46 protein-coding genes (1 of these 46 only partly in view) are annotated in these 43,550 nt (G+C 63.6%); 22 read left to right on the top strand and 24 right to left on the bottom strand.

What is annotated here, in order from left to right:
- Window positions 1–257 precede the first annotated feature (257 nt).
- Entirely contained in the window at window positions 258–1,736 is a 1,479-nt protein-coding gene (locus tag QRN42_RS14680) for an FAD-dependent monooxygenase (RefSeq protein WP_284979889.1), read from the top strand.
- On the opposite strand, the gene QRN42_RS14675 is transcribed toward QRN42_RS14680, so the two are convergent.
- Entirely contained in the window at window positions 1,733–2,440 is a 708-nt protein-coding gene (locus tag QRN42_RS14675; protein WP_284976907.1) for a TetR/AcrR family transcriptional regulator, read from the bottom strand. The genes QRN42_RS14680 and QRN42_RS14675 overlap by 4 nt on opposite strands.
- Window positions 2,441–2,578: 138 nt before the next feature.
- On the opposite strand from QRN42_RS14675, the gene QRN42_RS14670 reads away from it, so the two are divergent.
- Window positions 2,579–3,955: a flavin monoamine oxidase family protein gene (locus QRN42_RS14670; RefSeq protein WP_284979888.1), complete on the top strand. Its 1,377-nt coding sequence runs from the start codon at window positions 2,579–2,581 to the stop codon at window positions 3,953–3,955.
- Window positions 3,956–4,019: 64 nt separating this feature from the next.
- Here QRN42_RS14670 and QRN42_RS14665 read toward each other — a convergent pair whose 3' ends face one another.
- Window positions 4,020–4,589, bottom strand: a complete 570-nt coding sequence (locus QRN42_RS14665; RefSeq protein ID WP_284979887.1) for a hypothetical protein — start codon at window positions 4,587–4,589, stop codon at window positions 4,020–4,022.
- A gap of 348 nt (window positions 4,590–4,937) precedes the next feature.
- Between QRN42_RS14665 and QRN42_RS14660 the strand changes: the two genes are divergently transcribed.
- From QRN42_RS14660 to QRN42_RS14650, 3 genes are all read left to right on the top strand, one after another.
- Window positions 4,938–6,404 (top strand): C40 family peptidase, encoded by a 1,467-nt coding sequence (locus tag QRN42_RS14660; RefSeq protein WP_284979886.1) that lies wholly within the window; start codon window positions 4,938–4,940, stop codon window positions 6,402–6,404.
- A gap of 92 nt (window positions 6,405–6,496) precedes the next feature.
- Window positions 6,497–6,814, top strand: coding sequence for a hypothetical protein (locus QRN42_RS14655; protein WP_284979885.1), 318 nt, complete (start codon window positions 6,497–6,499; stop codon window positions 6,812–6,814).
- A 70-nt stretch (window positions 6,815–6,884) separates the two neighbouring features.
- Window positions 6,885–7,265 (top strand): VOC family protein, encoded by a 381-nt coding sequence (locus QRN42_RS14650; RefSeq protein WP_284979884.1) that lies wholly within the window; start codon window positions 6,885–6,887, stop codon window positions 7,263–7,265.
- 57 nt (window positions 7,266–7,322) lie between these two features.
- Here QRN42_RS14650 and QRN42_RS14645 read toward each other — a convergent pair whose 3' ends face one another.
- Complete coding sequence (locus tag QRN42_RS14645; RefSeq protein ID WP_284979883.1) at window positions 7,323–7,772, bottom strand: DUF5997 family protein; 450 nt, start codon at window positions 7,770–7,772, stop codon at window positions 7,323–7,325.
- A gap of 33 nt (window positions 7,773–7,805) precedes the next feature.
- Between QRN42_RS14645 and QRN42_RS14640 the strand changes: the two genes are divergently transcribed.
- The 3 genes from QRN42_RS14640 to QRN42_RS14630 all read left to right on the top strand — a co-directional run bounded on the left by QRN42_RS14640 (window position 7,806) and on the right by QRN42_RS14630 (window position 11,590).
- Entirely contained in the window at window positions 7,806–8,531 is a 726-nt protein-coding gene (locus QRN42_RS14640) for a LysR family transcriptional regulator substrate-binding protein (protein ID WP_284979882.1), read from the top strand.
- 22 nt (window positions 8,532–8,553) lie between these two features.
- Window positions 8,554–10,146 (top strand): 5-oxoprolinase subunit B/C family protein, encoded by a 1,593-nt coding sequence (locus tag QRN42_RS14635; protein WP_284979881.1) that lies wholly within the window; start codon window positions 8,554–8,556, stop codon window positions 10,144–10,146.
- A gap of 118 nt (window positions 10,147–10,264) precedes the next feature.
- Complete coding sequence (locus tag QRN42_RS14630; protein WP_502869509.1) at window positions 10,265–11,590, top strand: amidohydrolase; 1,326 nt, start codon at window positions 10,265–10,267, stop codon at window positions 11,588–11,590.
- Window positions 11,591–11,599: 9 nt separating this feature from the next.
- Here the strand turns inward: QRN42_RS14630 and QRN42_RS14625 are convergent, their stop codons facing one another.
- The 3 genes from QRN42_RS14625 to QRN42_RS14615 form a co-directional block, all read right to left on the bottom strand.
- Window positions 11,600–12,841, bottom strand: coding sequence for a D-arabinono-1,4-lactone oxidase (locus QRN42_RS14625; protein WP_284979880.1), 1,242 nt, complete (start codon window positions 12,839–12,841; stop codon window positions 11,600–11,602).
- Window positions 12,842–12,927: 86 nt separating this feature from the next.
- Complete coding sequence (locus QRN42_RS14620; RefSeq protein WP_284979879.1) at window positions 12,928–13,938, bottom strand: bile acid:sodium symporter family protein; 1,011 nt, start codon at window positions 13,936–13,938, stop codon at window positions 12,928–12,930.
- 89 nt (window positions 13,939–14,027) lie between these two features.
- Window positions 14,028–15,134 (bottom strand): GTP pyrophosphokinase, encoded by a 1,107-nt coding sequence (locus QRN42_RS14615; protein WP_284976896.1) that lies wholly within the window; start codon window positions 15,132–15,134, stop codon window positions 14,028–14,030.
- A 110-nt stretch (window positions 15,135–15,244) separates the two neighbouring features.
- Here QRN42_RS14615 and QRN42_RS14610 point away from each other — a divergent pair, with 110 nt between their 5' ends.
- Together QRN42_RS14610 and QRN42_RS14605 are read left to right on the top strand one after the other, a co-directional pair.
- Window positions 15,245–16,066, top strand: a complete 822-nt coding sequence (locus QRN42_RS14610; RefSeq protein WP_284979878.1) for an alpha/beta hydrolase fold domain-containing protein — start codon at window positions 15,245–15,247, stop codon at window positions 16,064–16,066.
- Window positions 16,067–16,106: 40 nt separating this feature from the next.
- The gene (locus QRN42_RS14605; RefSeq protein ID WP_284979877.1) at window positions 16,107–17,042 is read left to right on the top strand and encodes a carbohydrate kinase family protein; all 936 of its coding nucleotides are present in this window, start codon (window positions 16,107–16,109) and stop codon (window positions 17,040–17,042) included.
- Between the two features lie 35 nt (window positions 17,043–17,077).
- On the opposite strand, the gene QRN42_RS14600 is transcribed toward QRN42_RS14605, so the two are convergent.
- Window positions 17,078–17,977: a LysR family transcriptional regulator gene (locus QRN42_RS14600; RefSeq protein ID WP_284979876.1), complete on the bottom strand. Its 900-nt coding sequence runs from the start codon at window positions 17,975–17,977 to the stop codon at window positions 17,078–17,080.
- Between the two features lie 111 nt (window positions 17,978–18,088).
- Between QRN42_RS14600 and QRN42_RS14595 the strand changes: the two genes are divergently transcribed.
- Entirely contained in the window at window positions 18,089–19,246 is a 1,158-nt protein-coding gene (locus tag QRN42_RS14595; RefSeq protein WP_284979875.1) for a PrpF domain-containing protein, read from the top strand.
- A gap of 57 nt (window positions 19,247–19,303) precedes the next feature.
- Window positions 19,304–20,614, top strand: a complete 1,311-nt coding sequence (dctA, locus tag QRN42_RS14590; RefSeq protein ID WP_284979874.1) for a C4-dicarboxylate transporter DctA — start codon at window positions 19,304–19,306, stop codon at window positions 20,612–20,614.
- Between the two features lie 166 nt (window positions 20,615–20,780).
- On the opposite strand, the gene QRN42_RS14585 is transcribed toward dctA, so the two are convergent.
- A complete protein-coding gene (locus QRN42_RS14585) occupies window positions 20,781–21,842 on the bottom strand; it encodes a glutathione S-transferase family protein (RefSeq protein WP_284979873.1) in 1,062 nt (353 codons plus the stop codon).
- Between the two features lie 83 nt (window positions 21,843–21,925).
- Here QRN42_RS14585 and QRN42_RS14580 point away from each other — a divergent pair, with 83 nt between their 5' ends.
- A complete protein-coding gene (locus QRN42_RS14580; RefSeq protein ID WP_284979872.1) occupies window positions 21,926–22,735 on the top strand; it encodes an HAD family hydrolase in 810 nt (269 codons plus the stop codon).
- A gap of 48 nt (window positions 22,736–22,783) precedes the next feature.
- Here the strand turns inward: QRN42_RS14580 and QRN42_RS14575 are convergent, their stop codons facing one another.
- A complete protein-coding gene (locus tag QRN42_RS14575) occupies window positions 22,784–23,287 on the bottom strand; it encodes a GNAT family N-acetyltransferase (RefSeq protein ID WP_284979871.1) in 504 nt (167 codons plus the stop codon).
- 148 nt (window positions 23,288–23,435) lie between these two features.
- On the opposite strand from QRN42_RS14575, the gene QRN42_RS14570 reads away from it, so the two are divergent.
- Window positions 23,436–23,828 (top strand): low affinity iron permease family protein, encoded by a 393-nt coding sequence (locus tag QRN42_RS14570; RefSeq protein ID WP_284979870.1) that lies wholly within the window; start codon window positions 23,436–23,438, stop codon window positions 23,826–23,828.
- Window positions 23,829–23,864: 36 nt separating this feature from the next.
- On the opposite strand, the gene QRN42_RS14565 is transcribed toward QRN42_RS14570, so the two are convergent.
- Complete coding sequence (locus tag QRN42_RS14565; RefSeq protein WP_284979869.1) at window positions 23,865–24,743, bottom strand: SDR family oxidoreductase; 879 nt, start codon at window positions 24,741–24,743, stop codon at window positions 23,865–23,867.
- A gap of 121 nt (window positions 24,744–24,864) precedes the next feature.
- On the opposite strand from QRN42_RS14565, the gene QRN42_RS14560 reads away from it, so the two are divergent.
- The 3 genes from QRN42_RS14560 to QRN42_RS14550 are packed head-to-tail and all read left to right on the top strand — an operon-like array spanning window position 24,865 to window position 27,132.
- Window positions 24,865–25,113 (top strand): hypothetical protein, encoded by a 249-nt coding sequence (locus QRN42_RS14560; RefSeq protein ID WP_284979868.1) that lies wholly within the window; start codon window positions 24,865–24,867, stop codon window positions 25,111–25,113.
- Between the two features lie 37 nt (window positions 25,114–25,150).
- Window positions 25,151–25,930 carry a glycerophosphodiester phosphodiesterase family protein gene (locus tag QRN42_RS14555; protein WP_284979867.1) on the top strand — a complete coding sequence of 260 codons (780 nt, stop codon included), beginning with the start codon at window positions 25,151–25,153 and terminating at the stop codon, window positions 25,928–25,930.
- Between the two features lie 59 nt (window positions 25,931–25,989).
- Window positions 25,990–27,132, top strand: a complete 1,143-nt coding sequence (locus QRN42_RS14550) for a glycerate kinase (protein WP_284979866.1) — start codon at window positions 25,990–25,992, stop codon at window positions 27,130–27,132.
- A gap of 3 nt (window positions 27,133–27,135) precedes the next feature.
- Here QRN42_RS14550 and QRN42_RS14545 read toward each other — a convergent pair whose 3' ends face one another.
- A complete protein-coding gene (locus tag QRN42_RS14545) occupies window positions 27,136–27,378 on the bottom strand; it encodes a DUF2630 family protein (RefSeq protein ID WP_284979865.1) in 243 nt (80 codons plus the stop codon).
- 90 nt (window positions 27,379–27,468) lie between these two features.
- Between QRN42_RS14545 and QRN42_RS14540 the strand changes: the two genes are divergently transcribed.
- Entirely contained in the window at window positions 27,469–27,912 is a 444-nt protein-coding gene (locus QRN42_RS14540) for a YdeI/OmpD-associated family protein (protein WP_284979864.1), read from the top strand.
- A 5-nt stretch (window positions 27,913–27,917) separates the two neighbouring features.
- On the opposite strand, the gene QRN42_RS14535 is transcribed toward QRN42_RS14540, so the two are convergent.
- The 4 genes from QRN42_RS14535 to QRN42_RS14520 all read right to left on the bottom strand — a co-directional run bounded on the left by QRN42_RS14535 (window position 27,918) and on the right by QRN42_RS14520 (window position 30,265).
- A complete protein-coding gene (locus tag QRN42_RS14535; RefSeq protein ID WP_284979863.1) occupies window positions 27,918–28,661 on the bottom strand; it encodes an MBL fold metallo-hydrolase in 744 nt (247 codons plus the stop codon).
- 6 nt (window positions 28,662–28,667) lie between these two features.
- Window positions 28,668–29,219 carry a dihydrofolate reductase family protein gene (locus tag QRN42_RS14530; protein ID WP_284979862.1) on the bottom strand — a complete coding sequence of 184 codons (552 nt, stop codon included), beginning with the start codon at window positions 29,217–29,219 and terminating at the stop codon, window positions 28,668–28,670.
- Window positions 29,220–29,232: 13 nt separating this feature from the next.
- Window positions 29,233–29,559, bottom strand: a complete 327-nt coding sequence (locus QRN42_RS14525; protein WP_284979861.1) for a hypothetical protein — start codon at window positions 29,557–29,559, stop codon at window positions 29,233–29,235.
- Between the two features lie 139 nt (window positions 29,560–29,698).
- Window positions 29,699–30,265, bottom strand: a complete 567-nt coding sequence (locus QRN42_RS14520) for a type 1 glutamine amidotransferase domain-containing protein (protein WP_284979860.1) — start codon at window positions 30,263–30,265, stop codon at window positions 29,699–29,701.
- A 231-nt stretch (window positions 30,266–30,496) separates the two neighbouring features.
- On the opposite strand from QRN42_RS14520, the gene QRN42_RS14515 reads away from it, so the two are divergent.
- Window positions 30,497–31,528, top strand: coding sequence for an aldo/keto reductase (locus QRN42_RS14515; protein WP_284979859.1), 1,032 nt, complete (start codon window positions 30,497–30,499; stop codon window positions 31,526–31,528).
- Window positions 31,529–31,540: 12 nt separating this feature from the next.
- Here QRN42_RS14515 and QRN42_RS14510 read toward each other — a convergent pair whose 3' ends face one another.
- Window positions 31,541–32,896 (bottom strand): uracil-xanthine permease family protein, encoded by a 1,356-nt coding sequence (locus QRN42_RS14510; RefSeq protein ID WP_284979858.1) that lies wholly within the window; start codon window positions 32,894–32,896, stop codon window positions 31,541–31,543.
- A gap of 237 nt (window positions 32,897–33,133) precedes the next feature.
- Here QRN42_RS14510 and QRN42_RS14505 point away from each other — a divergent pair, with 237 nt between their 5' ends.
- Window positions 33,134–33,739 carry a malonic semialdehyde reductase gene (locus tag QRN42_RS14505; protein ID WP_284979857.1) on the top strand — a complete coding sequence of 202 codons (606 nt, stop codon included), beginning with the start codon at window positions 33,134–33,136 and terminating at the stop codon, window positions 33,737–33,739.
- A 100-nt stretch (window positions 33,740–33,839) separates the two neighbouring features.
- Here QRN42_RS14505 and QRN42_RS14500 read toward each other — a convergent pair whose 3' ends face one another.
- The 4 genes from QRN42_RS14500 to QRN42_RS14485 form a co-directional block, all read right to left on the bottom strand.
- Complete coding sequence (locus QRN42_RS14500; protein ID WP_284979856.1) at window positions 33,840–34,199, bottom strand: MFS transporter; 360 nt, start codon at window positions 34,197–34,199, stop codon at window positions 33,840–33,842.
- Entirely contained in the window at window positions 34,172–35,323 is a 1,152-nt protein-coding gene (locus QRN42_RS14495; RefSeq protein WP_284979855.1) for an MFS transporter, read from the bottom strand. Before QRN42_RS14495 ends, QRN42_RS14500 begins: the two co-directional genes overlap by 28 nt.
- Window positions 35,324–35,473: 150 nt before the next feature.
- Entirely contained in the window at window positions 35,474–36,325 is an 852-nt protein-coding gene (locus QRN42_RS14490) for an SDR family oxidoreductase (RefSeq protein ID WP_284979854.1), read from the bottom strand.
- A 78-nt stretch (window positions 36,326–36,403) separates the two neighbouring features.
- Complete coding sequence (locus QRN42_RS14485; RefSeq protein WP_284979853.1) at window positions 36,404–36,760, bottom strand: LPXTG cell wall anchor domain-containing protein; 357 nt, start codon at window positions 36,758–36,760, stop codon at window positions 36,404–36,406.
- A gap of 39 nt (window positions 36,761–36,799) precedes the next feature.
- On the opposite strand from QRN42_RS14485, the gene QRN42_RS14480 reads away from it, so the two are divergent.
- On the top strand, window positions 36,800–37,438 hold the full coding sequence (locus QRN42_RS14480) for a TetR family transcriptional regulator (RefSeq protein ID WP_284976870.1): 639 nt from the start codon (window positions 36,800–36,802) through the stop codon (window positions 37,436–37,438).
- Here QRN42_RS14480 and pgm read toward each other — a convergent pair.
- Both pgm and QRN42_RS14470 read right to left on the bottom strand, forming a co-directional pair.
- Complete coding sequence (gene pgm, locus QRN42_RS14475) at window positions 37,428–39,101, bottom strand: phosphoglucomutase (alpha-D-glucose-1,6-bisphosphate-dependent) (RefSeq protein ID WP_284979852.1); 1,674 nt, start codon at window positions 39,099–39,101, stop codon at window positions 37,428–37,430. The two genes, QRN42_RS14480 and pgm, sit on opposite strands and share 11 nt — an antisense overlap.
- A gap of 101 nt (window positions 39,102–39,202) precedes the next feature.
- Window positions 39,203–39,958 (bottom strand): SDR family NAD(P)-dependent oxidoreductase, encoded by a 756-nt coding sequence (locus QRN42_RS14470; RefSeq protein WP_284979851.1) that lies wholly within the window; start codon window positions 39,956–39,958, stop codon window positions 39,203–39,205.
- 216 nt (window positions 39,959–40,174) lie between these two features.
- Here QRN42_RS14470 and QRN42_RS14465 point away from each other — a divergent pair, with 216 nt between their 5' ends.
- Entirely contained in the window at window positions 40,175–40,819 is a 645-nt protein-coding gene (locus tag QRN42_RS14465; RefSeq protein ID WP_284979849.1) for a DUF4190 domain-containing protein, read from the top strand.
- Between the two features lie 111 nt (window positions 40,820–40,930).
- Here QRN42_RS14465 and QRN42_RS14460 read toward each other — a convergent pair whose 3' ends face one another.
- Both QRN42_RS14460 and QRN42_RS14455 read right to left on the bottom strand, forming a co-directional pair.
- Window positions 40,931–42,430, bottom strand: a complete 1,500-nt coding sequence (locus QRN42_RS14460; protein ID WP_284979892.1) for a peptide MFS transporter — start codon at window positions 42,428–42,430, stop codon at window positions 40,931–40,933.
- 67 nt (window positions 42,431–42,497) lie between these two features.
- A protein-coding gene (locus tag QRN42_RS14455) for an amidase (RefSeq protein WP_284979848.1) crosses the window boundary here: on the bottom strand, window positions 42,498–43,550 show its 3' portion. 396 nt of this gene lie beyond the right edge of the window; only the last 1,053 of its 1,449 coding nucleotides appear in the window; its start codon lies off the right edge, out of view; it ends in the stop codon at window positions 42,498–42,500.

The following is a 43,550-nucleotide window of genomic DNA, read 5'->3' as shown; positions in this document are numbered from 1 at the left end:
CTGAGAACGATGTCCCGACTCACGTGTGAACTATGTCGTGAAACTACACACCCCCTCGCGCACGCAATGTTAAAGAGCCCCGGTCTTAGGATCGGGGCTCTTTTGTGTTCGAAGCGGACACCCACGCGCCTATCTGCTCCACCTCTGCCTGCATCTTCAGGATATCGGTGGGCGGGGGCCTTGCCGCAAGGGCGGGTGGACGCCATACGCTGCTCGGTGTGCTCATAAACGGAGCACATTACCGGTAGGGGGATGGCGTGACGGATGTAATCGTGGTGGGAAGTGGACCAGCCGGCATGATGTTGGCCGGTGAGTTGGCTCTGTGGGGCGTGGACGTCGCGATTTTGGAGCGGCGTGATACGGGTGACTTACCGGAGTCCCGCGCGGGCGGTTTCCACTCACGCACCATCGAAGTGCTCGATCAGCGGGGTATCGCTGACCCTTTCCTTGCCGCGGGTAAGACAGGACAAACGGCACGGTTCGGCAACTCCGTACTGGATATCAGCGATTTCCCCACCCGGCATCCTTACGGGCTTGGCCTGTGGCAAAGGCAAATGCAGCCAATCCTTGAGGGCTGGATCCATGACCTCGGAGTCCCGGTTCATCGCGGAACTGAGGTGGTTGGCTTCGTCCAGGACCAGGCCGGGGTCGACGTCCAACTCGCCGAGGGTGCCAGCCTTAGGGCCAGGTTCCTTATTGGTGCCGACGGCGGCAGGAGCGTGGTCCGGAAGGCTGCGGGCATTGATTTCCCGGGCTGGGAGGCAACGCGAAGCAACCTGATCGCCGAGGTGGAAGTGTCCGAAGAACCGCCATCCGGCATGCGTCAAGATGAAACAGGGGTGCACGGCTTCGCCCTGCTGGAGGACGGGCACACTTACCGAGTGGTCACAACCGAGCGGCACTTGGGCTCGGGCGATGCGCCCTCGCTGCTTGATCTCAGCGATGCCCTCAAAGCTGTTTACGGTAGCGACTTCGGTGTGCATTCACCGACGTCGATTTCTCGCTTCACCGACGCGACCCGTCAGGCCGCCACTTACAGGAGCGGCAAAGTTTTGCTCGTCGGCGACGCCGCGCATATCCACTACCCGGCTGGGGGCCAGGGAATCGGATTAGGGCTCCAAGATGCGGTCAATCTTGGGTGGAAGCTCGCTCAAGTGGTCAAGGGCATGTCAGCCGATTCGCTCCTGGACACGTACCATGCAGAGCGGCATCCCGTGGCTGCACGTGCGCTGCAACACTCGATGGCCCAAACTGTGCTCCAGCGCCAGGACCCGCGGAGTGCAGCGCTCGGCCAAACCATCGCCGATTTGATGGTGATGGATGAGCCTCGCAAGCACGTCGCCGCGCTGATCCATGGTTTGGACATTACTTACGATCTTGGTGCTGGCCACCCTCTCCTGGGCCGCCGCATGCCAGATCTGGACCTCTCCATTGCAGGCGTTGAGGGCGTATCGAGGGTTTACGCGCATCTCCGTGATGCGAGGGCCGTGCTACTGAATCTCGCCGAACCCGGCAGGTTCGACGTCGGCCGTTCAGGGTTCGACGTCGGGGCTTGGGCCCAGCAGGTCCGGCTGGTTGATGCACGGTGCACCGCTACGTGGGAGCTACCCCTGATTGGGAAGGTTGAGCCCCCAACCGCCGTGCTGATCCGGCCTGACGGGTATGTGTGTTGGGTCGGCGAAGGAACTGACCAAGGGTTGGTGGAAGCGCTCACCCGATGGTTCGGCCGGCCCTAACCCCGGAGGCCGTATTCCGTCATGGCCGAGAAGCCCGCAATCAATGCCTCGAGCCCCAGGCTGAAGGCAACATCTGTGGGCCGGGGGTGGCGTTCCGCGGCAAGCCGATCCACGGCAGCCGTGAAATTGGGTACCTGCTCGGCGAGGTTGCCGGCGTCGAAAATGTCCTCCGGGGCCGTGACGTCGTAAGCTGCGCCGAACACGAAGGCTTCCAAGGCGACGATGGCCGAAATGATCTTCTCTTCGGGAAACCCGGCCTCGCGGAAGCCCGCGGTGACCGCCTCATACATGGCAAGGGTTTTGGGTGCGTTCGCGACCGGGAGCACAGCGATCACCGGAATGAGGGGCGTGTGCGCAGAGAAGACGTCACGGTAGGACCAAGCCCACTGGCGCACAGCGGCAGCCCACGGTTCAACTCCAAACGCGGAAACATCCACCATGGCCGCCAGGTGGTCTTCCAGAAGCAGCAACACGTCGTCCTTTGACGCCACGTGGTTATAGAGGGCGGATGGCGCTACGCCCAGGGTTTTTGCCAGCGCGGCCATGGTGAGTCCGTTGTAACCTTTGGCGCTGATCAGCTGCAGTGCCGCCGTCGTAATCCCCGCTTGGTCCAGGACGCGCGCCATGGGTCGGCCGGCCCGGCGTCGGGACTTGCCGACGGCGGCGCCGGATGCGGGCTCGGGTGCGGGGGAGGGTGCGGGCATCGGAGGCCTTTCTGCTGCCGTGTCCCCAGCATTATTCCATCGGGTCTTCACAGAGGTGGAGTTGGACGCTATTATCGGTATAAATGAATGGCATTCATTTATTGGTCAGCCACCACGGACGGCCACTGAGAGGACATCATGCAGAATCTTGATCGCGACGTTGTGATCGTCGGTGCCGGACCGTCAGGGTTGACGGCGGCACGCGAATTGAAGAAGGCCGGACTCAGCGTCGCAGTGCTGGAAGCACGCGACCGCGTGGGTGGGCGCACCTGGACGGACACCATCGACGGTGCCATGCTCGAAATTGGCGGCCAGTGGGTCTCTCCTGACCAGACAGCACTCATTGCTTTGCTGGACGAGCTCGGCCTGGAGATGTACTCGCGCTACCGCGACGGCGAGTCGGTGTACATCGCCGCCGACGGAACGCGGACTAAGTACACGGGAGACACTTTCCCGGTCAACCCGACCACCAAGGCCGAGATGGACAAGCTGACGGCCATCCTGGATGGGCTTGCCGCAGAAATCGGCGCCACCGAACCGTGGGCACACCCCAAAGCCCGCGAGCTGGACACCATCTCTTTCCACCACTGGCTCCGCCAGAACTCCAGCGATGAGGAAGCCTGCAACAACATCGGCCTCTTCATTGCAGGTGGCATGCTCACCAAGCCCGCACACGCGTTTTCCGCGCTGCAGGCCGTGCTCATGGCTGCGTCAGCCGGTTCATTCACCCACCTGACCGATGAAGATTTCATCCTGGATAAGCGCGTCATCGGTGGCATGCAGCAGGTTTCGCTGCTCCAGGCAGCCGAGTTGGGTTCCGACGTCGTACTCAACAGCCCGGTTCGCAGCATCACGTGGGACGAGAACAGCGCAACGGTTGTATCTGAAGAAGCAATTGTCAACGCGCGCTACGTGATCATGGCCGTGCCCCCGAACCTGTACTCCCGCGTTTCGTTTGATCCGCCCCTTCCGCGTCGCCAGCACCAGATGCACCAGCACCAGTCGCTCGGCCTGGTCATCAAGGTCCACACCGTGTACCGCACGCCGTTCTGGCGCGAAGACGGCCTGTCCGGGACCGGCTTCGGCGCAGGTGCTTTGGTCCAAGAGGTTTACGACAACACGAACCACGGCGACTCCCGCGGAACCTTGGTGGGCTTCATCTCCGACGAAAAGGCCGACGCCGTGTTCGAGCTCAGCGCCGAAGACCGCAAGAAGGCCGTCCTGGAATCCATCGCCGGTTTCCTAGGCGAGAAGGCGCTCACCCCCGAGGTCTACTACGAGTCCGACTGGGGCTCGGAAGAATGGACCCGCGGGGCGTACGCCTCCAGCTACGACCTCGGCGGCCTCCACCGCTACGGCAAGGACCAGCACGCAAACGTCGGACCGATCTACTGGTCCTCGTCCGACCTCGCCGCAGAGGGTTATCAGCACGTTGACGGCGCCGTGCGGATGGGTCAAGCAACGGCTGCCCGCATCGTCGAGGCACACAAGCTGTCCGCGCTGCCGGTCGCCTAAGCGCCCGTGTTCGCTCAACCTGCAGGTCGGGGAGATTCACTCCCCGGCCTGTCGGTTGCCCGTTTTAAGTCAGCCCGGGCGCTGGGAGTGCCGGGGCAGGAACACCGGCTGCCCGTTCGGCTCTGATCAGTGCCTGTGCAAGATGTTCGACGGCGCCCCCGTAGTCAGTGCCGGCTGTGACCTTGCAGCGCTCGGCCTCGCGCATCGCCTGCGTGAATGCGGCCGTTTCCGCAGCCCTCACGTCCGTCATGGCAGGGAAGTCGATGGTTTGGGCGGGGTCCAGTTCGTACTGCTGCCAGTGCCGCAGGACCTCCGCGTGGCGTGCAGCGTCCGCGACAAAACCAGCACGACGCCGGGGCTCGGCTGCGTGAATACGTTCCACTTTCCGGGTGGCTGCCAAGGTTCCTGCCGCCGTCGCCATAACCGTCACCAGCATGATCAGGGCAGCGGGCGGCCATAGCAGCGCAGGAACGATGACGCCGGGAAGGACCACCACCGAGCCGGCGAACAGGTCCCAAAATATTGCGTCCGGCTCGGGCCCAGGCCCGTGGGTCAGTTTCCTATGAAGAATCAGCGTTGTTGCTGCTGTTGCCAGAATCAGGGCAACACCCCACAGGAATATCATCGCGGGCATCGGGCACCTCCAAGCGAACTCGCTGCTTTGCATTCAGTATGCGGCCCCACCCGTGGTTTTGGTACTGAAATTTTGGCCGGTCATGCGGCCGCCGCACGCACCGTGATTCGCAATCTTTTTTCTCCGACGCAACCTTCGTAGCCGGGCACTCACCAGCGTCCCTGGCCCGCGACACACCCCGCGGTTCCGCCGCGAATCACACGCTTGTGGTTTATGTTACTGATGTGACTGCTGTTGCTAATGTGCCAGAGCTCACGTAACCTCAGGACTGCCGGGAGCAGCTGAGGGGCGCGGTCGCGCCACTTCCAGGACCTCGCTCCCACCCTTACCGTTTCGAGGTTTCTGTACATGGCTTTATACCGATCCGCCCGCACGACGGCGGTGCTGTGCGCCGCCGTCGTACTTTTTGGCGCGGCGGCAATTCCGGCAACCGCCGCATCCGCTTTGACCTCCCCCTTCGCTGTGCGCGCGTCTTCGGACGTGCCCTCGCCTGCGGAGATTGCGGCGGCGAAGGCCAGCGAGACGGCGACGGCGGACGAGGTCACCGCGATTGAGCGGATCCTCGCGGACGCGGCCGGTGCCCAGCAGGCCGCATCTGCGACCGCCATGCAGGCCAATAACGCGTACAGCGATGCCCTGGTGGAGCTGCAGGAAAGGACAAAAGCCGCGTCGGTGGCCGCGGCCCGGGCCTCTGCGGCGCGGGAAGAGCAGGACAAGACACGAAAACAGGTGGGGCAGCTCGCCGCGGACCTGTACCGCAATGGCGGAATGGATCCGGCCCTCGTAACGCTGACCGGTGGCGGCGAAAGCATGCAGCAGGCCGCCACGCTGGAGGCCCTTTCAGCCAAGCGAAGCCGCGATTTTGACGCGGCGGTTAGTGCCGCTACCGCATCCCGGTCCCTGTCGGCAGCTGCCGATGAGGCCACCAAAGCCGCGGATGACGCGGCAAAGACTGCCGAGCAGCGCAAGACGCAGGCGGAGCAGGCCAACGCGGCGCAGGTCAAAGCTGTGGCCGACGCGAAAGCGCAACGGGCCACTCTGGTGGACCAGCTGGCTCAGCTCCGCAACACCACTGTGGCCCTTGAGGCGGCCCGCGTGGATGCGCTGGACCGGCAGCGTGAAGAGGCCCGGTTGGCAGCCCTGACCGCCTCCGCTAACCAAGCACCGCAGGATCAGGCGGCCCAAAACACCCCTGCTTCACCGGGGACTCCTGCGAAGGCAGGGACGCCCGCAGCCCCTGCTCCGGCAGCGCCTGCTCCGGCAGCGCCCGCTGCGCCCCCGGTTCCCGCTGCGCCGGCAGTTCCCGAACCGGCCGCGCCCGCACCCGCTCCGGCACCCGAACCGGCTGCACCCGCACCGGCGCCCGCCCCAGCCGCCCCCGCTCCGGCACCTGCGCCCGCCCCAGCCCCGGCACCCGCCCCCTTGCCGCCATCTGCGGGTTCGGGATCGTACGAAACCGCGGTTTCCGCTGCCTTGGGTAAGGTCGGTGCGCCGTTCTACTACCAGTGGGGCGGTACCGGACCCTATGGCTTTGACTGCTCGGGACTCGTGCAGAGTGCATTTGCCGCAGCCGGGATGTACCTGCCCCGTACCGCCTCGCAGCAGTATGCCGCTGCGCCGGTCCACGTGCCCCTCTCGCAGGCCCGCCGCGGCGACCTGCTGGTATGGGGTTCAGCGCCCAACTTTTACCATGTGGCCATCTACCTGGGGAACGGACAGGTGGTGCAAGCCTTGAACCCGCAAGAAGGCATCACGGTCTCGTCCATCAGTTCAATGGTGGGCATGGACCTCTACCCGTACGCGGCCAGGTACTAGTCGTCGGCTGACGGCTGCCGGAGCCAGTGGCCGCCCCAAGCTGGTTGGTGCTCTAGCCCGCCCACTTGCCCGTGCCGCGAGATGATGAAGACATGAACGACCAGGATCCGGATCTCTGGGAGGAATTCGACAAGGACAACAACGCCCACCCGGACCGCGTGCCCGGCCGTCCTGGCGGCGAACCGGTGGGATTCGGTTTCAGCACCGGTGTGCGCAGTGCGAGAGTCGCGCTCGGATTCGCCGTGTATGCGCTGATTCTGGGGACTACGTTGGTGGTCACCGGCGCCGTTGTCTTCATCGCCCAGCGCCAGTGGCTGCTGTTGGGATTGATGATGCTTGTCGAGGCAGTGTTCGTTTACGGGTTCATTCGGCTGGCCCGCCAGGCGCGTAATCGGCGATCCTCCCGCTAGGATCGAAGGCGCGGCGTCACAACCGTTCGACGCCCGACCTCGAGCCGCCATTGCAACTAGCCTTGGCATCATGAGACTGAAAATGTGCAGCATCCACGTCAAGGACCCGGCCGCGGCCCACAAGTTCTACACGGAGACCCTGGGTTTCGACACGTTAATGGCCATGCCCGAGTACAACCTCTTCATCATCAAGGATCCGGGCGCCGGGGCCGGCTCCACGGGCCTGTTGCTGGAACCGAGCGACAACCCGATTGGTGCGAACTACATGAACGCCGTGTACGACGCCGGAATGCCGGCTGTGGTGCTGGGCGTACCCGACGTCGAGGCCGAGTATCAGCGGTTGCTCGCTGCAGGGGTGTCTTTCAAGGGCGCACCTGCCGAGGACCCATCGGGTATCAGTGCCGTCTTCGATGACGGCTGCGGCAATTTCGTTCAACTCCACCAGGACTAGTCCGGGTTAAACAGCCGTGGCCGGGACTGGTGTCCCGGCCACAACGTGTGAAAGGTCCTACGCGTGGTTGCGCTTGGTCCCCTTGGGGGCTTCGCGTTTGGCTGCTGCGTTCTCCCTGGCTTCCTTGGTGGCGGCCTTCTTGTGTGCCTCGTCCTTGACGCGCTGCGCCTCAGCGCGGACAGCAGCGTGCGTTGCGCGCTCGATGACCAGCCACTGCGGCGGAGACTCCAGCAGTTCGGTGATTTCCGCCGTCGTGAGTGCTTCCTCAATGCCGCCGCGTGCGAGGCCGCTGATGGAGACGTTCAGCTTGTGCGCCACGACAGGGCGCGGGTGCGGCCCGTTGCGGCGCAGTTCAGCCAACCACTCCGGGGGGTTGGCCTGGAGTTCGGCGAATTCGTCGCGGGAGATGGATGAATCCTGGAACTCCTGGGGTGTAGCCGGCAGGTAGATGCCGAGTTTCTTGGCAACAGTGGCCGGCTTCATGGACTGGGAGTCTTTGGGAGTCATGCTTCAAGGGTATCTGGCCGGTACTGTGAGTGTGTGCCAGACGCTGAAGAATCACCCGAGTCACCCGAGCCCCAACCAGGGCTGCGCTTCGCATACGTTGCTGGAGTGACACCCGGGAAGTGGATCCGGCGTTGGGAGCAGCGTATGCCCGATGTGCCGCTGGAGGCGTTCATGTCCGACGACGACGCGCAGCTTTCGGTGCTCCGGGACGGTTCGGCGGATCTTAGCTTTGTCCGATTGCCTGTGGACCGCGAGGGCTTGAACGTTATTCCTTTGTATGAAGAGCAGCCGGTGGTGGTTGCTCCCAAGGGGCACGAGATCTCGGTGTTCGAGGAAGTGGCACTAGCGGATCTCGCCGAAGAAAATTTCCTGGATGTGGACGAGATGGGCGGCCCGGACATGGCCCTCCAAGTGGTGGCCTCGGGTGCGGGCCTGGTGATCTTGCCGATGTCCGTGGCACGCCACCTGAACAACAAAGAAACCGTCATGCGGCCGCTGACCGGAGCTCCGGGTTCCCAGATTGCCCTCGCATCGCTCGTGGGCACGGAGGGCCCGGTGGTCGAAGAGTTCATCGGGATCGTTCGCGGCCGCACAGCTCAGAGCTCACGGCAACCCTCGTCGCAGCAAGAGAAGCCCAAGAAGGCGCCCAAGCCGGACCGTCGCGGAGGCGGCCCCAAAAAGCCCGCCGTCGCCCAGCGCTACGCCCCGAATCCGGACAAGGGCCGCGGCAAGGGCTCCCGGAAGAAGGGCAAGCGCTAACGTCACGGGGAAGGCTGGGGAGTTGGAAGTCGAAACACGAGGCAGCAAGCCCAGGAGAATTCGCGCCCTGCGGCCAGTGGGCACCCGCGCCGTGTTGGCCGAGTTGGACGGCCTAAAGGACGTACTCGCTTTGCAGGACATGCTCACCCGGGCACCGTTGCCGGGGCAAGTGGACGTGGTGGCCGCGGCAGAAACGGTCATGGTGGTGGGCGAATCGGCGTCGGCAATCCGCGCAATCCGGGCCCGTTTGCTTGAACTGGACATCACAACGCCCGAGGTCACCGGGTCCGGCTTGGTGGTCATCGATACCGTGTACGACGGCGAGGACCTCACCGACGTCGCCGGCATCACTGGGCTGAGCCCGGACGCCGTCGTAGCCGCGCACACCGGACAGGTGTGGACCGTGGCTTTCGCCGGTTTCGCGCCTGGATTCGGCTATATGGTGGGCCAGAACGATGTCCTGACCGTTCCCCGTCGCCCTTCGCCCCGGACCGCTGTGCCGGCTGGATCCGTGGCGCTCGGTGGCCCATACTCGGCCGTGTACCCCCGCAGTTCACCGGGAGGCTGGCACCTGATCGGCCGCACTGGAGCTCGGATGTGGGACTTGGAGCGAACGCAACCGGCCTTGGTGAGGCCCGGCGACCGCGTCCAGTACCGGGCGGTCCGCGAGGTAGTGAACGTCGCCGCTGTTTCCACGCGCCCGCCCGAATCCGAGCAGCATCTTGGGTCTGGCCTGTCCGGCCTTCGGATCCTCAAACCCGGTGCGCAGAGCCTCGTGGAGGACCTCGGCCGCCGCGGCTACGGTCCCCTCGGTGTTTCCGCTGCCGGAGCCTTGGATCGGGCATCCCTGCGCCGGGCCAACCGGCTCGTAGGGAACGCCGCTTCAGCCGCTGCCATCGAGTCCGTCAACGGTGGCTTGGTGGTGGAGGCTGTGGGGGACCAAATGGTGGCGGTGACTGGAGCCCCGAGCACCCTGACTGTCCGCTCGTCGTCGAACCGGACGGTTCCGATGGCGACCCCTTTTGTGTTGCTCGACGGCGAAGTGCTGACCGTAGGTCCTCCCGAATGCGGTTTCCGGAGCTACTTGGCCGTCCGTGGAGGAGTGGATGTTGCGGAGGTGCTGGGCAGCCGCTCGGCAGACACGATGTCCGGCGTCGGGCCTGCGCCTCTGGTTCCCGGCCAGGTGCTGCCGGCCGGTGGCAACACGGTATCGGCTGCTGTGGGAAGCCCTGAGCTTCAACCTGATTTTCCGAGCACTGGAGTTACGGTCCTTGAGGTAGTGCCAGGACCGCGGGATGACTGGTTCGACTCGTCCGCCATTGAATCGTTGACGAGCCAGGAATGGGTGGTGACCCCACAATCCAACCGGGTGGGTATGCGCCTGGATGGCACGCCCCTCCAGCGAACCCGGAAGGGCGAGCTGCCCAGCGAAGGAACTGTGGCAGGCGCACTCCAAATACCTCCCGCTGGTTTGCCCGTCCTCTTTCTGGCGGACCATCCCATCACCGGCGGCTATCCCGTGATCGGCGTGGTTCGCGAGGAACATCTGGATCTGGCCGCCCAAGTGCCCATCGGGGGCCGGATTCGGTTTGGCCTGACCACGTTCACTCCGTAGGCACGTAGCCCACCCGCGGATTTTTCGTTGCGCGAAACGACTGTATTGCGGTGCAGCGACGAGTGCGCCAAGTTTATGTAGGGATGGCAGGGACGACAGCCGCGCGAAAGGAATTGCCATGGACGGAACCGGGAAGGGTGGAGCGTTGGGCGGGGCGCATGCGAGCGTGCCGGACCAGGGCGGAGTTGCGATGGTCCTTGCCGGCCAAGAAGGCATGACCGGCTGGCAAGAGGAGCTGTACAAGGACCTTCATCAGCATCCTGAACTGGGCAACCAGGAGAGCAGAACGGCAGCCATAGCTTCCGGGCTCCTGCAGGAATTCGGCTACGAGGTGCACTCCGAGATCGGGTCCACCGGCGTGGTGGGCATCCTCAAGAACGGCGAAGGCCCCACCGTGCTGGTGCGGGCGGACATGGACGCGCTGCCTGTTGCCGAGGACACCGGCCTTCCGTACGCGAGTAAGGAGTCTGCGACCGACGACGACGGCGGGCAGGTCCCTGTTGCTCATGCCTGCGGGCACGATGTGCATGTGGCCTGCCTTCTCGGTGCGGCACGGTTGCTGGCGGAGCGACCGTCCGGATGGTCCGGAACGTTCATCGCGTTGTTCCAACCGGCGGAGGAACTGGCTAATGGTGCACGGAAGATGCTCGACGGCGGTTTGGCCGCCTTGATCCCGAAGCCGGACGTCGCCATGGCGCAGCACGTCCTTGCATTTCCTTCCGGCCACCTGGGGACCCGGCCCGGCGCCTTTCTCTCCAGCGCTGACAGCATGCGGATCACGGTTTATGGTCGGGGCAGCCACGGCTCCATGCCGCAGCTCAGTATTGACCCCGTGGTCCTGGCTGCTTCGATTGTCCTGCGCCTGCAGACCGTGGTCTCCCGCGAGGTTGCCCCCGGGGAATTTGCGGTCCTGACCATCGGCCGGTTGAGCGCCGGGACCAAGAGCAATATCATCTCCGACCGTGCCGTGCTGGAGCTGAACATCCGTACCTTCGACGACCGAACGCGGACCCTGCTTTTGGATGCAATCAGGCGGATTGTGGTCGGAGAATGCAGCGCCGCCGGTTCGCCGAAGGATCCGGAGTTCGAGCTTTACGACCACTACCCGCTGACCCAGAACGATCCGGAAGTCACAGCCCGGGTCGACGCAGCCTTCCGCAACCACTTCGGGGAAAGGGCCTCCACCCTTGACCGGCAACCTGCCAGTGAGGATTTCAGCGAGCTACCGGACTCGTTCGGCATTCCTTACATCTACTGGGGACTCGGCGGGACCGACCCCACGCTGTACGCGAAAGCCGAGGCCGCCGGAGCTGTCTCCAGCGAAATCCCGGCCAACCATTCGCCGCACTTCGCGCCGGTCATCAGCCCAACGCTGGAGACCGGCACCGCCGCCGTCGTCGTTGCCGCCTTGGCGTGGCTGGGACGCCCGACGAGTTCGCGGTAGCGCCGGACTTCAGGAGTCGCGGTGCAGAATGCCGTTCAGCAAAGCGTTGCTGAACTTGCCCGAAGGATCGTGGGCGAGCACCAGCTTCCGGAAGTCCTCGAACCGTGGGTAGAGGGCGGCGAAATCGTACTGGTCCGGCGTGAAGAGCTTGCCCCAGTGCGGGCGGGTCCCGAAGGGTCGGAGCGCCTCCTCAAGTTCGGGGAGGATCTCCTCAACCTCGGACTGCAGCGGCTTCCAGGTGAAGTGGAGTGCCACGCTCTGTTGCTCATAGAACGGGCTCAACCAGAAGTCGTCGGCAGCAATGGTGCGGATTTCGGAGATGAAGAGCAGGGGCGCTAGTTTGCCCGCGAGGTTCCGGACGGCGCGGAGCGCTGCCGGGGCATGGTCCAGGGGGAGCAGGAATTCGCTCTGCAGTTCTTCGCCGTTGCTGGGAGTGAACTCATGGCGGAAATGGGGCAACCGGTCCAGCCAAGGGCCGGCCACGTCCAACTGTTCCGTGCAGTTCTCCGCTGACATGTCCGGGAGGGGATGCATCGCCACTGTGGCCGGGATGGCTCCAAACATGTCAGCAAGGGGCGCATCGGTTTCCAGCGCTTTGATCCACACCTGGGGGATGGTGTCGCCTGTGAAGTTGGTGAAGAAGCTGACGCTGTATGCGCTCGAGGCGATCTCTTGGAAATTGGCCAGCGCCTCGTTCCAGGACAAGCCTGTCAGTACCCGTTGCCGGGCTTGGAAGGTCGGCTGTATGGCCAACTCAAGCCCAGTGACGATACCGAGGGCACCGATTCCCACCACGCTGGCGCGGAACTCGTCGTCGTCGGCGGTGAGCGTGACCAACTCGCCTGAGGCGCGCACCAGATCAATACTGACGACGGCGCCGGCCAAGGACGGGTTGTTGACCCCGCTGCCGTGGGTGCCGGTTTGGATGGCGCCCGCGACGGAGATGTGCGGAAGCGAGGCAAGGTTATGGATGGCATAACCCTGGTCCTCAAGGGCTCGTCCAAGGGCGCCGTAGCTGATGCCCCCACTTACCTTGACCGTGCCCTTTTCCTTGTCGAGGACTATTTCCTGCGGCAGCGCATCAAGGAGCAGGTGGGTGCCGTCCGTGTCGGCAACAGTGTTGAAGGAGTGTCGCGAACCGAGGGCCTTGACCTTCGCGGCGTTGGCCACGAGCTCCTGCAGCGCGCCCACCGAGGTGGGCCGGTGGACCTCTGCCGAGGAGTACTCAAGGTTGCCTGCCCAGTTCTTCATTCAAGATCTCCCCGCGATGTAAACGTCTGTCCCAGAAATTGTGAACGCTCACAAGACCTGCGTCAAGGAAGCTATCCACAGGAGAGCTAGCCTCGGGTGGCCTGGTCCCTCAACGGACGCCGAGCCAGGAACGCAGCCACGATCGCGCCGGAGACGTTGTGCCACAGGGAAAACACCGCTGAGGGCAATGCGGCGAGCGGGCTGAAGTGTGCAGTGGCCAGCGTGGCGGCGAGGCCGGAATTTTGCATACCCACTTCGAATGCGAGGGCACGGCGTGCTTTGTCGTCCAGGCGGCCGAGCTTGCCCGCCAAGTAGCCCAGGCCGAGCCCGAAGCCGTTGTGGAGCACAACTGCCAAGAACACGATGCCACCTGCGGCGACGATTTTGCTCGCGCTCCCGGCCACCACTATCGCCACAATCAGGGAAATCACGACGGCGGATGCCCAAGGAAGTGCCGGAAGAACCTTAGCGACGAGCTTCGAGAGGAAAAGCCGTGCGAGCACACCCGCCACTACGGGAACCAAGACGGTCTTGACGATGTCCAGGAACATGCCACCGGCGTCGATATGGAGGAACGACCCGGCCAGGAAGAGCGTCAACGCAGGGGTGACCAAAGGCGCGATCAGCGTTGATACGGAGGCGACGGCCACGGATAAAGCCACATCACCCTTGGCAAGGAAGGCCATGACATTGGATGCAGTGCCCGAGGGTGCGCAACCAACCAAAATGACTCCCACCGCAAGTTCGGGAGGGAGCTGAAGAAGGACCGCGATCAGCCATCCCGCACCGGGCATGATGACGTAATGCGCAATGATGCCCAAGGCAACGGCCCACGGTCGGCGGGCAACCGACGCGAAATCCGGTGGGGTCAACGTCAGGCCCATGCAGAACATGATGATGCCGAGCAAATACGGAACTGACGTCCCCATGGGTTTGAACAGATCCGGAATAAGGAATCCGAGAATGCCCGCAAGGACCACCAGAAGCGGAAAGACCGTGACAGCGATGCGGGCAATGCGTGCCTCGGCGGCGAGAGCGGCATTCAGCGGTTCCGCGGAGTTTCCAGTAGTGGACGGTGTGTTGGTTGCCTCAAGCATCCATCCATGCTCACATCCGGCCCGCGCAAGGGTCGACTTCGTTACATGCGCAGCGGTGTATATGTCAGTTGCCTTACCGCCGCGTCGTGTCACATCAGCGTCTGGCGGTAGCGCTCAATCTGTTTGAGGCGCCGTTGGAGGCTGTCGCGCCGCGGGTGCGGGACGACGTCGGGCCCCTCAGCGGTGAGGTCGATGTGCTCGGTTCCGTACTGCCACAACAGGAGGTCATCAAGCAGGCGGTCCGGGCCGGGGGAGTAGCGGTGGTCCAAGGCCTTGCGCACCTCGGTGATGCGGTTGGCGCTGAGTAGTCCCGCAAGCTCCACTGTTTTGGTCAGTCCGTGGGCGGCGAGCAGTTCAGCGGCCCATCCCCAGTCATCGTCAACTTTGCGGTCCACGTGGGGCAGTAGGGTACGCCAGACGTCACGAACCCGGTTGGGCGTGAGCGGCATGCTTCCGTCACCCTCAAGGTCCCAATAGGCGCGGACTTCCTCGTAGCGTTCGTGAAGATCGGAAAAGGCACTCTCCACCGTCTCCAACATTGCTGCAGTAGCGGTGAACTGGCGATCGAAGTGGGGGGTCCAGGCGCGCGGGTCTTCGGCTTTGAAGCGGATGTCGTGCTCGATCTCGCTCCAAGCATGCGCAAACACGGTCCGGATCTGGCACTCGAAGAAATAACTGCCGTTGGCAGGCATGTCCGGATTGAAGACGTGCTGGTATTCCTTCACGGTCTCATTCTGGATGGTCCTTAGGATGAGGTGCCGGCTGGAGTATCCGTACGTTCCCGACTCGATGGAACCAATGTCCTTCTCGCGGTCTCCCCGGCAATCAAAGAGCTGCCGTTGGCGTTTGATGATGTTGGCAACCGCCGCATTCTCGGCAGGCAGCTTGGTGATCACACGGATACCCACCATGTCATTCAAGGTGCGGAAAGGGTCCGGGAACTTCAGGAGCCGGGGTCCGCCCGGTTCCAAGGGTTCATCCGTGCGGGAAATCTTCTCCCTGAAAGACTCAACAGTCTTGGTCCGGCCGGTGACGAACAACGGGGTTACCTCGGCGTCATTCAGCATGTCCCTCAAGGTCAGCAGGACATCGCGTGTGACCTGCTTTAGGGCAGGGCGAACACGCTCATACAGCGCCACGTTCGCGTCCACTGCCTCGCGCTGGTCCTGGTCCAGGCTGTCCCGATTGCTTGCCATGCCCCCAGCTTACGGTGCGCCCCCGACACTGAACCGGGCCGCGCGCCGTCGGGGTGCCTCTAGCCAAACCTGCAGACCGTCACGATAGGCTCGGTACAAAGGAGGGCCCAATGTTGCGGCATAAGTACAGCTACGGCGAACACCCCAGTCAGTGGGGCGAGCTCTTTACGCCCGAACCGAACAACGGAAACCACCGCGCTGCCTCGGCCGTCGCGGGCGGAGTAGCGGTGGTTATCCATGGAGGCTACTGGCGATCGCAGTACGGAGCCGAGCTCGGTGAGCCTTTGGCCCGCGACCTCGCTGCCCATGGCATCACTGCATGGAACCTGGAGTATCGGCGTGCCGGCAACGGTGGTGGTTGGCCGCATACGTTCGAGGACATCCTGGCTGGCATCGACCACCTTTCCCAGATCGCCGGAGACCACGATCTGCAGCTTGGCAAAGTGGTGGCGCTCGGCCATTCCGCTGGCGGCCACTTGGCGGTATGGGCTGCGGGCCGCCAGCGCCTTTCAGCGATTGGAACGCCCGACGCCGATCGCCAACTCGTCCGCACCCTGGAGGCTAACGCCGTGCACCTCACCGGCGTCGTCAGTCAGTCCGGCCTCCTCAACCTGGCTGCGGCGGAGAAACTCAACCTCAGCAACGGCGCGGTGTGCAACCTGATGGGCGGAGATTCAGCCAGGTTCCCCAAGCGGCATAAATACGCCGACCCCATGAGCTTGCTGCCGATCGACGTGCCGGTGTACGCCGTGCATGCCAGCAACGACGAGGACGTTCCCGCCAGCCAGTCGGAGGCGTACGTCGCCGCCGCCACAGCCGCGGGAACTCCGGCCCAGTTGTTGCGCGTCCCGGGCGACCATTTTGACCTGATCGATCCCAGGGCCGTGGCATACAAAAAGTGCCGTGAGTTGGTGCAGCGACTCCTCTCGTAATTGTTGGTCTGTGGCGCCTGTCCTCTGGCAGAGTGTTCCCATGCTGACTGTTATTGGTGAGGCCCTGGTTGACGTGGTTCAAAGTTCCTCCGGCATTGAGGCACATGTCGGCGGGAGCCCGCTCAATGTGGCCGTTGGGCTTGCCCGGCTGGATCATCCGGTGCAGTTCATTGGCCGATACGGCAGGGATCCCTACGGGGACTCGGTGGCCGCGCACTTGCGCTCAAGTTCGGTGATGGTCCCGCTTCCCCCGGACGACAAGCCAACCAGTATTGCCACTGCCCGGATCGACGACGACGGCGCCGCCACCTACAACTTCGACCTCACTTGGGAACTGCCTGGCCTTGGGGCCCGCCTGCCGCTCATGTTGCAGGGCGCCACTTTGCTGCACACAGGTTCGATTGCCACAGCCTTGGAGCCGGGTGCCGCGGAGGTCCTTGCCGCCGTCGAGCATGCACACCCGAGCAGCACCATCAGCTTCGATCCCAACTGCCGTCCCACCATCATCACCGACGTCGAGTACGCGCGGAACCAAACCGAACGCTTTGTGGTGCTTGCCGACGTCGTGAAGGCCTCCGATGAGGACCTTCAGTGGCTGTATCCCGGTGTGGACCCGCTGGAGTCGGCACGACGCTGGCTGACGTTAGGTGGCTCGGCAGGACCCGCCCTGGTGGTGGTTACGCGCGGCGCGGAAGGCCCGTGGGGGGTTACCAGGGCTGGTGAAGCCGGGATCACCGCACCGGCGGTGGACGTTGTGGACACCGTGGGCGCCGGCGATTCGTTCATGGCAGGGTTGCTGTCCGCTCTTGTGGATCGCGGGCTTGACGGTGCGCAGAACCGCGAGACGCTGCGGGGGATGCCTGCCGAAACCCTGGCCGCAATCATGGAGCACGCCGCCCGCGCAGCTGCTATCACCGTGTCCCGCGCCGGAGCGAACCCGCCCACTCGCGCCGAACTGAACGACTGGATGAGCTGAACGCGGGATGAGCGGGCCTCTGCTCCTGTGTCCCGCTACTTCCCTACCGCCGTCGATCCAAACACCGCCATGGCCTGCTGTGCGGGTGGGCTGAGCCGGCGGTTGGCGAGGTGGGCAAGGAGGATCCTGCGCTTGGGGGCGCCGGCGAGGGGGACTGCGACGACGTCAGGCCTCAGCGCGCTGAGGGCCAGCTGCGGGGCCAAAGCGATACCGATGCCCGCGGCGACCATGCCTTGCGTCTCCTGGTAATCGTTGGCGGCGAAGGCGATCCGTGGCTCGAAGCCCGCGTCGCGGCAGACGCGGCGGAGGACGTCGGCCACGGGGTGTTCGTCGCGGACGATCCATTCATGGTCCCTCAACGTATCGATGCGCACGGATCGACGTCCTGCGATGGGGTGGTCGCGCTGCACGAGGAGCATTGTGGGGTCGTTCACCAGAGTAACCAGGGTTAGGTCTTCATCCTCGATCTGTTGCCATGGGTAGTCCCATAGCAGCGTCAGTTCGATGTCCCGCCGGCGCAGCCGTTCGAGCAGCCCCTCCCGACGTGCACTGATCACGGTGACGGTGACGTCCGGGTGGCGCGCCCTGAAGGCGAGAACGACGTCGGGCATGAGGGAAGCACCCACGGTGGGAAATGTTCCCATCCGCAACTGGCCCCGGCGCATGCCGGCGAACTCTGCCATCTCGGCGTGGGCGGCATCGATCGTTCTGTCGATCTCGTCGGCGTAGCCCAGGAGGGCCTGCCCTGCTTCGGTGAGCACCACGCCCCTGGGATGCCGATCCACCAGCGCGACGCCCACCTCATGTTCGAGCTTCGCTATCTGTTGCGAAACCGCTGACGTAGTGAAGGAGAGGGCCGTCGCTGCCGATGTCAGTGAACCGGAACGGCTTACCTCGCGGAGCACGTGGAGCCGGTGAAGGTCGAGATGGGCCATGTGGAGAGTTTAGCAAAAGTATATGGGTGTCAAGAATCTTTCGATTGTGCTGAAGTGTTCGATCGCGGATCGTAGAACCAGAGGCGCTGTGAAGCGCAAGATCTACGAGACATGATGGAGAAAACAATGGGACTCCTAGGCCATTGGTACCGGGGCGGCACGAGCAAGTGCTGGCTCTTTGACGCTGAAGACGTCACTCCGCATGCCGGGAACCGCGAGGAGATCCGCTCGCTGCTGGCCGACGCTTTCGGGGCAGCGGATGCGCGCCAGCTCGACGGCGTTGGCGGCGGGACCTCCACGACGTCGAAGGCCGCCGTCGTCTGGGCCACGCCGAACGGGGAAGCGGATCTTGACTACCTCTTCGCCCAAGTCGGCATCGGAGATCCGACAGTGGAGCTGGGCTCCAACTGCGGTAACTGCGCCACTGCCATTGCCCTATTCGCCGTCCAGTCAGGCATTGTTCCTCCCCGGGAGCGCATCACCCGGGTCCGCATGCGCAATCTCAATACGGGAGCGGTGCTAAGCGGGACGGTTCCAACCCCAGGCGGCACCGTTCCGAGGTCCGGGCTGGCCAGGGTTCCGGGCAGCAGCGCTGCGGGTGTTCCGGTCAGTCTGTCATTCCACGCACCTTGGGGCCGGACCACCGGTGCAGTCTTGCCCACCGGGAACGTGGCCGACCAAATTTGGACGGGCGACAGCAGGCTGACGGCAACGCTGGTTGATGCGGGCGCACCGGCTGCGCTCATACCGGCGGAGGAGATTGGCATCGATCTGTCGTCCATGACCGGTAACCTCTCGGAGCACCTGCCAACGCTTGTCGCCGCACGGGCTTCTGCGGGTCTAGCCATGGGGCTGCGGAAGCCGGAAGACCCTCCACAGAATGCCGTACCGAAGGTCGGGGTGGTGGCAGCACCCGGTGATTACATCGCCGCGGACGAAACGGTTATTGCTGAGGACAGCCACGACCTGCGCGTGCGCCTGCTCTCGATGCTTGCACCGCACCCCGCCATCGGCCTGACCTCAGCTGTCGCGGTGTCCCTCGCGGCCGCGCTGCCGGGGTCGGTAGTGGCCAACGTGGCACGACCGGCCGACTCCTTCATTCCCGGAGTCCCCCGCTTGCTGCGGATCGGGACACCTGCCGGCGTGATCGTCACCGAAGTCACCACAGATGACAACGGCAACGTCATCGAAGTGGCCCTCCACAGGGCTGCCCGGCACCTTGCTACCGCCGACATCGACGTCGCCCAGACGGCCGACCTGACGGCCTAGCCCCTCAACCGTTGCCCTGCCATCATTGACAGGGCCGCACACCCAGGAAGTTGTTCAATGAAGATCAAATCCATCCTCGGACATCTCTATGTCCAGGTACTCATCGGCGTCGCGTTAGGCGTTCTCATCGGTTCCCTGTGGCCGAACCTCGGTTCCGCCCTGCAGCCGATCGGCGATGGCTTCGTCAAGCTCGTGAAATTCATGATCGCGCCGATCGTGTTCTGCACGATCGTCGGGGGCATTACCTCACTGACCGACACGAAAAAGGTCGGCCCCACCCTGATCCGTTCGCTTGGCCTGTTCTATGTGCTCACGGCGCTGGCGCTTGCTTTCGGTCTGGCCGCCGTCATGCTGTTCCAGCCGGGCGCCGGCTTGCACATCAACCCGGCACACTTGGATTCCTCGGTCGCCGCAAAGTACACGGGTCAACTGCCCAGCAGCAATCCGGTGGACTTCATTCTCAGCATCATCCCCAGTTCCTTCGTCGGCGCCTTTGCCAACGGCGAGGTCCTGCCAGTGCTTGTCATCGCGCTCTTGTGCGGCTTCGGTTTCAGCAAGCTCGGCGCGCCAGGCCAACAGGCCCTTAGCGTGGTTAGCAGCTTCAACAAGCTCCTGTTCGTCATCTTCGGCTACATCATGAAGGTGGCTCCCTTGGGGGCCTTTGGCGCCATGGCCTTCACAGTCGGCAAGTACGGAGCCCACTCCATCGGCAACCTGGGCATGCTCATCCTTGCCTTCTACGCCGCCTGCATCGCCTTCGTTGCCGTCGGCCTGGGAATCCTGGCCAAGCTCACCGGCTTCAGCCTGTGGCGGATCCTGCGCTACTTCAAGGATGAATTCCTGATCGTCCTCGCTACGTCTTCCAGCGAACCGGTACTACCGCGCCTCCTGACCAAGCTCGAACGGCTTGGCTGTGACCGGAGCGTCGTGGGGCTGGTGGTCCCTACCGGCTACTCCTTCAACCTCACCGGCACAGCTATTTACCTCACCCTCGCCTCGATGTTCATCGCCCAGGCCTGCGATATTCACCTCGGGTGGGACCAGATCCTTCTGATGCTAGGAATGATGCTTCTGACTTCGAAGGGTGCTGCTGGCGTGACAGGCAGCGGTTTCGTGGCCCTCGTCGCGACCCTGACCGTGATGCCGACCCTGCCGGTCGCAGGTGTGGCCCTCATCGTTGGAATTGACCGCTTCATGAGCGAGGCGCGTGCCCTCACGAGCACCGTCTGCAACATTGTTTCCTGCGTTGCGGTGGCCAAGTGGCAGGGGGCGCTGAACCTGGAGAAACTTCGTGCCGAGCTCCAGGCCGGCTACAAGCCCACGGAGCGCGACACGATACAGCTCGCCGACCCCGTATTAGCTCACTGAGCTGACGGGAATCGGCCCATAGATGTGAGCCCCCCGCTGCATTCCATCGCAACAGGAAACCCGAAGGACGGGCGCGGTGAGGGGGCGCACAAGCAGAGGAGGCAGGCGGTCAAAGAACCGCCGGCCTCCTCTATTACGTAAATCCCCTATTACCTAGGTCCTCCAGTCAGGCGGCGCCGTGCCCGGCGGCCACTTCCTCGCCGGCTCTCACGGGCCCCGGCGGGGTGCCCTGTCCGAAGGGGCTGCCGCCGAGTGAGTCCCGCCCGTGCTCGGTCAACCAGCCCGACAGGTCCGGTCCCATCGGAACGATCTGTGTGGGATTGATGTCCTCATGGACGATGTAATAGTGCTGTTTGATCTGCACAAAATCGATGGTGTCCCCGAAGCCAGGCGTCTGGAAGAGGTCCCGGGCATAGCCCCACAATGCCGGCATCTCGCTGAGTTTGTTGCGGTTGCACTTGAAGTGCCCGTGATAGACGGCGTCGAAGCGCGCCAGGGTGGTGAACAGCCGGACATCCGCCTCAGTGATGGAATCTCCCACCAGGTAGCGCTGCCGTGAAAGCCGTTCCTCCAGCCAGTCCATGGCATTCCACAGCCGGGTGTACGCGGCGTCGTAGGCTTCTTGGGACCCAGCGAATCCGCACCTGTAGACGCCGTTGTTAACCTCAGTGAAAACCCGCTTGTTCACTTGGTCGATCTCTTCCCGCAGATGCTCGGGATAGAGGTTTGGGGCGCCGGGGCGGTGGAACTCCGTCCACTCCGTAGAGAAATCCAGCGTGATTTGGGGGAAGTTGTTGGTCACAACTCCGCCTGTGGGGATGTCCACGATGGCCGGGACGGTGATCCCGCGCGGGTACTCGGGGAAACGGCGGAAGAACGCCTCCTGCAAGCGCTCGATCCCGAGCACAGGATCTTTACCGTCGGGGTCAAGATCGAAGGTCCAAGACCGGGCATCGTGGGTGGGCCCGGGCTGGCCGAGGCTGATGACGTCCTCCAGGCCAAGGAGCCTCCGGACGATGACGGTGCGATTGGCCCACGGGCATGCCCGCGCCGCTATTAGCCGGTACCGTCCCGGTTCCACCGGCCAGCCGGGTTCACCGTTGGCACCGGGTCTACCGTCGCGGGTGATTCGATCCTCGATGTAGTTCGTGTCCCGGTTGAACTCGGCACCAGTGACGTACGCGCCGCGGGTGCTGTGTTGTTCGGCTGTGCTGGTGATGTCAGTCATCACCTCAGACTATGCTCTCGATTTGCCCGTGTGCGGGGTCGCGAGGGCAAATTCTCAAATGTGCACCAAAGTAGACTGGCAAGATGCGGCTCGTAGCAAGTGATATTGACGGCACCATCCTCGGCCATGATGGCAAAATCAGTGACCGGACCATCAAGGCGTTTCGTGCATGCCGTGAGGCAGGGGTGGAGCTGGTTTTCGTCACGGGCCGTCCGCCGCGATGGTTGTTCCCCCTCCAGGAACAACTCGGCCACAGCGGCATCGTTATCTGTTCAAACGGTGCCGTGGTGTGGGATCTTCAAACAGGGACGGCCCTGTCCTCATCCGCACTGGATGTCCCGTCCGTTCTCGAAGCCCGCCGCATCATCAAATCCCTTCGGCCGGACGCGCTCTTCGCCGTGGAAACGCTGACCGGCTTCCAGCTGGAGCCCGGCTTTATCGAGAACGAGACCAGCGAACTCCTTGCCGAGTTCACACCAGCCCCCCTCGCCGAGACGCTCGCTGCGGATGACGCCGTCGTGAAGTTCTTGGCGGTTACGCGCAAAGGCACGCCCGACGCGTTCCTGGCCGAAGTGCAGCCAGCCGTCGCCCACTTGGTGAGTACCACGCATTCCGCCCCCCGCACAGCGTTGCTGGAGATGTCCGTTCCCGGTATCAACAAGGCCGTCACCCTGGCTCGGTACGCAGAGTCGCTGGGGATCGACGCTGCGGATGTGGTGGCATTTGGTGACATGCCCAACGATATCGAGATGCTCCGGTGGGCCGGTCACGGGTACGCGATGGCCAGTGGGCACCCGGACGCCATCACCGCCGCGGGGCAGCAGGCTCCGCACTTCGACGACGACGGCGTGGCCCAGATTCTCGAGGCAAAGTTGACGGAGCAGCGGGTCTAGCAAGCATCTAATGCGCGGCGGTGGATGTTGGAGCGTTGACCAAGCTGCCTAGTGCAGGAGTACCTGGTACAGCTTGTGGTCTTGCCATTTTCCCGCAATGTGGAGGTACCGTGGCGCCATCCCGATTTGCTGGAAGCCCGCCTTCAGCAGTACCCGCTGCGAGCTGATGTTATGCAAGAGGGTGCCCGCCTCGATGCGGTGTAGCCCGAGTTCCTCGCGGGCCGCCTCTACTATGACCCTGACCGCAGCTGACGCCAGTCCGCGCCCCGCGTAAGCGCTATCCATCCAGTAGCCAAGACTCGCGCTTTGGAAGGGACCGCGCACTATTCCCACTAGGTTGAATCGGCCCACCAGGGCGTCGCCCGCGAACAAGCCCAATGAATAACCCGCTCCGGCTTCTCCCGCAGCCAGTCGGGCGGCAATGTCGGCAGCCTGCCAGGCTTCTGAGTAGAACTCTTCCGGGCGAACCGGTTCCCAGTGGGCAAGGTACTCCCTGTTCCGCAGATAGGCGGCGGCAAGCGCTGCCGCATCGCTTGGGCGCAATAGGCGCATGGAGACATCTTCAGAAAGCTGACACGGCTCGAACACCAGTCAACAGTAATGCTTACGATCCTCATTTTCCGTCCGAACAACTCCTGAGGCGGACCGGTCAGCACTATTCTGAGCTGAAGTGAGCGACTGGATTTCCTAAGGAGCTAGCGTGCCAAAGAAAAAAGACCGTGCCGATATCTTTACCCGTTTCACCACCAAGGTGGCCTCGGTTCTTGGACATGCGTGGGTTTTTGCGATCGCCGTCGCCGTCCTGATTCTCTGGGGCTTTTCCGGACCGCTGCTTGGATTCTCTGATACCTGGCAACTCATCATCAATACCAGTACCACGATCATCACGTTCTTGATGGTGTTCATCATTCAGAACACCCAGAACCGCGACAGCGAAGCGTTGCACGTCAAACTGGACGCGATCATGTTAGAGCTGCAGGTCAGTAACACCAAGCTTTACAACGCTGAGCACGAGGGCGAGAAGGAGTTGGAACGTCAACGCCAGCGCGTGAAAGAAGAAGGCGAATCGCGTTCCGGTTCCGGGCGGTCGTAGTACCGGCCTGACGTTGATCCCTCCCAGAGGCACGGGTCACGGATGCCGGACACCCTCCCCGGCCAGCAGGGCTCGGTACCCCTCAACGTAGGTGGGGTAGGTGAACTCGAAGCCGGTCGAGCGGACGCGTTTGTTCGAGCAGCGTTTGTCGCCCGGGCCAACACCCGGGCCGCCGTCGGACGCGCCGTCCGCGGACGCCGTCGGGGGTTCGGGGCATCCCATCTCCGCGGCAAGGAATCGCAGCACCTCGCCCATTTCTGCCGCATGATCGTCCACCCCCACGTACACCGTTTCAGGCACCGCTTCCATAGTGGTGAGGTGCACGATCAGGGCCGCGGCATCGTCCCTGTGGATGCGGTTGGTGTGCCGGGGCTGGGCCGGGATGACGGCTTGGCCGCTGCGAACCTGGTCTATGAGGCGGGTGCGGCCGGGTCCGTAAATACCCCCGAGCCTGAGGGAGATCGGCTGCGTTCCGGTGCCCTGCGTCCGGGCGAACAGCAGGTCCTCGGCTTCCACGAGAACCTGTCCGCTGAATCGTGTTGGCTCCGTGGGCGTCGATTCGTCCACCACCGCGCCACCGGAGTCCTTGTACACGGCAGTAGAGGAGACGAATAAAACGCTCCGGGGTTCCACGCCGGCCTGTTCGATGGCGTCCATAACGTTCCTCACGCCGTCGAGGTATGCCGCCCGGTAGGCCGCCTCGGTTGAGGCGTCGGCGGCGACGGACACTACAACAATGTCCACATCCGCGGGAAGGTCCGGCACGCTCACCGAGAGGTCCGCGTAAACGCCACGAATTTCCGGGGGTAGCTTCTCCGGTGACCGTCGCAAGCCAACTACGTCATGGCCGGCAGCAGCGAATCGCAGCCCGGCTTCGGTTCCAAGGTCGCCGCATCCGGCGATCAACACAGTCATGACCCCAGTGTGTCAGGACCGGGCTGTCACCGTGTTCCCAGCCTCCATACAACCGCCGTTCATCTGGCGCCCGTAGGCTTCCAGCCACACCCGTTTGATTGTTGAATGTGTAGGGGAAATCATGGCCAAGCGCAGGATTAACGACTTCACGACGACGCCGGTGCGGCGCATCGAACCGGATCACCACTGGCTTTCGCTACGGCAGGGGGACCGCGTCAGCGTGACCCTCACTCCCGGTTACGAATCAGCTGGCGTTGTGGACGCCATCACGGGTGACGCCACGGCGGTCTGGGTAGAGCTCGACGGCGGTCGCGGCCGAACGTTGGTGCACATCAGCGACGGCGTGGAGATCGTACCGCAGGAGTCCTGACGGTCCGGGATGTGGGCTGGTCGGCTACGCTACGGGTGTGACGCTGCCCTATTTCCTCCGCAAAGACGGCTCGGTGGGGCCACTGGCCTTGGCACACCGAGGCTTCTCCCAGGACGGCCTCGAGAATTCAATGTCGGCTTTCCGGGCAGCGAAAGACCTCGGAACAGTCCACCTGGAAACTGACGTGCACGCCACCGCGGACGGCATCTTGGTGGTATTCCACGATCCATCCCTGGACCGCGTCACGGATTCGGCCGGGCGGATCGCGGAGTTGACCGCAGCTGACGTGGCAAAGGCGAGAATCGGCGGCGTCGAACATGTCCCCACATTCGATGAACTGGTGACCAGGCTGCCGGATGCCAGGCTGAACCTGGACGTCAAAGCCTGGAACGCAGTTGGCCCCATGGCTGCGGCCATTGAAAAACACGGGATCCATGAGCGTGTCTTGGTCACGAGTTTCTCGGATCGGCGACGCCGGGCAGTCCTCAGGCGGCTGTCCCGTCGGGTGGCGTCGTCGGCTGGGAGCACTTCGACCGCGCTCTTCGTCCTCCTTGGTTCCGTACTTCCGCCACCTTTGATGACCAAGTTGCTTGCCGGCGTCGACGCTTTTCAGGTGCCTGTCCGGTACGGACGGTTTCGGGTGGTCACGCCGGGGTTCATTCGGCGAGCCCACCGGGCGGGATTGCAGGTGCATGTGTGGACCGTCAATGACCCTGCCGAGATGGAGCGACTTCTGGATCTTGGCGTGGATGGCATCGTGTCCGACAGGCTGGACCTGCTCAAGGAGGTCCTCGTACGCCGCCATGCGTGGGCCTGATTGCCCCCACCCGGCGGGGGTGTGGCTAGCCTGTCCATCGTGGCTGGCAAGATGGGTCCATGCGTATCCTCATCGCCCCGGACAAGTTCAAGGGATCCCTGACCGCGGCTGAGGCCGCCTCAGCCATGGCCGAAGGCGCCCTCCGCGTCTACCCCGATGCTGTGACCACCCAATTTCCCGTGGCCGACGGCGGTGAAGGTACGCTCGACGCCGCCATCGCCGCAGGGTACGAGGAGCGGAACAACGCCGTGGTGGGACCGATCCTCAAACCGGTGGGTGCATCTTGGGCCATTCGCAAGGACGCCTTCGGCGGAGCGACGGCTGTGATCGAAACGGCGCAGGCGTCCGGCCTGGCGCACATGGAGCCAACCGCGGAGAACTCGCTCCGGGCACATAGTTACGGTTGCGGCCAGCTCATTGCAGCCGCGTTGGACGCGGGAGCCACGGAGATCGTGTTGGGTCTGGGCGGGTCCGCGATGTCCGACGCCGGCAGCGGCGCCCTCCGCGCGCTGGGGCTCAAACCCCTTGACGCAGCCGGGAATGTGGTGCCCTTGGGCGGAGGCTCCCTTGCCGACGTCGTCACCTTGGATGTTTCCGCGCTGGACCCGCGCCTTTCCACCGTGAAGTTCCGCATCGCCGTGGACGTGCAAAACCTGCTGTACGGCGTGGACGGTGCCGGGCATGTGTTCGGCCCCCAAAAAGGTGCGGATGCGGACGCCGTGGAGAAGCTCGACGCCGGCCTCCGCAACTGGGCATCACTCCTTCGGGAAGCGACTGGCCGTGACGTGAACGTTCCCGGAGCCGGAGCGGCAGGTGGTTTCCCGGCGTCGTTCCTGGCATTCACTGACGCAGCGCTGGAAGGCGGCTTCGCGCTGGTGGCGGGCTTGACCGGACTGGCGCAACACTTGGGTGACGCCGACCTGGTAATCACCGGCGAGGGTTCCATGGACGAGCAATCGCTCACGGGCAAGGCCCCCATCGCGCTCGCCGATGCTGCAAGCCTGCATGGGATCCCCGTGGTGGCCGTTGCTGGCCGCATTACCGTGACCCCCGAGGACCTGGCCCGGCACGGCATCGTGGCCGCGGCCCAGTTGCTTGACGTCGCTCAGCGGAAAGACGGCGTTCCGGACGTGTCCGACGCCGTGGCTAACGCCGCCAAATACTTGGCGTGGGCCACGAGCCAGGTACTGGAGGGGGCTTAGCGGCTACTGCCGGTAGCCCTCAACTTCGCTGACGGGCCGTGGCTCTGCTTCATCGGGATTTTCGCCGGCGTCCCTCTTTGCCCGGCGTTGGCGGAGCAGGTCCCAGCACTGGTCGAGCTGAGCTTCCAGCTGGGCGAGGCGGGAGCTGTTGTCACCGCCGTCGTCGTCGGAACCTGCCGTGTCGCGAAGGCGGTGCTCCTCTTCGACGAGTGACTGGATGCGCTCCAGAAGGTCTTGGTTGTCCATGATCTGTCTCCTTGCTGGGTGGGGCGTTATGTTCGAAGGTAGCCCAGCAGTAGAGGTGCGTCTACTGGCCAGCGGCGGCATACTGGGGTCATGAAATTCACCACCACCATCGTTGGCGATGGCAACAAGGCAGGCATCGAGATCCCTTCCCACGTGGTTGATGGGCTGGCGGCCGGAAAGCGTCCGCCGGTGGTGGTGACTATCAACGGACAGAGCTATCGCAGCAGCATCGCCGTGATGGGCGGCAAGTACATGGTGGGCGTGAGTTCCGCCAACCGCGAGCTGACCGGTGCCGAGGCGGGCCACACCGTGGAGGTCGAGCTTGAGGTGGATACAGAGCCGAGGGTGATTGAGGTGCCGGACGATCTCGCTGCTGCGCTGGATGCAGAACCGGACGCGAAGGCTTTCTATGGAACGCTCAATTACAGCAGCCAGCGCCGGTACGTCGAACCGATCGGTGACGCCAAGACCGAGGAGACCCGCGCGCGGCGGATCGCCAAAGTTGTCGCAGACCTCAAAGCGGGCAAAAAGTAGCGCGATTATGCGGGGCCGTTGGCCTTCGCGATGGCAACTGCCTCCTCAATGCCCCTGGCCCAAGGCTCGCCATGCCCCGGTAGCACCAAGCTTGCTTTCGTGGCGGCGAGTTGCTTCAGGGATGCGAGGTTCAAGGCGCTATCGGCCGTGGCGGCCCCAGCCACGATTCGGGGACCGGTCCGCATGGTGTACGGGTCCATCGTCACCAAAGCGTCCCCGCTGAAAAGTATGCTGCGCTCGCGGAGGAACAACCCGCAGTGTCCGCTGGTGTGACCAGGGGAGAAGACGACTTCGGGACTTCCCGGGACCGGCAGTTCGCCGGTGCCTGGGAAATAACTCAGAACGTCAACGCCCTTGACGTTCAGTGCGCCGGCCCTGGTCATGCTGGCCATGACAGGAAGGCCTTTGGGGTGGGTGAGGGCAAAGACGAAGCGCGAGCGTTCGTGCCGGTAGCGGTACGGGTGCTTGGCGATGAAGGAGTCCTCGGTGTGAACCCACACCGGAACGCTCAGTGATTCGTGCAGTCTCCGGGCGAGGCCAAGGTGATCGAAGTGTGCGTGCGTAAGGACCAGTGCCCGGATGTCACGGAGGGTGTGGCCTACGGCCCGGAGCGATTTCTCCAGGGGAAGCCACATGGAGGGAAGGCCCGAATCGATGAGGGTGAGGCCGTCGTCGCCCTCAATGATGTAGAAGTTCACGTAGGCATCGGAAAAGCGGTAAACACCATCGGCGACCTCGGTCATTGCCATGGCTGCTCAGTCCTTCCGCACGCTGTACGTGGTGACCACGTTGCCTTTGCTCGTTGCGAGCTGGTCCTCCAGGACCAGCCGGTTCAGGGGATCGCCGTCCTCGAAAAGGCGCCGTCCGCTGCCGGCAATCACTGGATGTGTCATCAGCGTCAATTCGTCAAGGACGCCGGCGAACAGGAGTTGGCGTACCAGGGAGATGCTGCCGCACACTGCGATCTCGCCGCCGTCGCGGGTTTTCAGCTCGCTGACGAACTGTTCGACGTCGCCCTTGATCAGGTGCGAGTTTTCCCATTCGAGGGGCTCAGTGAGCGTGCGGGAGGCGACGAACTTTTCCACCGGGTTGATGAAGGCCGCGAAGCCTTCGTCTTGGGACGCAGTGGGCCAGTACCCGGCCCATTCCTCGTAGCTGACCCGGCCCAGGACCACCGTGTCCACCGTGTTGATCATCTTGGTCAGGCCTTTGCCCAACTCTTCGTCGAAGCTGTCGAACTGGAAGTTGAATGGGTCCTGCACCACGCCATCAACGGAGTGGAACAATCCGGCGGTCACTTTGCGCATCAATGCCTCCTGTTTATGCGGCTTGGCTTGCTACCTGGAGTCTACGTGCTGGCAGTGCGGTGACCGTCTGGTGCTCCGGGGTGAACCGGACGGGGATCTCGTGGAGCTCAGCATAGATCGTCAGTTGGTCCAGGGCATCCGGATCAACCGTGGCTTCGGAAAGATCCATCTCCACTCCGAGGCCGCCGCCCAGGCTCTTGGTGCGCTGAACTACGGGGTAGAGCCCCTGTAGGCTCGACGCCGTGACGCGACCTGTTGCTGCGATCTGGATCTGTTCGCCGTCAACGTCGACGCGAACAACTACGGAGAGTTTGTCGCTGGCCAATTTAGTGCCTTTCATCGGTGCTGCCACGCTGCAGCTTCCCCAGCCTAGGGATGGAATGTGACCTGCGCAACATGTGTGGCGAGTGCCGCCGTCGTACCTCTTGTGAAAGTACGACGACGGCACTCGCCAGGGGTTAGGGTGTTGGCTGAGACCTCTATGCGGTCTGGCCAGCGTGCTGGCCTTCCGAGATTTCCTCGACCAGCTTGGCGTTGAACGCTGGAAGGTCGTCCGGGTTTCGGCTGGTGACGAGTCCCTGGTCGACGACGACTTCCTCATCCGTCCAGTTGGCGCCCGCGTTCTTTAGGTCCGTCTGGAGCGTGTGGTACGAGGTGACGTTGCGGCCCTTGATCACGCCGGCCTCGATCAGGAGCCAGGGTCCGTGGCAGATCGACGCGACGGGCTTGTGCTGCTCGAAGAAACTCCGCGCGAAGTTCTGGGCATCCTTGTCCACGCGGAGGTGGTCGGAGTTGACCACGCCGCCTGGGATGACCAGTGCGTCGAAGTCTGAGGCGTTGGCGTCCGCTACTGCGAGGGTTGCGTCGAAGGTGTCACCCGGTTCAGTGCCGTTGTAACCCTGGACCTTGCCTGTGGATGGGGCTACGAGGGTAGGCTCTCCGCCGGCATCCTTCACCGCTTGCCATGGACTGGTGAGCTCCACTTGCTCTACGCCGTCCGTCAGTAGGAATGCGACCTTCTTGCCGGTGATGTTGTGCTCTGACATAATTCCTCCTCGATTGCGGTGACCTTTTTGGGGGCGTACCGCTGCTGTGAGAGTTGTTTGTCTGACCTGTTCCAGCGTAGGGAAGTCCGCTTTAGTAAGCAAGCTGACCAATTTCCGGTTGCGGCGGAAGGTAGGACTCCCAAACCTAGGAAAAACAGGGATACGTAAGTCTGCTGACAATGCAGCGCAACCTGTGTAGCGTCCCAAAGGTACCGAGACCTAAGGAGCACCATGCACTTCCGCACATTGGGCAACAGCGGCGCAGTAGTTTCAACATACGCCCTTGGAACCATGACGTTTGGAGCCGAGGCAACCGAGGAAACGTCCCACTCCATCCTGGACGCCTACGTTGCCAGCGGTGGTAACTTCATCGACACGGCGGACGTCTATTCGGCCGGCGTATCGGAGGAAATCATCGGGCGTTGGCTCGCCCGCCGGCCAGACGCGAAAGACCGTTTGGTGTTAGCCACCAAGGGCCGTTTCCCGATGGGTGAAACGCCCAACGACGTCGGCACATCGCGCAAGCACCTGACGCGGGCTCTGGATGATTCCCTTCGCCGCCTGGGTGTGGAGCAGATCGATCTGTACCAAATGCACGCTTGGGACCCCATCACGCCGTTGGAAGAGACGCTTCGTTTCCTGCACGACGCCGTCAGCGCTGGCAAGATCGCTTACTACGGATTCTCCAACTTCCTTGGCTGGCAGTTGACCAAGGCGGTTCACGTTGCCAAGGCTCACGGCTGGAGTGCCCCGGTAACCCTGCAACCCCAGTACAACCTGCTGGTCCGTGAGATTGAGTCCGAGATTGTCCCTGCTTCCTTGGACGCGAACATTGGGCTGCTGCCATGGTCGCCCTTGGGCGGAGGGTGGCTCTCCGGCAAGTACAAGCGCGACGAGGCTCCCGTGGGTGCCACCCGGCTCGGGGAGAACCCCAGCCGAGGCATGGAAGCATGGCAGGCCCGCAACGAGGATCCCCGCACATGGGACGTCATCGAAACCGTGGAGAAAATCGCCGAGGACCACGGTGTCAGCGCATCGCAGGTGTCACTGGCTTGGCTGGCGGACCGGCCGGCAGTCACCTCCGTCATCCTGGGAGCCCGGAACCTTGAGCAACTGGCGGACAACCTCGCTGCTGCCGACCTGGAACTGACCCCGGAGGAAACCGAGCGGCTAACCGTTGCCAGCGAACCGCGCGTCGGCGTTTACCCGTACGGTCCCATGGCCGTCCAGCAGCGGAGCCGCAAGATGGAAGGCGGCCGGTAAGCGCCTGAGGGGCTATCTCCCCGTTTTTCCGCCCCGCCGTGCCGCAGCGTTCATTGCCGATTTCACCGCAGGCGGCAGCCCCGCCGTCTCGGTTTCGGGTTCAGCGACGGTCCCGCGCCAGCGGGCCAGGCCTTTCATGCCGTGGTAGATCACCAGGGCGGCGGCTGAGCCAAGTGCGATCCCGGTGAACTTCAGGTCGCCAACGGTCCACGTGTAATCAGCGATGCCGATGATGAGGGCAACAGCGGCCGTTGTCAGGTTGATGGGGTTGGAGAAGTTGACCTTGTTCTGCACCCAGATCTTCACGCCGAGCACACCGATCATGCCGTACAGCATGGTGGCGGCGCCGCCAAGGACGCCCGGCGGGACCGTCGCGATCAGTTCACCGAATTTCGGGGAGAAGCTCAGCAAGATGGCGAAGATACCCGCCACCCAGTAGGCCGCCGTCGAATAGACCTTGGTGGCGGCCATGACCCCGATGTTCTCGGCGTACGTCGTGGTGCCGGAGCCGCCGCCGAGTCCGGCAAGCACGGTGGCGGCGCCGTCGGCCATCAGCGCGCGGCCGGAGACGGCGTCGAGGTTCTGGCTCGTCATGGCAGCTACCGACTTCACGTGCCCCACGTTTTCGGCCACCAGCACCAGCACAACGGGGACGAACAAGCCGACGACGCCGATGTGGAACTCGGGCGTCTGGAAGTGCGGCAGGCCGATCCATGCGGCAGCGTCCATCTTGCCGTAGGAGACTTCGCCGCGCATCATCGCCACGAAATACCCCACCACAACGCCCACCAGGATGCTCAGCCGTCCCAGGATTCCGCGGAACAAAACAGAAACCAGGATGATCGTGACCAGCGTGGCTAGCGCGGTCACGGGCGCGAGGTCGAAGTTGTTCTTGGCGGCCGGGGCCAGGTTGAGGCCGATCAGCGCCACGATCGCGCCGGTAACGATCGGCGGCATGAGCCGGTTGATCCATTCGGCGCCAAATTTCTGGACGATCGCACCAATGAGCGCCAGTACGACGCCTGCGAGCACCACGCCGCCCAGGGCGCCGGCAACGCCGTACTGCTGCTGGGACGCCATGATCGGGGCGATGAACGCGAAGCTCGAACCCAAGTAGCTGGGAATGCGGCCCTTGGTGATCACCAGGAACAGCAGCGTGCCGATGCCTGAGAAAAACAGCGTGGTGGCCGGTGGCATGCCTGTGATGATGGGGACCAGGAACGTCGCGCCGAACATTGCGACCACGTGCTGCATGCCGATGCCGATGGTCAGTGGCCATGCCAGCCGCTCGTCGGGAGCCACCACCTGTCCGGGGCGGATGGACTTGCCGTTGCCGTGGAGCTTCCATTTGGTGCCGAGCATGCTCATGGCAGGCCTTCCTCAGAAGAGTGTTGGGATTCGGTGCAACAATACCGGCAATGCGGGGCCCGCTCTACACGCCCCGAGCGTTGGTGAGCCTGCAGAACGGGCCTCACAACGAGAATGGGGACTGTGCGCAACATCACTGGCCGCCACGGGAAGAGGAGAGCGCGCAGTCAGGTTGCAACCATGGAAAGCAGACGTGCCCGGCTGATTCAGGGTCAGGGCCCATGGAAAGGTTCACGCATGACGATCGCCCACGAAGAAGCAGTCATTGACGCCGCAGCAGTCGACGCCATTTTCGCCGAAGCCCGCACCGCCAACAGCTTCGCCGGTGAGGTCACCGACGAGCAGGCCCGCGCCATCTACGAGCTCACCAAGTTCGGCCCCACTGCCTTCAACTCCCAGCCGCTCCGCGTGACCTACGTCCGCTCTGCGGAGTCCCGCGCCAAGCTGGTTGACGCGCTCGCCCGCGGAAACCAAGCCAAGACCGCTTCAGCTCCGCTGGTCGCCATCTTGTCTTATGACACCAACTGGCATGGGCAGTGGGACAAGTTCCTCCCCGAATACGGCGCACCCAAGGCCATGTACGACGCCGATCCCGCCGTTGCTGCCTCCACCGGCAACAACAACGCCCACTTGCAGGCAGGGTATTTCATCCTGGCCGTCCGCTCGCTCGGTTTTGCAGCCGGCCCGATGACCGGCGCTGATTTCGCCGCGATCGACGCCGAATTCTTCCCCGCCGGTGACCAGAAGAGCTTCCTCGTGGTCAACATCGGACAGCCCGGCCCGGACGCGTGGGGCGAGGCCAAGCCTAAGTTCGCTTACGACGACGTGGTCCGCACCGTCTAAGCTTCGACACCCAAAACGCCCGCCCGGAAAATCCGGGCGGGCGTTTTCGCGTCCTTGGACATTCACTGGACGTGCGCCGGCCGTGGACTTGGCCGGTAGCTCAGCGCTTGGCGTGTTCCAGTTCGTCGAAGTCATCCACTCCAGCGGCTTCCGCGTCCCGTCGGCGTTGCCGCCGGGATGGAACCACCAGCGCTGCCACCAGCGCCACGACGCCGACGCCGGCACACGCCCAGAATCCTACGGTGAACGCATGGTCGGTTGGCGCGCCCTGGGCTGCGACATTGGACGAGATGAGGGCTGCGATCACAGCCGTGCCAATGCTGCTGCCGATGGTACGCAGCACCGTGTTGGCGCTGATCGCTTCTCCGGTTTGCGTGGCGGGTACGCTTTCCACGATCGCGTTCGACGTCGCCGCCAAGGCCATTCCGATGCCTATGCCGGTGAGGATTCCGGACAGCACGATCTGCCATTCTTCCCCGTGCCGAGGGCCGGGATGACGAACGCGACGGTGACTGACACCGCGCCAAGAATCATAGGAATCTTGGGCCCCACTTTACGGATCAAAGCACCGGCGATCACCCCGGAAATGACCATGGCGATGACGGTGGGCAGCAGGTAGAGTCCGGCCTCGCTGACGCTCTTGCCAAAGCCGTAACCCAGGACTGTAGGCAACTGAAGGATGGTGGGGACCAGCACGAACGTGCCGAACATCGCGAAGCCGAATGCCAGGGCCACAATATGAGCGGTCCACACGCCCCGGTGGCGGAAGAGCCGTACATCGATCAGCGGTTCAGCGACGCGCAGTTCCACCACTACGAACCCAATGAGCGCAACGCCGCCCCCGATGAGCAGGCTGACGGTCTTGCCGTCGCCCCATCCCCATGCCTGGCCCTCGCTGATGGCGAGTAACACCGCAACCAAACCCACGGAGACGATCGCTGTGCCGAGCCAGTCAAGCTTCCCAGGCGTCCTGACGGGTGACTCGGGCATGCCGAAGATCGCGCCTAGCAGCGCGATGACAACAAGGCCCGCTGGGAGCCAAAACAGCCAATGCCAGGACAGGGATTCAACGATCGGACCCGCTGCGACGATTCCGACGCCGGCTCCGATGCCGAAGATGGCGGACAGCAGCCCGATGGTCACACTGACGCGTTCCTTCGGGAGTTCATCGCGGACGATCCCGATGGAGAGCGGCATCACGGCACCGGCTGCGCCTTGAAGAACGCGCCCGACGATCAGTACGGTCAGGTTCGGAGCGAGGGCTGCGATGACTGCGCCTGCCAAGAGTAGGACGAGGACAACGATCAGGACCTTGCGCTTGCCCACCATGTCACCCAGGCGCCCCAGGATCGGCGTCAGCACAGAAGCGGATAGCAGGTAGGCAGTGAGCACCCAGCTTGCATCGCTGGTGGCAACACCCAGGTCTTTCCCGATGGTGCCGAGTGCGGGCGCCACCAGCGACTGGAGCACTGCGAAGGACAGGCCGCCAAGGGAGAGGTAGGTGATGATGCCAGCACCGCGCGGGCGTTGCCCTTCTCGGCCGGGCAGGGGACCGGGCACGGGGCCTTCAGCTGTGATGGACATGGCGCTCCTCGGCATGTAAACGATTGATTACTTAGAGGATATGATGTGTCATCACGCTAAGTCAACACACGTTTACTACTGCGGGCGGGATTGGGGATCTGGGCGTTCGGAGTGGGGAATGCCGGTTTGCGCGTCCAGCTGCTGCTGCGCCTAGCGCGGATTTGTGGTGAGGTACTCCTCGAGGTTCATCGGTGCGTTACCGGTGATGGTTTCGATGTCTTGGCTGACGGGGGCCATGATGTTGCTGGCGATAGCTGTGTAGGTGCTGACCCAGGCTTCGAGTTGCCAGTCCGGTGCCCCGTAGCCGGCACGGGAGCCGTAGGCCTCATCGAGGGTTTCGTTGTGGAAGGTGATGTGGCGGCCGCGGATGCGGCTGATGGTGGCGGCCACCTCCTCCAGCGTGAGGGCTTCAGGGCCGGTGAGGTTGTATGTTTGGGCGGCATGGTCCCCGGGGTTTGCAAGGATTGCAGCTGCTGTGCGGGCCACGTCGGCGCGGGCGACAAAGGAGGCGCGTCCGTCCTTTGCCGGGCCGCGGATAACGCCGTCTTCGCCGACCAGGGCTTCCATGAAGTCCAGGTAAAAGCCGTCACGAAGGAACGTCCATTTCATTCCTGAGGCTTTGATGTATTCCTCGGTGACGTAGTGGTCCCGTGCGAGGGTAAAGGTGGCGTCCGGGGCTGCGGCTGCGAAGGATGTGTAAAAGACGTGCTTGACACCCGCAGACGCGGCGGCGTCAACGAAGGTGCGGTGCTGGTCCAGGCGTTCCGGGCTTTCGTGCGCGGAAACCATAAAAAGGGTTTCAACGCCGCGCAATGCCGTAATCGCGGCGTCCTGGTCTGAGTAGCTGAACCGGTGGATTGTGCTTTCGGATAAGGACGGTGCTTTCGCTGGGGTGCGGACGAGCAACCGCTGGGCGATCCCGCGCTCGGCCGAGTAATGGGCGACAAAGGCGCCGAGCACGCCTGTGGCACCTGTAACGGCGAGGGTAGGAGTGACTTTCATGCGAGTTCTCTGTCGAGGTTAGATGTGAAGAAAAGGGCGATGATGCTAATGCTTCACCGCCCCTTGGCTGCCGTGCAACTATCCGAGGGTGGTGCCTTTCATCTCCGGAGTCTTGGCCATGTTCTTGAAGACGAAGATCAGCAGGAGCGCTCCCAGCAAGAGCAGGAGGCCAACGATCAACATAGCGATCTGGGAGGATCCCGTCGCATCAAGCAGCCATCCGGTCAGGTATGGTCCGACGAGGCCGGAAGTGGCGCCGATGGTGTTGACCCCCGCACGAGCGAGTGGTCCGACCACATGCCAGAGGCGCTCACCTGAGCGGTCGTCATGACGCGCCCAGAAGAACATTGCAACAGCACCGACTGCGAAGGGGGTCCCGGAGACCACGCCTGTTTGGAAGTCATTGGGGGGCGAGCCTGATGGCAACCAAGTCAACCCACGTTTACTAGTGCCAGCCGCGGCTACAGTAGGGGAGTGACAAACGAGCCAGCGCTGCCCCCGGCCGCCTCACTGGATGAAGAACTTGTCCGTTCAGGGCGGGACGCGGACATAACGCGCAGGGCGCTGGTGCGTGCTGCTCGACGACGGTTTGCCACCGAGGGTTACCGGGCCACCACGGTGCGGCACATCGCAGCGGACGTCGGTGTCAACGTAGCCCTGATCAGCCGCTACTTTGGCTCGAAAGAGGGCCTCTTTGAGGCCTGCATGAACCGCACCTTTGATGAGTTGGATCCGCGGACCCGGCCTGCCGGCGTCGACGAGGTCATTGCCAGGCTCATCAGCCACGTTGCAGAAGCCCCCAACCCGGACGACCCGCTGCAGCTCCTGCTCCTGCTGCGCTCGTCCGGCGATGAGAGCGCTGATGCGATCCGCCGCAAGACCTTGGAGGCTTACACGGAGAAGCTCGCCGAGGCGGCAGGATGGAGTGCGGACGATCCCGCCTCGCAACCGCTGCTTCTCCGTGCCCAAATGGCGATCGCCACGATGCTTGGACTCGTGATGCTTCGCACGTCCACGGAGGTGCAACCGCTCACCACCGCGTCGGCAGCGGAGCTTGCCGAACCCCTCGAGCAAGTCCTACGGGCGCTGCTGGACGGCGTTGCTAAGCAATAACCCCATCCACCAGCGCCTTGGCCTCCTGCTGGACCTGGGCAAGGTGGTCGGCGCCCTTGAAGGACTCGGCGTAAATCTTGTACACGTCCTCGGTGCCGGAGGGGCGCGCGGCGAACCAGGCGTTTTCGGTGACAACCTTCAGGCCGCCAATTGACGCGCCGTTGCCCGGGGCCTCAGTGAGCTTGGCTGTGATTTCCTCGCCGGCCAGCGACGTGGCAGATACGTCCGATGCCGAGAGCTTGCCCAGCTTGGACTTCTGCTCCCGGGTGGCGGCGGCGTCGATCCGGGCGTAAACGGGTGCACCGAACTTATCGGTCAAGCCCTTGTACAACTGGGATGGAGACGAGCCGGTGACTGCGGTGATTTCCGAGGCCAGCAGGGCCAGCAAGATGCCGTCCTTGTCCGTGGTCCACACAGAACCGTCCAGTTTGTTGAAGGATGCGCCGGCCGATTCCTCGCCACCAAATGCGCCTTCGCCGGAGAGCAGACCGGGGACGAACCACTTGAAGCCAACTGGAACCTCAACCAGCTTCCGGCCCAAGCCGCCTGCAACGCGGTCGATGATCGAGGACGAAACCAACGTTTTGCCCACCACTGAGTCCGGGTTCCAACCGCTGCGGTTCCGGTACAGGTAATCGATGGCGACGGCGAGATAGTGGTTCGGGTTCATGAGCCCGCCCACTCCATCAACAAGAGGCGTGACGATGCCGTGCCGGTCGGCGTCGGCGTCGTTACCGGTCGCGATGTCATAGGGCGCGGTACCGTCGGCGCCGGGCGTCATGCGCTGGATCAGGGACGCCATGGCCGACGGCGACGAGCAGTCCATGCGGATCTTCTCGTCCCAGTCGAGGGTCATGAACGCCCACTGGGGATCGACGGTGGGGTTCACCACCGTCAGGTTGAGCTGGTGGCGCTCGCCGATCTCGCCCCAGTAGTCCACCGAAGCACCGCCCATGGGGTCGGCGCCGATGCGGACACCGGCGTCGCGAATGGCGTTGAGGTTCAGCACGGAAGGCAGATCGTCAACGTAGCTGCTGAGGAAGTCGAACTTCCCGGTCGTCTCCGCTGCCAAAGCATCATTGAGGGGCATGCGCTTGACGCCGCGAAGCCCGTTCTCGAGGAGTTGGTTGGCGCGATCGGCAATCCAGCCGGTGGCGTCAGTGTCTGCCGGGCCGCCGTGCGGGGGGTTGTACTTGAAGCCGCCGTCGCCGGGCGGGTTGTGGCTGGGAGTGACCACAATGCCGTCGGCCTGGGGGCTGCCGGGTGCGGCTTCGCGGTTGTACTTAAGGATTGCGTGGCTCAGTGCTGGCGTGGGCGTGTAGGCGTGTCGGGCGTCAACGAGCACGTTCACACCGTTGGCCGCCAGTACTTCCAAGGCGGAGTTCTGGGCCGGCTCGCTGAGGGCGTGCGTATCGCGGCCAATGAAGAGCGGTCCCGTGATGCCCTGACGCCCACGATACTCAACGATCGCCTGCGTAATGGCGAGGATATGGGCCTCGTTGAACGAGGACTTCAAGCTGGATCCACGGTGGCCCGAGGTTCCAAACGCCACACGCTGCGCGGGATCGTCCAAGTCCGGAGCAACGTCGAAATACGCGTCCAGCAGGGCTGTGATGTCAACAAGGTCCTGGGGAAGGGCAACTGTGCCCGCTCGGCTAGCCATGGGGTCCAGCATGCCAGACCATCACGCCCGCATAAAGGAAATGACCCTGAAACGCGCCCTGTGACGCATAATTGCGGCCACAGGGCGAGGTTCCGGTCAGGCTAGACAGCCGTGTAGCCGCCGTCGACCAATACGTAGGAGCCGGTCATAAAGCTGGCTTTGTCCGAGAGCAGGAACGTGGTGAGGTTGGCAACTTCCTCCGGGCGTCCCAAGCGGCCCAGCGGGTGCTTGGCCTCGAGGCCGGAAACGACCTCCTTCGGCGCGCTCGCCAGCAAGGGGGTGTCAATGTAGCCGGGGCCTACGGCGTTGATGCGGAGGCCCTGCGCGCCATATTCGGCCGCGGCGTTCTTGGTCATGCCAACCACGCCGTGCTTGGCTGCGGTGTACGCGGCGTTTCCGGGAGCAGCAACGGCGCCGTGAATGGAGGCCATGTTCACGATGGCACCCTCGGAGGCGCCTGCGGCAAGGATGGCGGGGATTTGGTAGCGCATGCCGTAGAGGACGCCACTCAAATTGATCGCGATAACCCTGTCCCAGTCGGCGATGTCGAGTTCGCCAACAGGAGCGTTGGCGCCGCCGATGCCGGCGTTGTTGACGGCGTAGTTGAGGCCGCCGTAGGTCTCGACGGCGAAGTCGACGGCGCGCTTACTGTCATCAGCAACGGCGGTGTTGCCTTGGAATGGAACCGCAGTACCGCCGTCGGCCTTGATCTCATCGGCAACGCGCGTTGCGGCGTCCAGGTTAAGGTCGACGACGACGACGTTGACGCCGTTCTTCGCGAGGTCCTTGCTGATGGCTTCCCCGAGGCCGGATCCTCCGCCGGTCACGAGTGCGGTTTTTCCTTGGAAGTTAGCCATGATTTCTCCTTCGCGGGACGGGTCCCGCTAGTTCTCGTAGTGGGCGCTGCTTAAGTCGCCGGTAAGTACAACCGGTCCCGGCCACTGGATATTCCATGCATATGCATTTATTTACGCATTCTGGACAAGCGTGACGCGGCCAGATCGCCCGTCGTCTTATGCGCGGGACCACGCGGCGGTAGTGTTGGCAACAAAGACCACAACAGGGGGACACTCATGTCAGACCAACCGTTCAAAGGCAACGAAGACAAACCCGAGGGTAACCAGCCGCCGCGCTATGTTCCGCCGGCCCAGCCCGGCGCCCCGGAACAAGGCGCAACGGGCCACGGCGCAACGGGCCACGGCGCAACGGAACAGGGGGCAACCGGACCGCAGTTCAACCAAGCGCCCCACTCCCAGCCCCAGCAGCCTGCTGGCCAAGGCACCTACACGCCCGGCGATTACAGCCAGCAGCCACCGTCCCCGTACGGCCAGCCGCCCAGCCCGTACCAGCAGCCGTTCGGACAGAACAGCCCGTATGGACAGCCAAACCAATATGGCCAAAACACCCCTTATGGCGAGGTGAGCCAGGCAAGTCCGTACGGCCAGCCGTCGTACTACGGCATGCCTTCACAGCCTAAGGTGTTGAGCATTGCCAGCATGTGCTGCGGCATCGCCATCTTTGTTGGCTTCGGATTCTTCATCCTGCCGCAGATCGCCGCCGTCGTCCTTGGCCACTTGGCGCTCAAGCGCGAGCCGGCCGGCAGGGGCATGGCGATAGCGGGCCTGGTGATGGGCTACCTCGGGCTGGCGCTGACGGTGATCCTCGGCATCGTCTTCTTCGCCGCAATCGCCTCGTCGACCAGCCGGTACAACTACTAACCAATAACTCAACAAAACGGACGACGGCGGCCCTCGCCTCCGGTGGGATTCCCACCGGCCACGAGGGCCGCCGTCGTCGTTAAAAGTGCTGTCCGCGGTTGGCGGCAGGAACTACCGGACCCCGCCCATGAGCTTTTTGATCGCCGGCGAAGCAGCGGCCAAAGCGATAGCCAGGACCACGGCCACGCCACCGATTCCGAGGAAGTACGGGAGCTCATCCTTGGGGTTGTAGAGGCCCGCGAGAATGCCCGCCAGCGTGGTCCCGAGCGAGACCGAAAGGAAGAACAGCGCCACCATCTGGGTGTGGAACGCCGCCGGGGCGAGCTTGGTGCTCACGGACAATCCGATGGGGGAGAGGAAGAGCTCGGCCAAGGTGAAGAGGAACAGGATCCCCACCAGCGCAAGCAGGGGTGTTTTGCCGTCGCCGGCCAGCGGGATAAAGGCCAGGAATGCCAGGCCCATAATGAGCAGGCCGGCCGAGAACTTCAGCGGGGAACTCGGTTGCCGTGAACCCAGCTTTGTCCACAAGGCTGCCATCACGCCGGCAAAAATGATGATGAAGACAGGGTTGATGGACTGGACCCAGGCCGCCGGCATCTCCCAGCCGAACAGGTTCCGGTCCAGCTTCTCCTCCGAATACACGGCAATGAACGTGAACTGCTGCTGGAACAGGGCCCAAAACGCGGCAGAAGCCACGTACAGCGGAATGAAGGCCAGCACGCGTTTGCGCTCCACGGCGTTGACCAAGGGGCTGCGGAAGATCAGGACCAGGTAGATGACCGAGGCCCCAATGGCCGCGTAGGCCATGCTCCGCGCGAGGTTGTTGGCGTTGACAACGCCTGTACCGAGCAGCACGCCGATGACGATCAGGATGCCAAGGAAGATCAGGCCATATTTGGTGCGGTCAGCGGCGGGGAGCGGGTTGGGGACGCGGTGCGCTTCGGCAGGGAGGCGCTTGCGTCCCAACGAGTAGATGACCAAGCCGATGGCCATGCCCACGGCCGCGGCGCCGAAGCCGAGGTGGAAACCGTAGCTAGCCTGCAGCCAGCCGGTCACCAGCGGGCCAATGAGGCCGCCGATGTTGATGCCCATATAGAAGATGGAGAAGCCCGCATCGCGGCGCTCATCCTTCTCGCCGTACAGGCTGCCCACCAGCGCTGTCGCGTTGGCTTTCAGCCCACCGGAGCCGATGCCCACGAGCACCAGGCCGGCCACCAGGCCCGGAATGCCCGGGATGAGGGCCAAAGCGATGTGGCCGCACATGATCATGATCGCCGCGCCGAAAAGGACCTTTTCGGAACCGAAGAGCCTATCGGCCAACCATGCGCCGAGGATCGTGGAGAGGTAGACGCCCCCGCCGTATGCGCCGACCAATCCGGCCGCGAGACCCTTGTCGATGGACAGGCCGCCTTGCTCGGCGGTGAAGTACATGTAATAGAGCAGGATTCCCTGCATGCCGTAGAAGGAGAATCGCTCCCACATTTCCACGGAGAAGAGGCTGGCCAGCATCTTTGGGTGGCCGAAGAATGACGTATCGCTCGATGGCACCGCGGACGTGGCCGTGGTTTGACGTGTGCTCATTTCTTCAATGCTGGCATCGACTGCGGGCATTGTCACATCGATGAATGCTTGGGGCAAGCAGTTTCCACATGTTAGACGCGTGTTTGGAGGTGGGCGCTCAGTGGTCCCCCGACGTCCCCAGAGCAGCCGCCAGCTGGAGGAGCTGCAGCTCAGAGCCACTTCTGCCGATCAGCTGGATCCCCATGGGCAACCCGTCAGCTGTAACGTGCACGGGAACGCTGACGGCAGGCAAACCGCACACGTTCACCATGGAGGACCAGGGAGCATACTCGCATTGCCGTTTGTAGTCCTCGTCCGCGTCACCGGCCCACTCGTGCGGCCATGATTCACCGCTATGGCCACCACCGGTGAACCAGCCGATGGGGCGCGGCGTCTGTGCCAACGTCGGGGTAGCTATGACATCCCAGCGTGAATACTGCGCAATCGTGTCATGCTCAAACTGCCGCAGGAGGCTTAGTGCCTCGTTGACCTTGGACGCGCTGCGTTGTTGCGCCCGACGCCGGAAAGTGCGGGTCAGTGGAGTCAGCAGCGCCTCGCGTTGAGGTGCTATCCGAGCGCTCCCGACGCCGGCAGTCCAGGCGGCGGTGAAAGCGTCCGGATAACGGTTGTCATAGCGGATCTGAGCCTCACTCACCGCATGCCCGGCGGCGGTGAGCAACTCCGTCCCCTTGGTAAGGGCGTCCATGGCGTCCTGCTCGATGTCGAACGGGTAGATGCCGGCCCATGGACTGTCCAGGCTCAGGCCTATGCGCAATGGTCCCGGCACCCGCCCCACGTTGGCGAGATATCCGCCGTCGGGGGCTTGATCCCGCGGAACCAGCGCATCCATGAGCAACGCAGCGTCCTCGGCGGTGCGCGCCAGCGGCCCCGCAACCACCAGTTTGGCGGCGTCTCCCGAACCGCTTCCAGACGGCACCACGCCCCGACCTGGTTTCAGCCCGACGAGGCCGCAAGCACCGGCGGGAATGCGAATGGATCCGCCGCCGTCGGTTCCCGGAGCGAACGGGATGAGGCCCGCGGCCACCGCGGCAGCGCTGCCGCCCGAGGAGCCACCGGAGCTCCGCCCCAAGGAGTACGGATTGCGCGACGGCGGTGCCACCCGGTTTTCGCTGTAGGCGGTCAGCCCGAATTCCGGCACCTGCGTCTTGCC

It is taken from the genome of Arthrobacter sp. fls2-241-R2A-200 (assembly GCF_030209745.1).
Classification (GTDB): Bacteria; Actinomycetota; Actinomycetes; order Actinomycetales; family Micrococcaceae; genus Arthrobacter.
This window is presented reverse-complemented; position numbering and strand designations above follow the sequence as displayed.

Excerpts from the sequence above, each read along its gene's own strand:
- QRN42_RS14675 (WP_284976907.1), bottom strand. The coding sequence starts at position 2,440 with ATGCCCGCACCCTCCCCCGCACCCGAGCCCGCATCCGGCGCCGCCGTC.
- QRN42_RS14670 (WP_284979888.1), top strand. The coding sequence starts at position 2,579 with ATGCAGAATCTTGATCGCGACGTTGTGATCGTCGGTGCCGGACCGTCA.
- QRN42_RS14665 (WP_284979887.1), bottom strand. The coding sequence starts at position 4,589 with ATGCCCGCGATGATATTCCTGTGGGGTGTTGCCCTGATTCTGGCAACA.
- QRN42_RS14660 (WP_284979886.1), top strand. The coding sequence starts at position 4,938 with ATGGCTTTATACCGATCCGCCCGCACGACGGCGGTGCTGTGCGCCGCC.
- QRN42_RS14655 (WP_284979885.1), top strand. The coding sequence starts at position 6,497 with ATGAACGACCAGGATCCGGATCTCTGGGAGGAATTCGACAAGGACAAC.
- QRN42_RS14650 (WP_284979884.1), top strand. The coding sequence starts at position 6,885 with ATGAGACTGAAAATGTGCAGCATCCACGTCAAGGACCCGGCCGCGGCC.
- QRN42_RS14645 (WP_284979883.1), bottom strand. The coding sequence starts at position 7,772 with ATGACTCCCAAAGACTCCCAGTCCATGAAGCCGGCCACTGTTGCCAAG.
- QRN42_RS14630 (WP_502869509.1), top strand. The coding sequence starts at position 10,265 with ATGGACGGAACCGGGAAGGGTGGAGCGTTGGGCGGGGCGCATGCGAGC.
- QRN42_RS14625 (WP_284979880.1), bottom strand. The coding sequence starts at position 12,841 with ATGAAGAACTGGGCAGGCAACCTTGAGTACTCCTCGGCAGAGGTCCAC.
- QRN42_RS14620 (WP_284979879.1), bottom strand. The coding sequence starts at position 13,938 with ATGCTTGAGGCAACCAACACACCGTCCACTACTGGAAACTCCGCGGAA.
- QRN42_RS14615 (WP_284976896.1), bottom strand. The coding sequence starts at position 15,134 with ATGGCAAGCAATCGGGACAGCCTGGACCAGGACCAGCGCGAGGCAGTG.
- QRN42_RS14610 (WP_284979878.1), top strand. The coding sequence starts at position 15,245 with ATGTTGCGGCATAAGTACAGCTACGGCGAACACCCCAGTCAGTGGGGC.
- QRN42_RS14605 (WP_284979877.1), top strand. The coding sequence starts at position 16,107 with ATGCTGACTGTTATTGGTGAGGCCCTGGTTGACGTGGTTCAAAGTTCC.
- QRN42_RS14600 (WP_284979876.1), bottom strand. The coding sequence starts at position 17,977 with ATGGCCCATCTCGACCTTCACCGGCTCCACGTGCTCCGCGAGGTAAGC.
- QRN42_RS14595 (WP_284979875.1), top strand. The coding sequence starts at position 18,089 with ATGATGGAGAAAACAATGGGACTCCTAGGCCATTGGTACCGGGGCGGC.
- dctA (WP_284979874.1), top strand. The coding sequence starts at position 19,304 with ATGAAGATCAAATCCATCCTCGGACATCTCTATGTCCAGGTACTCATC.
- QRN42_RS14585 (WP_284979873.1), bottom strand. The coding sequence starts at position 21,842 with ATGACTGACATCACCAGCACAGCCGAACAACACAGCACCCGCGGCGCG.
- QRN42_RS14580 (WP_284979872.1), top strand. The coding sequence starts at position 21,926 with ATGCGGCTCGTAGCAAGTGATATTGACGGCACCATCCTCGGCCATGAT.
- QRN42_RS14575 (WP_284979871.1), bottom strand. The coding sequence starts at position 23,287 with ATGCGCCTATTGCGCCCAAGCGATGCGGCAGCGCTTGCCGCCGCCTAT.
- QRN42_RS14565 (WP_284979869.1), bottom strand. The coding sequence starts at position 24,743 with ATGACTGTGTTGATCGCCGGATGCGGCGACCTTGGAACCGAAGCCGGG.
- QRN42_RS14560 (WP_284979868.1), top strand. The coding sequence starts at position 24,865 with ATGGCCAAGCGCAGGATTAACGACTTCACGACGACGCCGGTGCGGCGC.
- QRN42_RS14550 (WP_284979866.1), top strand. The coding sequence starts at position 25,990 with ATGCGTATCCTCATCGCCCCGGACAAGTTCAAGGGATCCCTGACCGCG.
- QRN42_RS14545 (WP_284979865.1), bottom strand. The coding sequence starts at position 27,378 with ATGGACAACCAAGACCTTCTGGAGCGCATCCAGTCACTCGTCGAAGAG.
- QRN42_RS14540 (WP_284979864.1), top strand. The coding sequence starts at position 27,469 with ATGAAATTCACCACCACCATCGTTGGCGATGGCAACAAGGCAGGCATC.
- QRN42_RS14535 (WP_284979863.1), bottom strand. The coding sequence starts at position 28,661 with ATGGCAATGACCGAGGTCGCCGATGGTGTTTACCGCTTTTCCGATGCC.
- QRN42_RS14530 (WP_284979862.1), bottom strand. The coding sequence starts at position 29,219 with ATGCGCAAAGTGACCGCCGGATTGTTCCACTCCGTTGATGGCGTGGTG.
- QRN42_RS14525 (WP_284979861.1), bottom strand. The coding sequence starts at position 29,559 with ATGAAAGGCACTAAATTGGCCAGCGACAAACTCTCCGTAGTTGTTCGC.
- QRN42_RS14520 (WP_284979860.1), bottom strand. The coding sequence starts at position 30,265 with ATGTCAGAGCACAACATCACCGGCAAGAAGGTCGCATTCCTACTGACG.
- QRN42_RS14515 (WP_284979859.1), top strand. The coding sequence starts at position 30,497 with ATGCACTTCCGCACATTGGGCAACAGCGGCGCAGTAGTTTCAACATAC.
- QRN42_RS14510 (WP_284979858.1), bottom strand. The coding sequence starts at position 32,896 with ATGAGCATGCTCGGCACCAAATGGAAGCTCCACGGCAACGGCAAGTCC.
- QRN42_RS14505 (WP_284979857.1), top strand. The coding sequence starts at position 33,134 with ATGACGATCGCCCACGAAGAAGCAGTCATTGACGCCGCAGCAGTCGAC.
- QRN42_RS14495 (WP_284979855.1), bottom strand. The coding sequence starts at position 35,323 with ATGTCCATCACAGCTGAAGGCCCCGTGCCCGGTCCCCTGCCCGGCCGA.
- QRN42_RS14490 (WP_284979854.1), bottom strand. The coding sequence starts at position 36,325 with ATGAAAGTCACTCCTACCCTCGCCGTTACAGGTGCCACAGGCGTGCTC.
- pgm (WP_284979852.1), bottom strand. The coding sequence starts at position 39,101 with ATGGCTAGCCGAGCGGGCACAGTTGCCCTTCCCCAGGACCTTGTTGAC.
- QRN42_RS14470 (WP_284979851.1), bottom strand. The coding sequence starts at position 39,958 with ATGGCTAACTTCCAAGGAAAAACCGCACTCGTGACCGGCGGAGGATCC.
- QRN42_RS14465 (WP_284979849.1), top strand. The coding sequence starts at position 40,175 with ATGTCAGACCAACCGTTCAAAGGCAACGAAGACAAACCCGAGGGTAAC.
- QRN42_RS14460 (WP_284979892.1), bottom strand. The coding sequence starts at position 42,430 with ATGCCCGCAGTCGATGCCAGCATTGAAGAAATGAGCACACGTCAAACC.